The sequence below is a fragment of the Delftia tsuruhatensis NBRC 16741 genome (assembly GCF_001571325.1).
Taxonomy (GTDB): Bacteria; Pseudomonadota; Gammaproteobacteria; order Burkholderiales; family Burkholderiaceae_C; genus Comamonas; species Comamonas tsuruhatensis.
Map to the genome: position 1 here is coordinate 168,372 of NZ_BCTO01000013.1, position 56,875 is coordinate 225,246.

General features: G+C 68.0%; 47 protein-coding genes (2 of these 47 only partly in view). 28 read left to right on the forward strand and 19 right to left on the reverse strand.

Going from position 1 to position 56,875, the window contains the following annotated elements:
• The 4 genes from ppsA to DTS01S_RS06090 form a co-directional block, all read left to right on the forward strand.
• Window positions 1-2,055: the 3' portion of a phosphoenolpyruvate synthase gene (ppsA, locus tag DTS01S_RS06075; protein ID WP_043791857.1), read on the forward strand. The gene continues 336 nt to the left of window position 1, outside the view; the window shows 2,055 of its 2,391 coding nt (coding positions 337-2,391); its start codon lies beyond the left edge, outside the window; it ends in the stop codon at window positions 2,053-2,055.
• Between the two features lie 17 nt (window positions 2,056-2,072).
• A complete protein-coding gene (locus DTS01S_RS06080) occupies window positions 2,073-2,420 on the forward strand; it encodes a DUF4212 domain-containing protein (protein WP_061287443.1) in 348 nt (115 codons plus the stop codon).
• Window positions 2,413-4,503, forward strand: coding sequence for a VC_2705 family sodium/solute symporter (locus DTS01S_RS06085; RefSeq protein ID WP_016447599.1), 2,091 nt, complete (start codon window positions 2,413-2,415; stop codon window positions 4,501-4,503). The genes DTS01S_RS06080 and DTS01S_RS06085 overlap by 8 nt, the downstream gene beginning before the upstream one ends.
• A 191-nt stretch (window positions 4,504-4,694) precedes the next feature.
• Window positions 4,695-5,210, forward strand: a complete 516-nt coding sequence (locus tag DTS01S_RS06090; RefSeq protein ID WP_034364171.1) for a hypothetical protein — start codon at window positions 4,695-4,697, stop codon at window positions 5,208-5,210.
• A 133-nt stretch (window positions 5,211-5,343) separates the two neighbouring features.
• Here DTS01S_RS06090 and DTS01S_RS06095 read toward each other — a convergent pair whose 3' ends face one another.
• The 3 genes from DTS01S_RS06095 to DTS01S_RS06105 all read right to left on the reverse strand — a co-directional run bounded on the left by DTS01S_RS06095 (window position 5,344) and on the right by DTS01S_RS06105 (window position 7,379).
• Window positions 5,344-5,697, reverse strand: coding sequence for an FKBP-type peptidyl-prolyl cis-trans isomerase (locus tag DTS01S_RS06095; RefSeq protein WP_012206859.1), 354 nt, complete (start codon window positions 5,695-5,697; stop codon window positions 5,344-5,346).
• Between the two features lie 79 nt (window positions 5,698-5,776).
• On the reverse strand, window positions 5,777-6,082 hold the full coding sequence (locus tag DTS01S_RS06100; protein ID WP_012206858.1) for a winged helix-turn-helix transcriptional regulator: 306 nt from the start codon (window positions 6,080-6,082) through the stop codon (window positions 5,777-5,779).
• Between the two features lie 220 nt (window positions 6,083-6,302).
• Window positions 6,303-7,379 (reverse strand): Bug family tripartite tricarboxylate transporter substrate binding protein, encoded by a 1,077-nt coding sequence (locus DTS01S_RS06105; protein ID WP_016447597.1) that lies wholly within the window; start codon window positions 7,377-7,379, stop codon window positions 6,303-6,305.
• A 372-nt stretch (window positions 7,380-7,751) separates the two neighbouring features.
• Here DTS01S_RS06105 and DTS01S_RS06110 point away from each other — a divergent pair, with 372 nt between their 5' ends.
• From DTS01S_RS06110 to DTS01S_RS06135, 6 genes are all read left to right on the forward strand, one after another.
• The gene (locus DTS01S_RS06110; protein WP_026062185.1) at window positions 7,752-8,390 is read left to right on the forward strand and encodes a PepSY-associated TM helix domain-containing protein; all 639 of its coding nucleotides are present in this window, start codon (window positions 7,752-7,754) and stop codon (window positions 8,388-8,390) included.
• A gap of 20 nt (window positions 8,391-8,410) precedes the next feature.
• Window positions 8,411-8,938 (forward strand): DUF2271 domain-containing protein, encoded by a 528-nt coding sequence (locus DTS01S_RS06115; protein WP_016447595.1) that lies wholly within the window; start codon window positions 8,411-8,413, stop codon window positions 8,936-8,938.
• Between the two features lie 186 nt (window positions 8,939-9,124).
• A complete protein-coding gene (locus tag DTS01S_RS06120; RefSeq protein ID WP_061287444.1) occupies window positions 9,125-9,943 on the forward strand; it encodes a DUF4198 domain-containing protein in 819 nt (272 codons plus the stop codon).
• Between the two features lie 41 nt (window positions 9,944-9,984).
• Window positions 9,985-11,061 (forward strand): FAD:protein FMN transferase, encoded by a 1,077-nt coding sequence (locus DTS01S_RS06125; RefSeq protein WP_017404122.1) that lies wholly within the window; start codon window positions 9,985-9,987, stop codon window positions 11,059-11,061.
• A 45-nt stretch (window positions 11,062-11,106) separates the two neighbouring features.
• Window positions 11,107-12,492: a sulfite reductase subunit alpha gene (locus DTS01S_RS06130; RefSeq protein WP_017404123.1), complete on the forward strand. Its 1,386-nt coding sequence runs from the start codon at window positions 11,107-11,109 to the stop codon at window positions 12,490-12,492.
• Between the two features lie 229 nt (window positions 12,493-12,721).
• Entirely contained in the window at window positions 12,722-14,902 is a 2,181-nt protein-coding gene (locus DTS01S_RS06135; RefSeq protein WP_061287445.1) for a TonB-dependent receptor domain-containing protein, read from the forward strand.
• Here the strand turns inward: DTS01S_RS06135 and DTS01S_RS06140 are convergent.
• The 3 genes from DTS01S_RS06140 to gabT form a co-directional block, all read right to left on the reverse strand.
• A complete protein-coding gene (locus tag DTS01S_RS06140; RefSeq protein ID WP_017404125.1) occupies window positions 14,890-15,867 on the reverse strand; it encodes a ketopantoate reductase family protein in 978 nt (325 codons plus the stop codon). The genes DTS01S_RS06135 and DTS01S_RS06140 overlap by 13 nt on opposite strands.
• Window positions 15,868-15,972: 105 nt before the next feature.
• Entirely contained in the window at window positions 15,973-17,430 is a 1,458-nt protein-coding gene (locus DTS01S_RS06145) for an NAD-dependent succinate-semialdehyde dehydrogenase (protein ID WP_017404126.1), read from the reverse strand.
• A gap of 31 nt (window positions 17,431-17,461) precedes the next feature.
• The gene (gabT, locus tag DTS01S_RS06150) at window positions 17,462-18,790 is read right to left on the reverse strand and encodes a 4-aminobutyrate--2-oxoglutarate transaminase (RefSeq protein ID WP_061287446.1); all 1,329 of its coding nucleotides are present in this window, start codon (window positions 18,788-18,790) and stop codon (window positions 17,462-17,464) included.
• 156 nt (window positions 18,791-18,946) lie between these two features.
• Between gabT and pdxR the strand changes: the two genes are divergently transcribed.
• A complete protein-coding gene (pdxR, locus tag DTS01S_RS06155; RefSeq protein WP_016447587.1) occupies window positions 18,947-20,455 on the forward strand; it encodes a MocR-like pyridoxine biosynthesis transcription factor PdxR in 1,509 nt (502 codons plus the stop codon).
• A gap of 78 nt (window positions 20,456-20,533) precedes the next feature.
• A complete protein-coding gene (locus DTS01S_RS06160) occupies window positions 20,534-21,040 on the forward strand; it encodes a GNAT family N-acetyltransferase (RefSeq protein ID WP_016447586.1) in 507 nt (168 codons plus the stop codon).
• A gap of 112 nt (window positions 21,041-21,152) precedes the next feature.
• Here the strand turns inward: DTS01S_RS06160 and DTS01S_RS06165 are convergent, their stop codons facing one another.
• The 5 genes from DTS01S_RS06165 to DTS01S_RS06185 form a co-directional block, all read right to left on the reverse strand.
• Window positions 21,153-21,632, reverse strand: coding sequence for a CYTH domain-containing protein (locus tag DTS01S_RS06165; protein ID WP_016451277.1), 480 nt, complete (start codon window positions 21,630-21,632; stop codon window positions 21,153-21,155).
• 150 nt (window positions 21,633-21,782) lie between these two features.
• Window positions 21,783-24,218 carry an RNA polymerase sigma factor RpoD gene (rpoD, locus tag DTS01S_RS06170; protein WP_016447584.1) on the reverse strand — a complete coding sequence of 812 codons (2,436 nt, stop codon included), beginning with the start codon at window positions 24,216-24,218 and terminating at the stop codon, window positions 21,783-21,785.
• A 260-nt stretch (window positions 24,219-24,478) separates the two neighbouring features.
• Entirely contained in the window at window positions 24,479-26,515 is a 2,037-nt protein-coding gene (gene dnaG, locus DTS01S_RS06175) for a DNA primase (RefSeq protein WP_061287447.1), read from the reverse strand.
• Between the two features lie 41 nt (window positions 26,516-26,556).
• The gene (locus tag DTS01S_RS06180) at window positions 26,557-28,782 is read right to left on the reverse strand and encodes a sensor histidine kinase (protein ID WP_061287448.1); all 2,226 of its coding nucleotides are present in this window, start codon (window positions 28,780-28,782) and stop codon (window positions 26,557-26,559) included.
• Entirely contained in the window at window positions 28,779-29,504 is a 726-nt protein-coding gene (locus DTS01S_RS06185) for a response regulator transcription factor (RefSeq protein ID WP_016447581.1), read from the reverse strand. Before DTS01S_RS06185 ends, DTS01S_RS06180 begins: the two co-directional genes overlap by 4 nt.
• Before the next feature lie 265 nt (window positions 29,505-29,769).
• Here DTS01S_RS06185 and DTS01S_RS06190 point away from each other — a divergent pair, with 265 nt between their 5' ends.
• From DTS01S_RS06190 to DTS01S_RS06200, 3 genes are all read left to right on the forward strand, one after another.
• Complete coding sequence (locus DTS01S_RS06190) at window positions 29,770-31,107, forward strand: SPFH domain-containing protein (RefSeq protein ID WP_046986654.1); 1,338 nt, start codon at window positions 29,770-29,772, stop codon at window positions 31,105-31,107.
• Window positions 31,108-31,110: 3 nt separating this feature from the next.
• Complete coding sequence (locus tag DTS01S_RS06195) at window positions 31,111-32,583, forward strand: hypothetical protein (RefSeq protein ID WP_061287449.1); 1,473 nt, start codon at window positions 31,111-31,113, stop codon at window positions 32,581-32,583.
• A 471-nt stretch (window positions 32,584-33,054) separates the two neighbouring features.
• Entirely contained in the window at window positions 33,055-34,701 is a 1,647-nt protein-coding gene (locus DTS01S_RS06200) for an acyl-CoA synthetase (protein WP_061287470.1), read from the forward strand.
• A gap of 27 nt (window positions 34,702-34,728) precedes the next feature.
• Here DTS01S_RS06200 and DTS01S_RS06205 read toward each other — a convergent pair whose 3' ends face one another.
• From DTS01S_RS06205 to DTS01S_RS06215, 3 genes are read right to left on the reverse strand one after another with little or no spacing between them, the layout of a single operon-like run.
• Window positions 34,729-35,064, reverse strand: coding sequence for an SMR family transporter (locus DTS01S_RS06205; RefSeq protein ID WP_012206837.1), 336 nt, complete (start codon window positions 35,062-35,064; stop codon window positions 34,729-34,731).
• A 2-nt stretch (window positions 35,065-35,066) separates the two neighbouring features.
• Window positions 35,067-35,873 (reverse strand): type I methionyl aminopeptidase, encoded by an 807-nt coding sequence (gene map / locus DTS01S_RS06210; RefSeq protein WP_046240831.1) that lies wholly within the window; start codon window positions 35,871-35,873, stop codon window positions 35,067-35,069.
• Window positions 35,870-36,145: a ParD-like family protein gene (locus DTS01S_RS06215; protein WP_016447576.1), complete on the reverse strand. Its 276-nt coding sequence runs from the start codon at window positions 36,143-36,145 to the stop codon at window positions 35,870-35,872. The genes map and DTS01S_RS06215 overlap by 4 nt, the downstream gene beginning before the upstream one ends.
• 397 nt (window positions 36,146-36,542) lie before the next feature.
• Between DTS01S_RS06215 and DTS01S_RS06220 the strand changes: the two genes are divergently transcribed.
• Window positions 36,543-37,865: an NAD(P)/FAD-dependent oxidoreductase gene (locus DTS01S_RS06220; RefSeq protein ID WP_061287450.1), complete on the forward strand. Its 1,323-nt coding sequence runs from the start codon at window positions 36,543-36,545 to the stop codon at window positions 37,863-37,865.
• A gap of 16 nt (window positions 37,866-37,881) precedes the next feature.
• On the opposite strand, the gene DTS01S_RS06225 is transcribed toward DTS01S_RS06220, so the two are convergent.
• The 5 genes from DTS01S_RS06225 to DTS01S_RS06245 all read right to left on the reverse strand — a co-directional run bounded on the left by DTS01S_RS06225 (window position 37,882) and on the right by DTS01S_RS06245 (window position 45,218).
• Window positions 37,882-39,495, reverse strand: coding sequence for a phospholipase D family protein (locus tag DTS01S_RS06225; protein WP_061287451.1), 1,614 nt, complete (start codon window positions 39,493-39,495; stop codon window positions 37,882-37,884).
• Window positions 39,496-39,518: 23 nt separating this feature from the next.
• Entirely contained in the window at window positions 39,519-40,748 is a 1,230-nt protein-coding gene (gltS, locus tag DTS01S_RS06230; RefSeq protein WP_016447573.1) for a sodium/glutamate symporter, read from the reverse strand.
• Window positions 40,749-40,885: 137 nt separating this feature from the next.
• Window positions 40,886-42,520 (reverse strand): alkaline phosphatase D family protein, encoded by a 1,635-nt coding sequence (locus DTS01S_RS06235; RefSeq protein WP_017404138.1) that lies wholly within the window; start codon window positions 42,518-42,520, stop codon window positions 40,886-40,888.
• 60 nt (window positions 42,521-42,580) lie between these two features.
• A complete protein-coding gene (locus DTS01S_RS06240) occupies window positions 42,581-44,179 on the reverse strand; it encodes a GGDEF domain-containing protein (protein WP_017404139.1) in 1,599 nt (532 codons plus the stop codon).
• A 58-nt stretch (window positions 44,180-44,237) separates the two neighbouring features.
• Window positions 44,238-45,218: an NADPH:quinone oxidoreductase family protein gene (locus DTS01S_RS06245; protein WP_016447570.1), complete on the reverse strand. Its 981-nt coding sequence runs from the start codon at window positions 45,216-45,218 to the stop codon at window positions 44,238-44,240.
• Between the two features lie 117 nt (window positions 45,219-45,335).
• On the opposite strand from DTS01S_RS06245, the gene surE reads away from it, so the two are divergent.
• The 12 genes from surE to hisS form a co-directional block, all read left to right on the forward strand.
• On the forward strand, window positions 45,336-46,139 hold the full coding sequence (gene surE, locus DTS01S_RS06250; RefSeq protein WP_016447569.1) for a 5'/3'-nucleotidase SurE: 804 nt from the start codon (window positions 45,336-45,338) through the stop codon (window positions 46,137-46,139).
• Window positions 46,136-46,924 (forward strand): protein-L-isoaspartate(D-aspartate) O-methyltransferase, encoded by a 789-nt coding sequence (locus DTS01S_RS06255; RefSeq protein WP_016447568.1) that lies wholly within the window; start codon window positions 46,136-46,138, stop codon window positions 46,922-46,924. The genes surE and DTS01S_RS06255 overlap by 4 nt, the downstream gene beginning before the upstream one ends.
• 13 nt (window positions 46,925-46,937) lie before the next feature.
• Window positions 46,938-47,855 (forward strand): peptidoglycan DD-metalloendopeptidase family protein, encoded by a 918-nt coding sequence (locus DTS01S_RS06260; RefSeq protein ID WP_046984217.1) that lies wholly within the window; start codon window positions 46,938-46,940, stop codon window positions 47,853-47,855.
• Window positions 47,855-48,943 carry an RluA family pseudouridine synthase gene (locus tag DTS01S_RS06265; RefSeq protein ID WP_016447566.1) on the forward strand — a complete coding sequence of 363 codons (1,089 nt, stop codon included), beginning with the start codon at window positions 47,855-47,857 and terminating at the stop codon, window positions 48,941-48,943. The genes DTS01S_RS06260 and DTS01S_RS06265 overlap by 1 nt, the downstream gene beginning before the upstream one ends.
• 110 nt (window positions 48,944-49,053) lie before the next feature.
• Window positions 49,054-49,971, forward strand: a complete 918-nt coding sequence (gene scpB / locus DTS01S_RS06270; RefSeq protein ID WP_061287452.1) for an SMC-Scp complex subunit ScpB — start codon at window positions 49,054-49,056, stop codon at window positions 49,969-49,971.
• Window positions 49,968-51,365 (forward strand): pseudouridine synthase, encoded by a 1,398-nt coding sequence (locus DTS01S_RS06275; protein WP_061287453.1) that lies wholly within the window; start codon window positions 49,968-49,970, stop codon window positions 51,363-51,365. Before scpB ends, DTS01S_RS06275 begins: the two co-directional genes overlap by 4 nt.
• A 124-nt stretch (window positions 51,366-51,489) precedes the next feature.
• Window positions 51,490-51,915 carry a nucleoside-diphosphate kinase gene (gene ndk / locus DTS01S_RS06280; protein WP_016447563.1) on the forward strand — a complete coding sequence of 142 codons (426 nt, stop codon included), beginning with the start codon at window positions 51,490-51,492 and terminating at the stop codon, window positions 51,913-51,915.
• Window positions 51,916-52,007: 92 nt separating this feature from the next.
• A complete protein-coding gene (rlmN, locus tag DTS01S_RS06285) occupies window positions 52,008-53,132 on the forward strand; it encodes a 23S rRNA (adenine(2503)-C(2))-methyltransferase RlmN (RefSeq protein ID WP_017404144.1) in 1,125 nt (374 codons plus the stop codon).
• A 28-nt stretch (window positions 53,133-53,160) separates the two neighbouring features.
• On the forward strand, window positions 53,161-54,021 hold the full coding sequence (gene pilW, locus DTS01S_RS06290; RefSeq protein WP_174538864.1) for a type IV pilus biogenesis/stability protein PilW: 861 nt from the start codon (window positions 53,161-53,163) through the stop codon (window positions 54,019-54,021).
• A complete protein-coding gene (locus DTS01S_RS06295; RefSeq protein WP_017404145.1) occupies window positions 54,014-54,991 on the forward strand; it encodes a RodZ domain-containing protein in 978 nt (325 codons plus the stop codon). Before pilW ends, DTS01S_RS06295 begins: the two co-directional genes overlap by 8 nt.
• A gap of 2 nt (window positions 54,992-54,993) precedes the next feature.
• Complete coding sequence (gene ispG / locus DTS01S_RS06300) at window positions 54,994-56,277, forward strand: flavodoxin-dependent (E)-4-hydroxy-3-methylbut-2-enyl-diphosphate synthase (RefSeq protein WP_026062068.1); 1,284 nt, start codon at window positions 54,994-54,996, stop codon at window positions 56,275-56,277.
• A gap of 184 nt (window positions 56,278-56,461) precedes the next feature.
• Window positions 56,462-56,875, forward strand: partial view of a histidine--tRNA ligase gene (hisS, locus tag DTS01S_RS06305; protein WP_212646543.1) — the start only. The gene runs 846 nt beyond the window's last position; the window shows 414 of its 1,260 coding nt (coding positions 1-414); its start codon is at window positions 56,462-56,464; its stop codon lies off the right edge, out of view.

Sequence of the window (56,875 nt, forward strand, 5' to 3'; positions counted from 1 at the left end):
GTGCGCCTGCAAGGCGGCAACGAGGCGGCCTCGTTCGCCGTGCGCTCCTCGGCCACGGCCGAAGACCTGCCCGACGCTTCGTTCGCGGGCCAGCAGGAAACCTTCCTGAACGTGGTGGGCATCGAGTCGGTGCTGCACAAGATGAAGGAGGTGTTCGCCTCCCTGTACAACGACCGCGCCATCTCCTACCGCGTGCACAAGGGCTTTGCCCATGACGTGGTGGCCCTGTCGGCCGGCGTGCAGCGCATGGTGCGCTCCGACCTGGGCGCGGCCGGCGTGATGTTCACCATCGACACCGAATCGGGCTTCGAGGACGTGGTCTTCATCACCTCCAGCTACGGCCTGGGCGAGACCGTGGTGCAGGGCGCCGTCAATCCTGACGAGTTCTATGTGCACAAGCCCATGCTCAAGGCCGGCAAGAAGGCCCTGATCCGCCGCAACCTGGGCTCCAAGCTGATCCAGATGGTCTTTGCCTCGCCCGAGGAAAAGGCCGCCAGCGGCCGCCTGGTCAAGACCACCGACGTGGCCCATGAGCTGCGCAACCGCTACTCGCTGTCCGACGAGGACGTGCAGCAGCTGGCCCACTATGCCCTGGTCATCGAGCAGCACTATGGCCGCCCCATGGACATCGAGTGGGGCAAGGACGGCACAGACGGCCAGCTCTACATCCTGCAGGCCCGCCCCGAGACCGTGAAGAGCCAGGCCAAGGGCCAGGCCGAGCAGCGCTACGCGCTCAAGGGCACGGGCAATGTGCTGGCCGAAGGCCGCGCCATCGGCCAGAAGATCGGCACGGGCCCGGTGCGCCTGGTCAATGACATCGCCAACATGGACCAGGTCCAGCCCGGCGACGTGCTGGTGACCGACATGACCGATCCCAACTGGGAGCCGGTGATGAAGCGCGCCTCGGCCATCGTCACCAACCGTGGCGGCCGCACCTGCCACGCGGCCATCATTGCGCGCGAGCTGGGCATTCCGGCCGTGGTCGGCTGCGGCAACGCCACCGATCTGCTCAAGGACGGCACCCTGGTCACCGTCAGCTGCGCCGAAGGCGATACCGGCAAGATCTATGACGGCCTGATCGAGACCGAGGTCACCGAGGTGCAGCGCGGCGAGATGCCCGCCATCAAGACCAAGATCATGATGAACGTGGGCAACCCCCAGCTGGCCTTCGACTTCGCCCAGCTGCCCAACGAGGGCGTGGGCCTGGCCCGCCTGGAGTTCATCATCAACAACAACATCGGCGTGCACCCCAAGGCCATCCTGGACTATCCCGCCGTGGATGCCGACCTCAAGAAGGCCGTGGAGTCCGTGGCCCGTGGCCATGCCTCGCCGCGCGCCTTCTACGTGGACAAGGTCGCCGAAGGCGTGGCGACGATTGCCGCCGCCTTCTGGCCCAAGCCCGTGATCGTGCGCATGTCGGACTTCAAGTCCAACGAGTACCGCAAGCTCATCGGCGGCAGCCGCTACGAGCCCGAGGAAGAGAATCCCATGCTGGGTTTCCGTGGCGCGGCGCGCTACATCTCCGAGGACTTCGGCGAGGCCTTCCGCATGGAGTGCGAGGCACTGCGCCGCGTGCGCGAGGACATGGGCCTGACCAACGTGCAGATCATGATTCCCTTCGTGCGCACGCTCAAGCAGGCCGAGCGCGTCACCCAGCTGCTGGCGGCCAACGGCCTCAAGCGCGGCGACAACGAACTCAAGCTCATCATGATGTGCGAGGTGCCCTCCAACGCCATCCTGGCGGACGAGTTCCTCGAGTTCTTCGACGGCTTCTCCATCGGCTCCAACGACCTGACCCAGCTCACGCTGGGCCTGGACCGCGACTCCGGCCTGGAGCTGCTGGCCGCCGACTTCGACGAGCGCGACCCCGCCGTGCGCAAGATGCTGTCGCGCGCCATCAAGGCCTGCCTGGACCAGGGCAAGTACGTGGGCATCTGCGGCCAGGGCCCATCCGACCACCCGGACTTCGCCCAATGGCTGGCTGACGAAGGCATTGCCTCCATCTCGCTGAATCCCGACAGCGTGGTCGCCACCTGGCAGCGCCTGGCGCAGTAAGGGCTGGCAGCGTCGCCATGCATACGCCGGACGCGCACTTGCATGACGACGCAGTCGGGGGACCGTCCGAAGGCGAGACCTTCGCCCCCGACCTGCACGACATCCACCATCTGTGGCTCAAGGCCGTGCTGCTCGCGGTCTGGGTCGCCGTCTCCTTCGGTGCCTGCTACTACGCACGCGACCTGCAGGCGCTGGTCCCCGACTGGCCGCTGGCCTACTGGTTCGCGGCCCAGGGGGCAGTCCTGATGTTCCTGGCCATCGTCATCGTCTATTGTCTGTCCATGGACCATTTCGAGCGCCGCGAGGCCCGGGCCGCTGCCCCGTCTGAACCCGCCGCCCCGCTGTCGCCTCCCGGCCATGGCTGAGCGCTCGCTGCTGACGGCCGCCTCCCGCTGGCGGCTGCACCGCATCGTGGCCCTGTACACGCTGGGCGTGCTCGGCTTTCTGGCCCTCATGTTCTGGGCCGAGCAGCAAGGCCTGTCGCGCCACTGGATAGGCCCCATCTTCCTGTTCTTCACCGTCATGGTCTACGCGGCCATCGGCGTGTACCTGCGCACCAGCGATCCCGAGGAGTACTACGTCGCGGGCCGGCGCATCCCGCCCTTCTACAACGGCATGGCGGCAGCGGCGGACTGGGTCAGCGCGGCGTCCTTCATCAGCCTGTCGGGGGCGCTGTACCTGCAGGGCTTTGCCGGCGTGCCGGGGCAGGCCGGCGGACTGGCCTACCTGCTGGGCTGGACGGGCGGCTTTTGCCTGGTCGCCATGCTGATCGCGCCGCACCTGCGTGCGATGAAGCTCTACACCATTCCCGACTTCTTCCAGCAGCGCTACGGCGGGCGCTGGCCGCGCGTGATCGCGGCGCTGGCTGCCGTGACCTGCTCGTTCACCTATGTGGTGGCCCAGATCTACGGCGTGGGGCTGATTGCCTCGCGGCTGACGGGCGTGCAGTTCGAGATCGGCATCATGCTGGGCCTGGGCGGCGTGCTGCTGTGCTCCTTCCTGGGCGGCATGCGTGCCATCACCTGGACCCAGGTCGCGCAGTACGTGGTCATCCTGCTGGCCTTTCTGATCCCCGTGTCCTGGCTGGCCTACCGGCAGATGGGCAATCCCGTGGCGCCGCTGGCCTATACGGCCCAGCTCGGCCAGATCGCGGAGATGGAGCAGCGCCTGCTGGATTCGCCGGCCGAACAGGAAGTGGTCGCCGCCTACCGCCTGCGCGCCGAGGTGCTGGAGGACAAGCTCAAGGACGTGCCGCGCGTGCTGGCCGCCGAGCGCCAGCAGCTTTCCGAGCGCATACGCGATCTGCGCACGCGCAGCGGCGACATTGGCGCCATCATGGCGGCCAGCCGCGAACTGGCCGCCATGCCGCGCGACGAAGCGACTGCGCGCGCCCTGTGGACACGCCAGCTGCAGGAGATGCGCGAGCGCGAGAAGCCGCTGGGCGGCATTCCGCTGCACAGCCTGCCCTTTGCCGGCAACCCCGATGGATCGGCCGAGGAACGTCAGGTCTACGAGGACAGCCGGCGCAACTTCCTGGCGCTGATGTTCTGTCTCATGGCCGGCACGGCAGGCCTGCCGCATTTGCTCACGCGCTACTACACGGCGCCCTCGGTGTCGGGGGCGCGGGCCTCGGTGGGCTGGACGCTGTTCTTCATCGGCGTGCTGTACATGAGCGCGCCGGCCCTGGCCGTGCTGGTCAAGTTCGAGGTCATGAACAACCTGGTGGGCATACGCTTCGATGAATTGCCCACCTGGATGGCGCAGTGGGCCCGGGTCGATGCCTCGCTGCTGGCCGTGGAAGACGTCAATGGCGACGGTGTCCTGCAGTTCGGCGAGATCCGCATGGGCGCCGACCTCATCATGCTGGCCACGCCCGAGCTGGGTGGCATGCCCTACGTGGTCTCGGGCCTGGTCGCGGCGGGCGGCCTGGCCGCCGCGCTGTCCACGGCCGATGGCCTGCTGCTGACCATCAGCAATGCGCTGGTGCGCGACTTGTACTTTCGCGCGCGGCGGCGCCGGGCCTCGCCCGAGCAGCGCGTGATCCTGTCCAAGTTCGCGCTGCTGGTGGTGGCGCTGTCGGCCGCCTTCGTGGCCTCGCGCCGTTCCTCGGACATCCTGCCCATGGTCACGGCCTCGTTCTCGCTGGCGGCATCGGCCTTTGTTCCGGCCATGGTGCTGGGCATCTTCTGGCGCGGCACCACGCGTCGCGGGGCGGTGGCCGGCATGCTGGCCGGCCTGGGTATCACCGTCTACTACATGGTCTCGCACGTGCCCGCGCTGCAGCCTGTGTTGCCCGAGGCGCTGCATGCCCGCCTGTGGTGGGGCATACAGCCGATTTCCTCGGGTGTCTTCGGCGTGCCGGCGGGCCTGCTGGTGACCTGGCTGGTCAGCTGCCTGGACCCGCGCCGGCGCGCTGCGGCGCGCTCCGTGCCAGGGCGCGTGGCCTGACGCGGCATGGGCTCCATGGGCCGACGACATTGCCAACGAAATTGCCAATTTTTGTCTTGATGGCAGATCTGGATCAGTCCCGGCCCAACTGAAGCCCGCGCGTGCTGGAAAACCCGCTTTTGGGAGCCGGAGGCTCATGACACGCTGCGAGCCGTGTCCGATCCGATCCCCTGCAGAAAATTGCGTCCGCCATGCATCTTGCGAAAACGTCCGCCGGCCAACAGGCATTCAAGGAACGCCATGCCGATCTCTCTCCCCGGCTGCGCTCGGCCTTTTTGCTGTTTGACGGCCAACGCAGCGTGGCGCAGGTGCTGCAGGCCGTTGCCGGCATGGGCGTGACCCAGGACGAAATCCTGGCGCTGGTGGAGCGTGAATGGCTGGCGCCCCGCGATGCAGCCGAACCCCGGCTGGGCGTGGTGGCCGTTGCGGCGCCTGCCGTCACTGCTGCCGCCGCATCGCCGGCCCAGCCTGCCGGCGATGCGTCTGCGCCATCCGAGCCTTCGCTGGCCGTGCGCTACCGCAACGCCTATCCGCTGGCGGTGGCCATCACGGCCAATATGGGGCTCAAGGGATTCCGGCTCAACCTGGCCGTGGAGGCGGCCATGGGCTACGACCAGCTCGTGGCGCTGGCCCCGCGCCTGCGCGAGGCTGCCAGCCCCGCCAGCTATGTGCCGCTGCACGAGGCGCTGTTCGGCAAAGCCCCCTGAGCGAGAAGCCGCCCCCACGCTGTCCTTGCCGCGCAAGGTCCGATGCTCCTGGGGGCATCTTGGGACGGTCCGCAAATGAAAAAAGGCAAGGCGCCTTCGCGCCTTGCCCTTGCGTGGGCCAGCGGGTGCAGGCTCAGACGGCCAGCAGCTCCACGTCGAACTTCAGCGTGGCGTTGGGCGGGATCACGCCGCCAGCGCCGCGTGCGCCGTAGCCCAGTTCGGCCGGGATGATCAGGGTGCGCTGGCCGCCCACCTTCATGCCTTGCACGCCTTCGTCCCAGCCCTTGATCACCATGCCGCCGCCCAGGGGGAAGACGAAGGGATCGTTGCGGTCCTTGCTGGAGTCGAACTTCGCGCCTTGCACGCCGTTGTTGTAGAGCCAGCCCGTGTAGTGCACGGTCACGCTGCGGCCGCGCTGGGCCTCGGCGCCGTCACCCACGACGGTGTCTTCATACTGCAGGCCGGATGCGGTGGTGGTGAAAGCCATGGTGGTATTCCTTGAGAGAGAAACGGTGGGGGAAAAAGACTGTCCGGCGGCAAGAGGGCGAAGGGCCTGGCCGCAAGAATCACTTCTTGGCGCGCGCGGCCACCCAGCGGTTGGCGAATGCCTGCACATCGGACAGGCGCTTGAGCAGGTCCTGGCCGGCCAGCGTCACGGTATAGCCGTCGGAGCCATGCTCCAGCAGCCCGCATTCGCGCAGTTCCTTGATGCGGGTGTTCAGCGTGTTGGGCGTGATGCCGCCCACGCTGTCTTGCAGCAGTCGAAAGGTCTGAGGATGGCCGTCACGCAAAGCCCACAGCACGCGCAACGCGTAGCGGCATTCGAGTTTCTCGAACAGCTGGTTGATGGCGGCGTTTTCCTTGGAGCTCATGACGCTTCTCCTTGCGCAATGGTGTGTGTGAGCCGGCGGGGGCATCCGGGTGGGACGCGCGCCGAGCCAAGTCCCGGGGAACTATAGCTCTGGATCCATTCTGCTACAAGTTTGGTAGCTCAAAACCCACAGCGGCAATGCGCTTCGCTAGAGGAATACGCGAATCTCCGAACCAGTGTTGCAGGCCCGCCACGCAACCTGCCCGCTGGACTTCGGTTTCTCAGCTCTTGAGTTTGAGCAGATAGGTCATGACGCTGGCCGTGGTGTGCTCCAGCTCCAGAAAGCCGCTGAAATCGCGGCCTGCCTGCCACGAAGGCTCCCAGCGGTTCTGCCGCAGGGCGCGCTGCCAGCTTTCGTGCTGGGTCGCCTGCTCCACGGCGCCCAGCAGGGCCTGGGCGCGTGCGGCGCTGACCTGCTTGCCCGTGAAGACGGCGCGCCAGTTGGCCATGTCGGCATCCAGTCCCTGTTCGCGGAACGAGGGCAGGCCGAACAGGCTGCGGCGCGAAGACACGCCAATGGCGCGCAGTCTGCCGCTGGCCAGGGCTTCGCTGAACTCGCTGTAGCCGGACACGCCCATGCGCGCATCGCCCTTGAGCAAGGCCTCTACCACCTGGGCGCCGCCCGGAAAGGGCTTGTAGACCAGTTGCTCGGGCGCCGCCTTGGCGGCGCGCGTGAGCAGGCCGGCAAACATGTGGTCCACGCCGCCGGCCGAGCCGCCCGCAAACGACTGGTGGGCCAGATCGCTGCGCAGCGCGGCGACCAGGTCCTTGGCATTGCGGATGGGGGAGTCGGCAGGCACGGCCACTACCAGATAGTCGCTGGTCAGGCGGGCAATCGGCTGCACGTGCGACATGTTCACGGCCGGCTTTTGCAGCGCCACGGCGCCGACCATGACCATGCCGCCGATCAGCAGCGCATCGGGGTCCTGGCCATGGCGTTCGACAAACTGTGCCAGGCCGATGGTGCCGCCCTTGCCGCCCAGGTTTTCATACTCCACGCGATCTGCCGCGCCGCAGGCCACCAGGGCCGCGCCCAGTGCGCGGCCGGTCTGGTCCCAGCCGCCCCCGGCATTGGCCGGAATGACGATGCGCAGGCTGGCGGCCACGCGCTGGCCCCCGGCGGCAGCGCGCGGCGCATGGGCCGCAGGCGTTGCAGTGGGCGGCGCGGCATGGGCCAGCGGGGAGCACAGCATGGCCAGGGCTGCGCCCTGTGCCAGCAGCTGGCGGCGGTTCTGGCGCGTGCCGTCACCGGAGGGGGCGGCGTTGGCAGTGGTTTGCGAAAAGCTCGGAAGGCGCATGCAGTCTCCAATCGGGTTCGCGCGCCATTGTGGGCGCAAATGAATCAGAAAAGCAGATTATGTAAGCATGTGCGTCAGCTAGTTGACATAACGCAGGCTGTCTGGCGGCATGGGTGCCAGATGCTTCAGGCGAGGGCCCACCGACGGTGCATCGCTGTCCCGGGATGCGTGGGGGCATGCGCGCTCCGGGGGCAAGGAGCGGAGATGGAGCGCCGTGACACAGATGTCGATTAAGCCGGTAAAGCTTGTGTAAATGCGATCAATTCTTATTCGTGGGCGGTAGAATCCCCCGGCCTTTTTCTTTCCTGTGCTCCCCGTGGCCGCCGCCGTGATGGTTGTGGCCGCGTGGTGCTGCCGCCTGCCTCTGTTGCGATGACATCCCCCAAACCGGACCCTCGGCGCCGTTCCTACTGGCTCAAGACACTGCACGAGTGGCATTGGGTCAGCTCTGCGCTGTGCCTGATCGGCATGCTGCTGTTCGCCGTCACGGGGTTCACGCTCAATCATGCGGGGCAGATCGAGTCCAAGCCGCGCATCGTGCGCGGCGAGGCGGCATTGCCGGACGCGCTGCGCGTGCAGCTGGTCCGGCAGCAGGCCAGCCAGTCGCGCGACCGTGCTCCCGTGCCTGCGCCATTTGCGGACTGGGTGCGCGGCCAGTGGGGGCTTGAAGCCGAGGGCCGCGAAGCCGAATGGACGGCCGACGAGCTGTATGTGTCCCTGCCTCGCCCCGGTGGCGATGCCTGGGTGCGCGTGGGACTGGCCGATGGCGAGGCCGAATACGAGCGCACCGACCGGGGTTGGATCGCCTATCTGAACGACCTGCACAAGGGCCGCAACACGGGCGCTGCCTGGAGCTGGTTCATCGATATCTTTGCCGCAGCCTGCCTGGTGTTCACCGTCACCGGGCTGTTCATCCTGAAGATGCACGCGGGCAACCGTCCCTTCACCTGGCCCATGGTCGGCATGGGGCTGGTGATTCCCATGCTGCTGGCCCTCCTGTTGATCCACTGAGAACCGAAAGAGCCTTGCCTATGAATCCGCACTTCTCTCTGCGCTACACCATGGCGCTTGGCGCCTGCCTGGGCGCGGCCCCGGCCTTTGCCGCCGGCCTGAACGTGGGCGTGGAGGTCCCGCGCCTGGATGTCGCCGAGTACCACCGCCCCTATGTGGCCGTGTGGATCGAGCGCGCCGACGCCTCGGTGGCCGCCACGCTGTCGGTCTGGTACGACGTGAAGATGCGCAATGCCGAAGGCACGAAGTGGCTCAAGGACATGCGCCAGTGGTGGCGCCGCACGGGCCGCGACCTGACGCTGCCCATCGATGGCGTGACCAGCCCCACGCGTCCCGTGGGCAAGCACCAGCTGAGCTTCACCGAAGGCGCCAACCCCTTCGCCAAGCTGCCGCCCGGCGAGTACAAGCTCGTGGTCGAGGCCGCGCGCGAAGTCGGCGGCCGCGAAGTGGTCACCGTGCCCTTCAAGTGGCCTGCCGCCAAGGCCGAGCAACTGAGCGCCAAGGGCAGCAGCGAGCTGGGCGAGATCAGCGTCGAGCTCAAGCCTTGAAATTGAAACCCCCTGAGGCCTTGCGCGTCTTCCCCCTCACGAGGCGGGTGACGCCATTGCTGCGGGGCGGCGCGGCCGGCCAGGCCCTTGCCCGGCATCCCTGAACTGGGCCCTGCATGTGGGCGGGCCACGCATCTTGCGGGGCACCCATGTGCCAGCCCCATCCACGAACCAAGGAGAATCTTCATGAAGTCCAAGACCCGCTTTGCCATCCGTCTGGCGGCCAGCCTCGCCATTGCCTGCGGCGCCTTCCAGTCCGCCCAGGCCCACAACCTGTGGCTGCTGCCCTCGACCACGGTGCTGTCCAAGGCCGAATGGATCACGGTGGATGCCGCCGTCTCCAACGACCTGTTCTTCTTCAACCACGTGCCGCTGGGCCTGGACAACCTCGTTGTCTCGGCACCGGACGGCTCGGCCGTCGCGCCGCAGAATGCCCATCGCGGCAAGCTGCGCAGCGTGTTCGACCTGGACCTGCAGCAAAGCGGGACCTACCGCCTGGCCATCGTCAACGACGGCCTGTTCGCCTCCTGGAAGGACAAGGCCACGGGCCAGAACCGCCGCTGGCGCGGCTCGCCCGAGAAGTTCGCCGCCGATGTGCCCGCCGATGCGCAGGACCTGAAGGTGACCCAGTCCGTGGGCCGCATCGAGACCTTCGTGACCGTGGGCAAGCCCAGCGCCGTCAAGGCTTCGGGCAAGGGGCTGGAGCTGGTGCCCGTGACCCATCCCAACGATCTGGTCAAGGGCGAGAAGGCCACCTTCGCCTTCCATGTGGACGGCAAGCCCGCCGCCAACCTGGAAGTCGTGCTGGTGCCCGGCGCCACGCGCTACCGCGACAACAAGGGCGAGATCAAGGCAACGACCGACGCCAAGGGCGAGTTCAGCGTGACCTGGCCCACCGCCGGCATGTACTGGGTGGACGCCGACGCCCAGGACAACAAGACCTCGCTGCCCCAGGCCAAGGAGCGCCGCCTGTCCTATGTGGGCACGTTCGAGGTGCTGCCCTGAGCCTTGCGTCCCCACCCGGGGTCCCGCCCGCGCCTGCGCCCGTGCGCGTGAGCTTCGCGCCCGCCCTGTTGCAGGGCAGCGCAGGCCGGGGCCTCGCCGCGCCTGTGTCCGCGGGCGCGGCGTCCTTTGCCGTCTCCGGCTACGCGCCGCAGGCCGTGCGGCGGGCAGACCCCGCCGCGCTGCAAACACTCACCGGCGAGGCCATGGGCACGACCTGGAGCGTGCGCCTGCACAACCCGGGTTTCCGCCCGCTCGATGAGGCGCGCCAGGCCATAGAGGTTGCGCTGGCCCTGGTCGTGCGCCAGATGAGCAACTGGGAGGCTGATTCCGACATCTCGCGCTTCAACCGCGCAGAGGCGGGCAGCTGGCATGTGCTGCCTGCCGAATTCTTCACCGTGCTGACCTGTGCATTCGATTGGGCGCAGGCCAGTGGCGGCGCCTGGGACCCCACCGTGGGGCCGCTGGTCGAGCTGTGGGGCTTCGGCCCGCGTGCGGAAAAGGCGCAGGGCGCCGGCATCCCCGATGCCGATGCACTGCGGCGGGTGCGCGAGCGCGTGGGCTACCAGCGCATCGTGCTGGACCTGGAGGGCCGGCGCGCGCTGCAGCCCGGCGCCGTGCATGTGGACTTCAGCGGCATTGCCAAAGGCTATTCGGTGGACCTGGTCGCCGAGCACCTGCAGGCGCTGGGCCATACCGATTTCCTCGTCGAGGTGGGCGGCGAGCTGCGGGCCTGCGGTCAGCGCCCTGGCAACCAGCCCTGGCGCGTGGCCGTGGCCAGCATGGCGGACCAGTCCACGCCGCTGGCGCTGCCGTTGCGCGACATGGCCATCGCCACCTCGGGCGACCACTGGCATGCCTTCGAGCAGGGCGGGCGCCGCTACTCCCACACCATCGATCCGCGCAGCGGCGAGCCCGTGGCGCACGGCCTGACCAGCGTCACCGTGCTGCATGCCGAATGCATGCAGGCCGACGCCCTGGCCACCGTGCTCACCGTGCTGGGGCCGCGTGCGGGCCTGGACTTTGCCGAGCAGCACGGCGTGGCCGCACTGCTGTGCGAGCGCACGGCGCAGGGCCCTGCCATGGCGATGACCACGGCGTTTGCCGCGCTGGCGCCGTGAGCGCCCCTAACCTTTTCTGCACCGTGTAGATTTTCCGGTCACGCCATGTCCCTGTCCGAATCCTGGCTGCGCATACTCGCAGCCGCTGTCCTGGTACTGCTGTATGTGGCCATGTGCGCCGCCATCTGGTGGCGCGAGCGCCGCCAGCGCGCGCGGGCGCAGCACGAAGCCGCGGCGCTGGCCTCGGCGCGCGAGGGCGCGCTCCCCCTGCTTGTGGCCTATGCCAGCCAGACGGGCCAGGCAGAGGAGCTGGCACGCGAGACTGCGCGGCTGCTGCATACGGCCGGTGAGAGCGTGCATCTGTGCGCCCTCGATGCCGTTGATGTGAAGCTGCTGGCGCAGACCCAAAGGGCGCTGTTCATCGCCAGCACCTATGGCGAGGGCGATCCGCCCGACAACGCAGCCCTGTTCCTGGCGCACTCCATGGCGCAGGCGCAGGACCTGTCCCATCTGCAATACGGCCTGCTGGCGCTGGGCGACCGGCAGTACGCGCAGTTCTGCGGCTTTGGCCGCGCGCTGGACGGCTGGCTGCGCGCCGCAGGCGCCAGCCCCTGGTTCGAGCGCATCGAAATGGACAACGGCGCGCCCCAGGCGCTGACTGCCTGGCAGCACCAGCTGACCCAGATCAGCAGCCTGGGCGACATGCCGGCATGGGAGATGCCGGTATTCAGCGAATGGACGCTGGCCGCGCGCCGGCATATGAACCCGGGCAGCGCAGGCGAGCCGGTGTTCCACATCGAGCTGCAGCCCCCTGCAACGGAGGCCGCGCTGTGGGAGTCCGGCGACCTGGCGCAGGTCTGCATTCCTGCGGACCCGCAGCATCCGCGCGAGTACTCCATCGCCTCCATCGCCCAGGACGGCTGCGTGCACCTGCTGGTGCGCCAGGCGCGGCGCGAGGACGGCTCGCCGGGCCTGGCCTCGGGCTGGCTCACGCAGGGCGCGCCCCTGGGGGCAGCCATCACCCTGCGGCTGCGTGCGCACCGCAATTTCCGGCTGGAAGACAACCTGCAGCGCCCGCTGGTGCTGATCGGCAACGGCACGGGTCTGGCCGGCCTGCGCAGCCACCTGCGTGCGCGTGCCGCAGCAGGCCTGGGGCCCAACTGGCTGCTGTTCGGCGAGCGCAATGCCGCGCATGACCGGCTCTATGGCGACGAGCTTCAGGCCTGGTGCGAGGGCGGCGTGCTGCAGCGCCTGGACCTGGCTTTCTCGCGCGATCGCAGCGAAGGCGTGCCGCGCGCCTATGTGCAGGACCTGCTGGCGCAGTCCGGCGATATGCTGCGCCAATGGGTGGCGCAGGGCGCCGCCATCTATGTGTGCGGCAGCCTGCAGGGTATGGCCCAGGGCGTGGACCAGGCGTTGCACGCCGTGCTGGGTGAGGCGCAAATGGACCAGCTGGTGCGCAGCGGCCGCTACCGGCGTGACGTGTATTGAGGTGGTGAGAGCAGCTTGCGCCAGCGCAAGCATTGGTGCCGTCAGCGCTTTCTGCTCCTAGGAACGTAGCATCCGTGCGACAGATAAATCCTATTGTGATCATGAGAATGGAAATGATTCTCAATGTTCATATAATTTCGTTACATATCCCCATCCCATCGCATAACCAAAGATTTCAAAGCGAGTTGCACGGGCCTCACAGCCCGTTTTCCGTTTCTGGAGTGTTTGCATGTCGTATCGCGATCTGCGCGGCGTTCTTCCGTCGCGTCCTTCCCCTCTGGCCCTCCTGGTGGCCGCCATCTGTGCTTCGGGTGCCGCATCGGCACAGACCCCATCGCAAAGCAATGCGGCTGCCGCCACCGAGTTGCGCGAAGTCGTGGTCTCTGCCTCGGGCTTCGAGCAGGACATCAAGGAGGCGCCGGCCTCCATCACCGTCATCCCGCGCGAGGAACTGGCCAAGGGCCGCTTCGGCAGCCTGACCGACGCGCTGGAGAGCGTGGAAGGCATCGACGTAGGCGCCCCCGCGGGCAAGACCGGCGGCCTGAACATCAGCATCCGCGGCATGCCCAGCGACTACACGCTGGTGCTCATCGACGGCCGCCGCCAGAATTCGGCCGGCAATGTCACGCCCAACGGCTTTGGCGAAACGCAGACCAGCTTCATGCCGCCCATCGGCGCCATCGAGCGCATCGAGGTCATCCGCGGCCCCATGTCCACGCTCTACGGCTCCGACGCCATGGGCGGCGTGATCAATATCATCACGCGCAAGGTCGGCAAGACCTGGACGGGCAGCGTCAGCGCCGACTACACGCTGCAGCAAGAGTCGGAGTTCGGTGATATCAAGTCCGGCAAGTTCTACCTGAGCGGCCCCATCAAGGAGGACCTGCTGGGCCTGTCGATCCGCGGCAGCACCCAGCGCCGGGCCGCTTCGGACATCACCTATGCGGGCGCCAACGGCCAGCCAGCCGTTCCCATCATGGGCGGCAACCCCGTCAAGTCCGAGATCAACAACCTGGGCCTGCGCCTGGCGCTCACGCCCAACAGGTACCACGACATCACGCTGGACCTGGACTCGGGCCGCCAGACCTATGACAACTCGCAGGGCCAGTTGGGCACGCTGGGCACGGGAGGCTACAGCCCCGAGCAGAAATACAACCGTGACCAGCTCACGCTGGCCCATACCGGTCGCTACGGCTTCGGAACCTGGGACACCAGCTTCATGGTCAACCGGACCGAGACCATCGGCCGGACCATTCCCCGGGGAACCCCGGGCGCGACGCCAGGTGCCGCGCGCACGCTAGAGGTGGAAAGCAAGGTGCTGGACAGCAAGCTGGTCCTGCCCTGGGGTGCCCACCTGACCACGCTGGGCGGCCATTGGTGGGATGCCGAGATGAAGGACGGCGTGGCGCCGAACAAGTTCGCCTTCACGCAGAAGGCCCTGTTTGCCGAGGACGAATGGAGCCTGACCGACGCCTTCAAGCTCACCATGGGCGCGCGCTATGACCGCCACAGCCTCTTCGGCGGCAAGCTCAGCCCGCGCATCTACGGCGTGTGGAATGCCGCGCCGCAGTGGACCGTGAAGGGCGGCGTCAGCAACGGCTACAAGACGCCGCGCGTGGAGCAGCTGGCGCCCGGCATCAACGGCTTCGGCCAGCAGGGCCGCCTGCCGCTGGTGGGCAGCCCCAACCTCAAGCCAGAAACCAGCCGCACCACCGAACTGGGCGTCTATTTCGACAGCCCCACGGGCTTTGCGGGCAGCGCCACGGTGTTCAACAACGAGTTCAAGGACAAGATCACCAGCGGCCCGGGCCTGATCAACTGCGACTTTGCGGCAGCGCCCAATCGCCCCGGCTGCGTGAGCTTCGGCGACTGGCCGCTGGTGGATGCCTTCGGCCAGTCCATCAACGTGGACGAGGCCGTCACGCGTGGCCTGGAGCTGAGTGCGCGCATGCCGCTGGCGCGCGGCTGGAACGCCAGCGCCAACTACACCTTCACCAAGAGCGAGCAAAAGAGCGGCCCCAACCGTGGCAACCCGCTGAGCGACACACCCAGGCACGCGCTCAACGCCCGCCTGAACTGGGAGCCGGGTGCCCAGTGGAACCTGTGGCTGCGCGCCGAGTACCGCAGCGAGCGCTACCGTGACCCCGGCACCAGCGCCAGCTCCCAGGCCGCCAAGGCCGCGCTGGGCAACTACAAGGCCTATACCCAGTTCCACCTGGGCGGCAGCTACCGCGTGAGCAAGCAGTTCACCATCAACGCGGCCATCTACAACCTGTTCAACAAGGATTTCGTGGACTACCAGCCCTACAACGTACCGGGCCAGGTCCAGGGCACCGTGATCTTTGGCAACCGCTACGCGAACAACCAGGAAGGCCGCCGCCTATGGGTGTCTGCCAACTACGAGTTCTGAGGCGGGTTCCGGGGCGCCTGGCTGGCCTGCACGCGTGAAGGGGCCAGCCTGACCAGCACCTGCAGCGTGCGGTTCAGCGGCACGGGCACGCCCAGGGCCTCGCCGCGCCGCACCACGTAGCCGTTGAGGTGATCGATTTCGCTGGGCTTGCCCAGCGCCAGGTCCTGGGCGGTGGACGAAAACTGGCCCGGCATGGTGGCCGGCAGGCCGCGCACGGCAGCGGGCACGTCGCCGGGCAGGGCCACGCCGTCGGCCCTGGCCACGGCCAGGCATTCGGCCACCACGTCGTCCACCACGTCCGTCACGCCGGGCGACTGCACCAGCGGGCCGTAGGGCAGCTGGCACAGCGCCGACAGCGCGTTGTAGGCGCAGTTGATCACCAGCTTGGCCCACAGCGCGCCGCGCACGTCGGGCGATACCTGCACGGCAATGCCTGCCTTGCCAAACTGCAGGGCCACCTGTTCACTGAGTGCAGACGGCGCAATGACCAGCTCGCCGCGGCCGAAATGGCGCACATGGCCGGGGCCGGCCATGGCCGTGGCCACGTAGACCACGGCGGCGGTCACGGCCACGGACGGGCCCAGCACGGCGCGCACGCGCTCGTCGTTGTCCACGCCGTTTTGCATGGTCAGCACCAGGGTGCCCGGCGCCAGGTGCGGCTGCATCTCGCGGGCCGCTTCCTCGGTGGCCGTGGACTTGACGCAGAACATCACCACATCGGCATCGCGCACGGCGCTGGCCTCGGTCGATGCCTGCATGGGCACCTGGATGTCCAGCGCCGCCGTCTCCAGCCGCAGGCCATGCTGCTGCACGGCCTGCACATGGGCGGGGCGGCCGATCAGCGTGACCTGGTGGCCGGCGCGCGCCAGCAGCGCGCCGAAATAGCAGCCCACGGCGCCTGCGCCCATGACGGCGATGCGCAGCGGTTCGGAAGGAGAGGGGAGGCGGGCGGAAGAAGCGTCCATGGTGCAGATCGGATGGGCCTTTGATGGCGCCCAGTCTAGCCAGGCTGCCGTCGAAGGCCCATGCCGTCTTCCCTGCCGGGTGCCATTGCGGACGTCAGGCAACCCTCATGCCGTCTGCAGGCACAGGTACTTGGTCTCCAGGTATTCCTCGATGCCGTGGCGCGAGCCCTCGCGGCCCAGGCCGGACTGCTTGACGCCGCCGAAGGGCGCGACCTCGTTGGAGATCAGGCCGGTGTTGATGCCCACCATGCCGTACTCCAGCGCGCGCGACACGCGCCAGATGCGGCGGTTGTCGTTGGTGAACAGATAGGCGGCCAGGCCGTAGATGGTGTCGTTGGCGCGGCGCACCACTTCGTCCTCGTCATGGAAGCGGAACAGCGGCGCCAGCGGGCCGAAGGTCTCTTCCTCGCAGACTTGCATGCTGTCGTTCACATCGGCCAGCAGCGTGGGCTCGAAGAACAGCTGGCCCGGCACCGGGCGCCTGCCGCCCGCCAGCAGGCGCGCGCCCTTGGACAGCGCATCGGCCACATGGCTTTCCACCTTCTGCACGGCCGCCTCGTTGATCAGCGGGCCATGGGTCACGCCGGGCTCCAGCCCATTGCCGACCTTGAAGCCCGCCATGGCACGGGCCAGGCGGCGGGCCAGTTCGTCGTGGATGCCGTCCTGCACATAGATGCGGTTGGCGCACACGCAGGTCTGGCCGGCGTTGCGGAACTTGGAGGCCACGATGCCGGCCACGGCCTGGTCGATGTCGGCATCGTCAAACACGATCAACGGTGCATTGCCGCCCAGCTCCAGCGACAGCTTCTTGACCGTGTCGCTGCACTGGCGCATCAGCAGCCGCCCGGTGGCCGTGGAGCCCGTGAAGCTGAGCTTGCGCACCACGGGGCTTTGCGTCAGCGCCTGGCCGATGTCCTGCGGATGGCCGGTCAGCACCTGGAAGACGCCGGCGGGAATGCCGGCCTCCTCGGCCAGCACGGCCAGGGCCAGGGCCGTGAAGGGCGTGCTTTCGGCCGGCTTGACCAGCATGGTGCAGCCGGCGGCCAGCGCCGGGCCGGCCTTGCGCGTGATCATGGCGGCCGGGAAATTCCAGGGCGTGATGGCGGCGCACACGCCAATGGGCTCGCGCAGCGTGAGCAGCTGCTGGCCTGCGTTGGGCGACTGCAGCAGCTCGCCGTCCACGCGCTTGCCTTCCTCGGCAAACCATTCGATGAAGGAGGCCGCATAGGCGATCTCGCCGCGCGCCTCGGCCAGGGGCTTGCCCTGCTCCAGCGTCATCAGCCGCGCCAGATCGTCCTGGTGCGCCAGCATCAGGTCGAACCAGCGGCGCAGGATGCCGGCGCGCTGCTTGCCCGTCAGCGCGGCCCAGGCGGGCAGGGCACGCTGTGCGGCGGCGATGGCGGCCTCGGCCGCGCCGGCCTGCAGGGCGGGTACCTGGCCCAGGCGCTCGCCCGTGGCGGGATTGAAGACATCGATGGCGGGGCCGGAGCCCACGGGGTGCCAGCCCTGGGCAAGCAGGCAGGCCTGGCGGAACAGATCGGGGCGTTGCAGTGAAAGACTCATGGTGCGGGAAGGCTCAGGCTGTGGAATGGATTCAGGCCGCGACCGGCTGGGGCGCGGTCTGGGTGATGGCGTTGGCGATGATGTCCAGCGCCTTGCCGAACAGCGGCTCTGGAATCGTCAGCGGATAGAGGAAGCGGATGGCGTTGCCGTACAGGCCGCAGGTCAGCAGCAGCAGGCCTTGCTGCTGCGCACGCTGGACGATGGCGGCCACGCGCTGCGCGTCCGGCGCACCGCTGCCGGGAATGTGGAATTCCACGGCCAGCATCGAGCCCAGGCCGCGCACTTCGGCGATGCCGGCATCCTGCGTCTGCAATGCCTGCAGGCGCGAGCGCAGCTGGCTGCCCAGTGCCAGGGCCCGCTCGCACAGGCGCTCTTCATCGATCACATCGAGCACGGCATGGGCCGCGGCCACGGCCAGCGGGTTGGCGGCGTAGGTGCCGCCCAGGCCGCCGGGATGGGGTGCGTCCATGATGGCCGCGCGGCCGACCACGCCCGAGATCGGCAGGCCGCCGCCCAGGCTCTTGGCCATGGTGATCAGGTCGGGCCGCACGCTGTAGTGCTCCATGGCAAACAGCTTGCCCGTGCGTGCAAAGCCGGTCTGTACCTCGTCGGCGATCAGCAGCATGCCGTGCTGGTTGCACAGCTGGCGCAGGCCCGTGAACAGCGCGGCAGGCAAGGGGTTGAAGCCGCCTTCGCCCTGTACGGGCTCCACGATGATGGCTGCCACGCGCTGCGGGTCCACCGAGGTCTTGAGCAGCATGGCAATGGCGTCCAGCGACTGCTGCACGCTGATGCCCTGCACATCGCTGGGGAAGGGCGCGTGGAAGACTTCGCCCGGCATGGGGCCGAAGCCCTGCTTGTAGGGCGCCACCTTGCCCGTCAGCGCCATGCCCAGCTGGGTGCGGCCGTGGAAGGCGCCCTGGAAGGCGATCACGGCCGAGCGGCCCGTGGCATGGCGGGCGATCTTGACGGCGTTTTCCACCGCCTCGGCGCCCGTGGTGAAGAAGGCGGTCTTGGCCGGGCCGTCGATGGGCGCCAGTGCATTGATGCGCTCGGCCAGCGCAATCGCGCTTTCATAGGGAACGATCTGGAAGGCCGTGTGCGTGAAGCACTCCAGCTGGCGCTGCACGGCCTGCACCACGCGCGGATGGCGGTGGCCCGTGTTGAGCACGGCAATGCCGGCCGCGAAGTCGATGTACTGGCGGCCCTCGGCATCGGTCAGCAAGGCGTTGTCGGCCTGCACGGCGTGGAAGCCGCACATCACGCCCACGCCGCGCGGCATGGCGGCGGTGCGCCGGCTCTGGAGTTGCTGGTTGACGGACGAGGCTCTGGTGGTGTCGTTGGTGGCGGCGCTGGACATGGGAAGGTCTCCGTTGAGGTGGCTGCAATGCTTACGGTTATAGTGGCGATTGGTTCCATGAATGGAGCCATCTTTTGAAAAGATGATGGTGCCAATCGAGTTCGCCACCATCGCTTCCACAACGCAGGCAACGCAGGCAACGCAGGCAAGGCAGACATGGCAAAACCTTCCGTGTGCGCGGACCTCATCCTCCAGATGGACTGGCGCGGGCTGGGCGGGGACCGCGTCCGCCTGAACCGGGCCCTGTACCTGGCGCTGCGCCAGGCCGTGGACAGCGGGGCCCTGTTGCCGGGCAGCCGCCTGCCGGCCTCGCGCGACCTGGCCCGCGAGCTGGATGTGTCGCGCAACACCGTCAACCATGCCTATGAGCAGCTGCAGGTGGAGGGCTATGTGCGCAGCCAGGTCGGGCGCGGCACGCAGGTGGTCGACACCCTGCCTGCGGCCATGCTGCTGAGCGGCGGACGTGCACCTGCCCGCCGCGCTGCCGCCGCAGCGCCTGCGCCTGGCGGCGGCCTGTCCGTGCAGGCACAGGCCTTGCTGAAAACCGCCCAGGCTTCGGAGCAGCAATGGGGCGCCTTCATGCCTGGCGTGCCCGACGTGACGCAGTTCCCGCGCGCCGCCTACGCGCGCATCCACAACCGCCTGCTGCGACACGCCGGGCCGCAGCTGCTCACCTATGGCACGCGCGGCGGCGTGGAGGCGCTCAAGCAGGCGCTGGCCGAGCACCTGCGCGTGGCGCGCTCGGTGAACTGCGCAGCCGATCAGGTGCTGATCACAGAAGGCGTGCACCAGGCCATCGACCTGGTGGTGCGCAGCCTTGCCGACCCTGGCGACTGCGTCTGGATGGAGGAGCCGGGCTACTGGGGCATCGCCAACGTGTTGCGCATGCAGCACGGGCTGAGCCTGCACAGCGTGCCAGTGGACGAGGAGGGCATGCATCTGCCGGACGGCCTGCCCGTGCCGCGGCTGATCTTCGTCACTCCCTCGCACCAGTACCCGCTGGGTGCCGTCATGAGCATGGCGCGGCGCCGCGCGCTGATCGCCTACGCGCGCCGGGTGGGTGCCTGGATCGTCGAGGACGACTACGACAGCGAATTCCGGTTCTCCGGCAGCCCCGTGCCCAGCATGCAGGGCATGGAGGAGGACGCGCCCGTCATCTACATAGGCACCTTCAGCAAGACCCTCTACCCGGGACTGCGCATGGGCTACATGGTGCTGCCCCCGACCCTGGCCGAGCCGCTGCGCCGCATCCATTCAGAGCTGTACCGAGAGGGTCACCAGCTGCCGCAGCAGGTCATCGCCGAACTGATCGTGGAAGGCCACTACGCCGCCCACATCCGCAAGATGCGCCTGCTCTACGGCAAGCGCCGCCGCATGCTGATGGCCTTGATCGAGCGCTATCTGGGCGCCGACCACCTGCCCTGGGTGGACAGCGGCGCGGGGCTGCATTTCGTGATGCAGCTGCCCGGGCAGGACGATGATGTCGTGCTCGCCGAGGACCTCCGGCAGGCCGGCATCTTCGTCAAGCCGCTGTCGCGCTACTACGCGGGTCCGCACCGGCGGCGTGGCCTGCTGCTGGGGTACGCCTGCGTTTCCGAGGAAGAGATAGGCGCAGCCTTCTTCCGCATGCTGGCAGTGCTCGGAGCCCGGCATGGCCGGCGCTGAGGCCCGGGCCGGACCATCCGGCCGGGCGCCGCCTTGGCTCCCGACGCCAACCCTTTTTTGTCTGCCTAAGGACGCACCATGATCTCCATCCGCCCCGTTGAACCCCATGAATGGCCGCAGTACCGGGATATCCGCCTGCGTGCCCTGCGCGATGCACCCGACGCCTTCGGCAGCACCTGGGAGTCGGAGGCCGCAAGGGTTGACGCGGACTGGGCTGCGCGGCTGCAGGCCGCCGTTGCCGGCGGCAGGGACAGGGTGCTCTTCGCCGTCAACGGCGGCCAGGCCTGCGGCCTGCTCTGGTGCAAGCTGTGTGCCCCCGAGCCCGGCGTGGCCGATCTCTTCCAGATGTGGGTCGATCCCGCCGTGCGTGGCCGGGGTGCGGGCCAGGCCCTGCTGGCCCAGGCCGTCGCCTGGGCCTGGCACAAGGGCATGCAGCGTGTGCGGCTGGGTGTGACCGATGCCGACTCTCCCGCCATGCGCCTGTACCTGGCGAACGGCTTCCGGCCTGTGGGCGGGCTGCAGCCGCTGCGCGAGGGCTGCGAACTGCGCGTGCAGACGATGGCCCTGGACCGGGCCGGCGGCTGAGCCGCTGCACAGCGCAGGAAGTTCCGGCAGTCAGTCCCTGCGGCCTCTGTCGCCCCCTGGTGGCCCCCTGTAGCCCCCCGTAGCCCCGGGGCGTCCACAAGGCCGTCCTGCATCAGCCCGGCAGCACGGCCGGTGAAGGCACCTGCCGGGTCTTGGCCAGTTGCGCGTTGCTGTAGCGAAGATCAGCGGTGACCTCCGCTCCCAGCCAGGCGGGCGAGGGCGGCTGGATATCCTCGCTGGCCAGTTCGATCTCGGCCGTGACCAGCCCGGCCAGCGGGCCTTCGAATACATCGACCTCGAAGTCGAAGCCGTCCACCGTCACGATGTAGCGCACCTTTTCGAGTGCGCCATGCGCGCAGTGCTGGGCCAGCAGCGTCTCGGCGTCGGCCAGCGGAATCCGGTATTCGAATTCGGCGCGGCTCATGCCGCGTGCCGGCCCCTTGAGCGTGAGAAATCCGGTGTCCCCGGCGATGCGCACCCGCACCCACATGCCGTTGTCGGCGATGTATCCCTGCGCCATGCGCACGCCGGTCAGGCCGGTCACGACGCCGGGGTCGGCCACAAGGTATTTGCGTTCGATTTCGAGAGCCATGCTGATGCCCTTGCAGACAAAGGCGGCAGTCTATCGCGCCACCGTCGCCCTGCCCGGCAGATGGCCGGCCACAAACAAAAAGCCCCGCAGGGGAGTGCGGGGCTTTCCAGGGGGGCGGTTGCCGGCCCGGGGGGCGGCATCCACAGCGCCTTAAAGCGAGTCGATGAAGCTGCGCAGCTTGTCCGAGCGGCTCGGGTGCTTGAGCTTGCGCAGGGCCTTGGCCTCGATCTGGCGGATGCGTTCGCGCGTGACGTCGAACTGCTTGCCCACTTCTTCCAGCGTGTGGTCAGTGGACATTTCGATGCCGAAGCGCATGCGCAGCACCTTGGCTTCGCGCGGGGTGAGGCCGTCGAGGATGTCCTTGACCACGTCGCGCAGGCCGGCCTGCATGGCGGCGTCCACGGGAGCGGTGTTGTTGGTGTCCTCGATGAAGTCGCCCAGGTGCGAATCGTCGTCGTCGCCGATCGGCGTTTCCATGGAGATCGGCTCCTTGGCGATCTTCATGATCTTGCGGATCTTGTCTTCCGGGATCTCCATCTTGGCCGCCAGGATGGACGCATCGGGCTCGAAGCCGAACTCCTGCAGATGCTGGCGCGAGATGCGGTTCATCTTGTTGATGGTCTCGATCATGTGCACCGGGATGCGGATGGTGCGCGCCTGGTCGGCGATCGAGCGCGTGATGGCCTGGCGGATCCACCACGTGGCATAGGTCGAGAACTTGTAGCCGCGACGGTATTCGAACTTGTCCACGGCCTTCATCAGGCCGATGTTGCCTTCCTGGATCAGGTCCAGGAACTGCAGGCCGCGGTTCGTGTACTTCTTGGCGATGGAGATCACCAGGCGCAGGTTGGCCTCGATCATCTCCTTCTTGGCGTCACGGCTGGCGCGCTCGCCGTCGTTCATGCGCTTGTTGATGCGCTTGAGCTCGTCCAGCGGCACGACCACGCGCGATTGCAGGTCGATCAGGTTCTGCTGCAGTTCCTGCACGGGCGGGACATTGCGCTCCAGCACGCTGCTCCAGGGCTTGCCGGCCGCGACCTGCTCCACCACCCACTGCAGGTTCAGCAGGTTGGGCGGGAACTGGGCGATGAAGGTTTCCTGCGGCATGCCGCACTTGTCCACGATGATCTTGCGCAGCTCGCGTTCCTTCTTGCGCACGTCATCGACCTGGGCACGCACGAGGTCGCACAGCTTCTCGATGGTCTTGGCCGTGAAGCGGATGGTCATCAGCTCTTCGGTCAGGGCCTTCTGCACCTTGATGTACGTGGGCGTGCCGTAGCCTTCCTTGTCGTACACCTTGTGCATCTTGTCGAAGTTCTCGCGCATGGCGTCGAAGCGGCGCAGCGCCTCGTTCTTGAGTTCTTCGAGCTTCTTGGTCAGTGCCTTGGAGCCGCCCTTGCCGTCGTCGTCGTCCTCTTCGTCGTATTCGTCGAAGTCTTCTTCGGCCACGTAGTCGTCGTTCTCATTGGCGTTGACGAAACCGTCGACGATGGTGGAGATGACGACCTTGCCTTCGCGGATTTCCTCGGACATGGCCAGGATTTCTGCGATGGTGGCGGGTGAGGCCGAGATGGCCTCCATCATGTCCATCAGGCCGCCTTCGATGCGCTTGGCGATTTCGATCTCGCCTTCGCGCGTCAGCAGCTCCACCGTGCCCATTTCGCGCATGTACATGCGCACGGGGTCGGTGGTGCGGCCGAATTCGGAGTCCACCGTGGACAGGGCGGCTTCGGCCTCTTCCTCGGCTTCCTCTTCGGTGGTGGCGGACTGGCCCGTGTTGTTCAGCAGCAGGGTTTCCGCGTCGGGGGTCTGCTCGTAGACGGCCACGCCCATGTCGTTGAGCATGGAGATCACGACTTCCAGCGTCTCGGCATCGACCAGCTTGTCGGGCAGGTGGTCGTTGATTTCGCTGTGCGTCAGGTAGCCGCGCGTCTTGCCCAGCTTGATCAGCGCCTTCAGGCGCTGGCGGCGGGTGGACATTTCCTCTTCGGTCAGGACGGTTTCGTCCAGGCCGAATTCCTTCATCAAGGCCCGTTCCTTGGCCTTGCTGATCTTCATGCGCAGGGGCTTGACCTTTTCAGCCGGGGCCGAGGAGGCCTCGACCTCGACTTCCACTTCGGTCTCGACTTCGCCTTCCACTTCGCCATCGATGTCGCCATCGATGTCCGACAGGTCGGCGTCGTCCATGTCGTCGCCCGCTTCCTTGGCCTTGGGCTTGCGGCCGCGCTTGGCGGGGGTCTTGGCTGCAGCGGTGGAGGTGGCGGCCTTGGCCGGCGCCTTCTTGGCGGCAGCAGGCTTCTTTTCTGTCTGGGCGGGGGCGTCGTCGCCTTCGGCTGCCTTCTTGCGGCCACGCTTGGGCGTCGCGGCGGCGAGCAGTTCGTCGGCCATGGCTTTGAGTTCGGCTTGGGACTTGGTTACCACGTCGGTATCTTTCTTTGCTTTGGCCGCAGATGCGGCGCTCTTCGGTCCTGCAGCGGCTTTGCCGGCACCGGCCTTGACGGCCGGGGCTGAAGAGGTTGTCGAAGTCTTGGGCTTCGCTGGAGCTTCGGGGGCCTGCTTGGACTTCACGGACTTTGAAACGGGCATGAGCACCTCACGGTCGGGAGCGAACACACACAAAGGGAAACTCAAACAAGCGCCGCCTAAGCGCGCGCGGACGGACTAGGCCCGCCAGGGAAGCGTACATATTCCAGGCAAGATGTCTGGGCGATCATTTGGTGTGCAGTCCTTGCGGGAAATTGGGCCGTGCAGTTGCTGCAATCACGTGAGTTCGTCACGGGGCCCGGTCCGGAGGTGCTGCTGTCGCTCTTGCCGATAGCCCCCAATTATATCTGCTTACCTCGATTTCAAGAGGAAGTGCGCATCTGGTTTTCCAGGGCCTGCTGTCGGGCAAAGAGATCGCGATAGCGCTGGGCGGCGCTGGGGTCCCGTGCCATGTCGCGCAAGGCTTCGTCGATCTGGGCCTTGATGTGGACGATGACCATGCGATTGAGGACATCACGCAACTCACGGCGCAGCTCGGGCAGTTCGCCCTCGGGATGCGCGTGGGGGCCGCTCATGAGCCTGTCTGCCAGCGTTTCGTGAGGCAGGCCGCGCAGTTGTTCGCGCAGCACGGCAAAGGGCCGGGCCCCGGATTCCTGGAACTGTGCCTCCATCCAGCGGAACATGGCGCCATGTTCGCCTGAGCAGTGCGCCAGTGCCTCGAAGTCCTCGTGGGTGAGTTCTTCCATGAATTCCATGTGCGCCATGAGCAGGCGTGCCGCCTGGTCGGTGCGTGTGGCTGGCGCGCCACGCGGGCCCATGGGGGGCGGGTTGAAGTCGGCCCGGCCATTCTTGTCCCAGGGTTTGCGCGGCCAGGGCTTTTTGCCGCCGCGCCCGGGCTCGCCGCTGCGCCAGCCGCCCGCGCCGCTTCCATGGCCGCCACGCTCGTGCCAGCCCGAAGGCGCGCCGTATTCGACAGGCTGGCCCCAGTCGGGCGCGGCCGGTGCATGGCCGGCCTGCTGGCCCGGATGGGAAGCACCGCCGGCCATGGAGCCCCGCGCCGGGCCGCTGCGAGCGGCTTCCTGCGACCACAGGTCGGAGAGGTCGCGCGCATCGAGCTGCACGAGTTCGGCGATCTCGCCCAGCAGCTGGCGCTTGAGCGCGCCGTCAGGCAGGGCCGTCCACAGGGGGCGGGCATTGCTGGCCATGTGGGCACGGCCTTCGGCCTGGCCCAGGTCGCAGCCTTCGCTGGCCGCTTCGATGAGAAAGCGGCTCAACGGCAGCGCGTCGCCCACGTAGCGGGCAAAGGCTTCGTTGCCGTATTCGCGGATGAAGCTGTCCGGGTCGTGTTCGGCGGGCAGGAAGAGGAATTTGACACTGCGCGTGTCGCTGGCATAGGGCAGGGCCGCATCGAGCGCCTTGCGCGCGGCGCGCCGGCCCGCCCCGTCGCCGTCGAAGCTGAAAACGACGGCGTCAGTAAATCGAAACAGTTTGTGAATGTGATCGGGCGTGCAGGCCGTGCCCAGCGTGGCGACGGCGTTGGCAAAGCCCAGCTGGGCCAGGGCCACCACGTCCATATAGCCTTCGGTGACCAGCGCATAGCCCATGTCGCGCAGGGCGGTGCGGGCCTCGAACAGGCCGTAGAGTTCGCGCCCCTTGTGAAACACCGGGGTTTCGGGCGAATTCAGGTATTTGGGCTTCTCGTCGCCGAAGACGCGGCCGCCGAAGCCTATGCACTCGCCCTTGACGTTGCGGATGGGAAACATCAGCCGGTCGCGGAAGCGGTCGTAGCGCTTGCCGTCGTCCTCGCCGACGATGACCAGGCCCGATTCTTCGAGCTGCGGATCGTCGTAATGCGCAAAGACGCTGGCCAGGTTGCGCCAGCCGGCGGGCGCGTAGCCCAGGCCGAAGCGCCTGGCGGTCTCGCCCGAGACGCCGCGGCGCTTGAGGTAGTCGATGGCCTGGGGGGAGGCCTTCAGGTGCTTGCGGAAAGATTCGCCGGCCTTTTCCAGCACGTCGGTGAGGGTGGCCTGTTTCTGCTTCTGGGCGGCCTGGCGCTCGCGCTCGGCCGGGCTGATGTCGTCCTGCGGCACCTGCAGGCCGACCTGGCCGGCAAGATCCTGAACCGCTTCGACGAAGCCCATGCCGGCATGGTCCATCAGAAAACCGATGGCGTTGCCGTTCTTGCCGCAGCCGAAGCAGTGATAGAACTGCTTGCTGGGGCTGACGGTGAAGGAAGGCGACTTCTCGCTGTGGAAAGGGCACAGGCCCATGAAGTTGGCGCCGCCCTTCCTGAGCTGTACGTAACGGCCCACGATGTCGACCACGTCGACGCGCGCGAGCAACTCCTGGATGAACGATTGGGGAATGGACACCCGCGTATTGTGCCTTCGCGGGGCCATCCGGCCGTGCCCCGGGGGCACTGGCCGGCAGCGCCCGGCCCTCAGCCCAGGCGCTGGAAGGTCAGCGTGAAGGCCACGCCATCGCGCGTGTTGTGGGCCCTGATCGTGCCGCCCATCTTGGCCATGTAGGTCCTGGCCACGAACAGGCCCTGTCCTCGGTGCTCGGCGCCGCTGGCGGCAGAAGGCTCCTGGGGCGCGGACACCCCCAGCTCGAAGATGCGCTCCAGCAGGTCCTCCGCAATGGTGGCGCCCTGGTTGTGCAGCGTGGCGCTGGCGGTGGACTCGGAGGCCGACAGCGACAGCGTGATGGCCGTGCCGGCCGGCCGGTAGCTGTCGGCATTGCGCAGGATGTGGGTGACCACGTCCTCCAGGGCAAATTCGTCGGCGCGCACGATCACGGCGCCGGCGGCTCCCGCGCTCCCGCTCTTGTTCCCGCCTTCGTAGACCACATCGGCAATGCCCGCATAGTGCGCGTTGGCCGCCACGTGGCTGAGGAAGGCGTCCAGGTCCAGCCGGCCCTCCGGCACGGTGGCGGCCTGCAGCGCCTCGGCCGGCGATGCCGTGCCGTAGAGCACATGCACGGCCTGCTGCATGCGCTGCACATAGCGGTGGCCGGGGTCGTCGGGGCCGTACAGCACCATCAGCGATTGCAGGGGCGACATGATCTCGTGGCCCACGGCATGCCACATGTCGCGTTCCTGCTGGGCGCGCAGCTGCTCGCGCTGCAGGTCGTCCTTCACGCGCTGCAGCAGGTCGGCCAGGCCGCCGGCCAGAATGCCCAGCTCGTCGGAACCACGCAGGTCCGACACTTCGAGATCGCCCAGGCGTGGCCCGACATGGCCGTCCTGCACGTTGTAGGAGACGGCGGCGGCGCGCCGGGTGAGGGCGGTCACGCGGCGGATCAGCCCCAGCTCGACGATCAGCCAGGCCAGCGCAATGGCGGCCAGCATGGCGCCCAGGTACCAGGACAGGCGCGTGGCCACGGCGGCCAGGCCCTGCTCCACATCGCGCGGGTGGCCGGTGAAGCTGACGGTGTAGTTGCCCGTGGGCGTGTCCAGAATGTCCTGGCCCGTGGGCACGGCCGGGGTCATGGTGGCGGCGGAGACGCCGGCCGCATGCAGCGGCAGCCAGCTGATCAGGCGCAGCAGCCAGGGCGCCGACGGCGCGGCCTGCACATCCACGCCCTTGAGGGTAATGGTGCTGGCCTCGTCGGCACCCACCTTGCGAATCTGTACGCGCTCGCCGGGCAGCAGGCTGCGCGAGATGTCGTTGAGCGAGGCGGCCAGCTGCGCCCCCGGCGCATTGCTGTCGAACAGCGGCGGCTCCGTGTCCCCGGGGGCCAGCATTTCCACGCGCACACGCATGCTGCCCAGGTCTTCGGGCGGCCAGACGGGGCGCACGTCCCTGCGGAACAGGGCTTCGCGGAACAGCTCGACCGGCAGGCGGATGGAGTAGTGCGTGCGGCGCAGGCAGTCGGCTGCAGGGGGGGTCTTGTCATTGCCCGCATTGCCCGCATTGCCCTGCACGCCAGGCGGCAGGTCGCGGCAATGGCCGTTCTGCCAGAGCCAGCCACGGAAATCGCGCACGGGCCGCGCGCGGGCCTCAAGCTGGGGCGTGCCGTTGTCCACAAAGCCGGTGAGCCGGCCGTGCTCGCCGTTGCCGGCCCTGCTGCCCTGCTGCGGCATGGCCTCATAGGGGGCGATCCAGCGGTAGGTGCTGCCGCGCATGTCCAGCGTGATGCGGGCGCGGTGCGCCTGGGCGGGCTCGCGCGAGCCGCGTTCGCGCGGTGTCAGCTCGCCTGCGAAGAAGCTGCCCACCAGATAGATGAAGCCGCCTGCGTAGGGGTTGTTGCCGATGGCCGCGCACAGCGAGGCGCCATCGGGATACTGCACCGAGCAGCCGGCCATCTCCACGGCCTGCTGGGACTTTTGCGGATCGTCGAAGTCGATGGCCGCATAGGGCAGCAGCAGCGGCGCCAGCGGCGTCACGCCCTGGCCCAGGTGGCCGGCGTTGAGCAGGGCCAGCCGGCCCGAAGGATGGCGCAGCCGCGCCATGACCTCGGCCTGGCTGCGCACAAAGCCGTGCTGGTAGGCCTGCCAGGCGCGTTCCTTCTCGTCCTTGAGCACCACCACGCTCAGCGCCACCGTGGCCACGGCCAGCAGCACGAACACGCCGCGCAGCAGGATGCGCTGGCGGAAGGCGGCCAGGCCCAGGCGCGGCACTTCCAGCCGGGGCAGCTCCAGTTTGGGGTTGAGCAGGCGCTTCATGCGCGGGCGGCGGCGCCGGCCTGGCCCACCCAGCGAAAGCCGCGCATGGGCACGTTCTCTATGCCTTCGAAGCCCGGGTCCACCTCGCGCAGGGCCTCGCGGATGGTGCTGACGTGCTTGCGCACGTTGTCGCGGTTGCGGCCGCTTTTGACCACCTCGAACAGCTCGTCGTAGGACACCACTTCGCCGCTGCGCTGGTGCAGCGTGGCCAGGATGCGCTGGGCCGTCAGCGGCAGGTTGATGCGCTCGCCGCGCCAGGTGGGCGTGCGCTGCCACAGCGGGTCCAGCACCAGGGCGTCGCCTGCAGGCGCTGCGGCTGCCTGCGCGGCCACGGGCGCCGCACGCTGCGTGGTGCGCAGGATGTCCAGGAAGGTCTCGATGAAGTCGGCCTCCTCGAAGGTGGTCTTTTGCAGGTAGTCCCAGGCGTCCAGCGCTTTCATGATGCTGCGGTAGATGGCGGCCGGCATGGCCGACACCACCAGCACCGGCGTGCCCTGGCCCAGCTTGTTGATGGCGTTGATCAGGGCCACGCCGGCATGGCGCTCGCGGCCCAGCTCGATGTCCAGCACCACGGCGTCGTAGTGCTCGCGCGCCAGGGCGGCCTCGGCCTCGTCGCGCGTGAACCACTGGTCGATCACGATGCCGCTGCGCGCACTGCGTATCCATCCCGCCAACTGGTTGCTGGTGGGCAGGTCGTCTTCGATCACGGCGATACGGGTCATGGGGCTGTGCAGGGGTGGGGTCGGGGAGGCCGCCGTGGCGGTGTTCGCGGGATTATCTCGGCCCTGCGCCGGCCCGGGTGTGAGTTTTTCTTCCGGGGCCGGAGCGTTTGCGCCGCCGGTGTGAGCGCTTTGGTCCGTGCGCTGCGTTGTTGCTTCCGGGGTGGATCCGAACAATCGGTCCTCAATGAGCCACCCCTGTTTCCGGTGCCTCAGAAACAGCCAACAACAGCCAACAACAGCCATCACAGCCGAGAGAGAGAACACCATGAAAGCCACCTGGAACCGCATCATGCAGGCCCTGACGGGCCGCAAGTCCGCCCGCCTGGACGGAGCCGGCACCGCCGATTCCTCCGAGCCTGCAGCCGACGCCGGCACGCTGCCGGGCAACGCGCCCCGCCGCCAGCCCGTGGACTGGGCAGTCCTGCTGCCCACGGCACGTACCGTGCGCTGGCTGGCCATCGGCGCCGTGGTGGTGGCGGCCGGCCTGGTGGTGGTGCGCAACCCGCCCGTGCAGCACCTGGAGCAGGGCACGCTGGGCGTGCGCCTGAACCAGTTCACGGGCTCCGTCAGCCTGTGGCGCGATGGCAGCGTGTGGGTGGTTCCGGGCCTGCACACGGTGCGCGTGTTCTCCCTGCGCGACCAGAGCTACCGTCCGGAGGCCATGCGCCAGGCCAATGGCAGCGCACCCCTGCAGTCGGTCGAGGGCCTGTCCCTGGGTCTGGACCTGAACGTGCGCTATGCGCTTGATCCCGCATCGCCCGCCGTCAAGGTCGGCAACCTGCCTCTGGACATAGGCGGCGACATCGTGGAGCCCGCCGTGCAGGGCCTGGTCTACAAGGTGTTCGCACGCTACACCGTGCGCGAGATTTTCTCGACCAAGCGTGCCGAGATCGCCCAGATCATGGAAACCGAACTGCGCACGCGCCTGGCGGCCGACGGCGTCACGCTGCGCAGCATCCAGATCGGCAAGGTGGACCTGCCCGCCGAGTACCGCCGCGGCATGGACAGCCTGCTGGCCGAGGAGCTGGCCTCCGAGAAGATGCGCTACACGCTGGAGCTCAAGGACAAGCGCGTCAAGGAAACCGAGCTGGACGCCAATGCCGACAAGGTGCGCCGCGAAGTGGCCGCCGAAGCCGCCGCACGCGAGCAGGTGATTGCGGCGCGTGCCCAGGAAGAGGCCATGAAGCATGTGCTGCCCTTCAAGCAGCGCCAGATCGAGCAGCGCCAGCTGGAGGCCGAGGCCGAGCGCGTGGCCCGCGTGAAAGCCGCCGAGGGCAGCGCCCAGGCCCGCCGCATCGAGGCCAACGGTGAAGCCGATGCACGCCAGAAGCTGGCCGAGGCCGAGGCCTTCCGCATGGACCGCCTGGGCAAGGTCAACGCCGAGCAGATGGCGCGCGAAGGCACCCTGGTCACGCGCTACCCGCTGCTCATCCAGAAGACGCTGGCCGACAAGCTCTCGGACAAGATCCAGGTCATCATCGCGCCCCCGCCGACCAATGGCGACTTCATCGGCGCGGCCCTGCTGGGCGGCAGCCGCAATGCACAGGCCGGCGCAGCCTCCGTGGCGGCCGAAGATGCCAACGCAGCCGTTCAGGAGCAATAAGCCATGCTGACCGTATCGACCTTGGCCGCCGCAGCGCTGGCCACCGGCATGGGCAGCGCCATCGTGGTGCAGGACCAGGCCAGCCTGCGCGCCGCGCCGCGCGATGGCGCCCAGCAGCAGGCCAGCCTGTGGCAGGGCGAGGTGCTGGAGATCAGGGGCGAACGCCTGGACTACCTCCAGGTCTGGGACCACAAGCGCGAGCGCGGCGGCTTCATCCGCGCCGGCGATGTGCGCCGCGTGGCCATGACCGAGGCCGATGCCCCCGCGCTGCTGGCCGTGCTGCGCTTCGTGCAGGACACGCCCGGTGCTGAGGCGCTGGGCATCGGCCTGGCGGCTGCCTACCTGCAGGCCGCGCCCGCCAGGACCCTGGCTGGCGCCGAAGGCGCGCAGGCCTTCGACGCACTGGGCGGCTTTGCCGACCGGCTGGCGAGGCGCGCCTCCGCCGCTGCGCCCGGCAAGACCTCGGGCGCCACGCTGTCGGCCCACCTGGATGTGGCCAGCGGCTACGGCCTGCGCTTTGCGACCCATGAGGTCGAAGGCCGCATGCAGGTCTGCTACGAAGGGGAATTCTTCCGCCGCGTGCTCGCCATGCCGGCCGCCGACGCGCCGCAGCGCGCCCGCGCCGCCCTGGCGCTGACACGGCCCGAATGCGTGGACCCCGATCTGCCGGCCCATGAGCGCGCCCGCCTGTACGCCTGGCAGGCCGATGTGCTGGAGCGCGTGGATGTGACCGGCCTGCCGCCCTACCTGCGCGGCCGCGTGCAGATGCGCCGCGCCAGCGTGTGGGGCGCGCTGGCCTTTCAGCAGGCGCGCAAAGGCATGGCCGACCCTGCCGTGGCGGCATCGGCCGCCCGGGCGCTGGCCGAGTTCACGGGCGTCAGCAAGTCCGAGCTGCCCGATGAAGACCAGAGCGCCTACAACGACGCGGCCATGCGGGTGAGCGCCGTGCGCTGGGCGCTGGCGCCTGTTGCTGCTGCGGCTCCTGCTGCCGGAGCCCGCCCGACGCTGCTGACCGAGCCCGGTGCTGCCGGCGAAACCTGCGTGCTGCTGGTGGACGCCCAGCACGGCGCCAAGGCCCCTTTGCTGCGCCGCTGCACCTATGGCCTGGTGTGGGCTGCATCGGCCAGCACCAACCGCGAGGGCACGGCCGTGGCCCTGGCCGTGCAGCCGCTGGAAGGCTGGCGCGAACTGTGGGTGCTGCGCAAGACCGAAGGCGGCTGGCTGGCCGATGTGCTTCCCCCCGCCGCCACCGCGCCGGAGACCGGCGTGGCCGAATGGGCGGGCTGGGTGCCTGGCGGCCAGCTGATGCTGGTGGCGCGCGAGGCCCGTGGCCAGGGCCGCTACCGCAAGAGCTTCGAAGTGGTGCGGCTGGACGGCCTGGCCACCGAGCGCGTGACCGGCGATGTGTCTGCCCTGCCGCTGTTCCAGCGCTGGCAGGACCCGGCCTGGAAGCGCCAGTCCCTGAGCCTGCGCTGAAGCAAAAAAAAGCCTGCACCGGTGGGGTGCAGGCTCGTCTCCAACGATGCCTGGAGCGTTGCCAGGCGACTCCTCTAGGAACTCCTTGTTCGCCTTCCAGCGGTGCTGGCCGGCGAATCCAAGCGGCGATTCTACGAGTGAAGCCGAGGCCGTGCGGCCGAGTCATCTGATAAATGATGTCTTATAGAGGACTGTGGTTGTGCAGTCGCCTGGGGGACAGTCGGGGGCGCGCCTGCAGGCAGGTCAAGTGATTGTTTTGCATGAGTATTTTCAATTTTCATGAAATTCTGAAAGTTGTGATGCCCTGCAAAGACCATGCATGCCGCTTTGGTTATCCGGGCCTGTGCGGTGGCGCGCCCGGTGGTCGCGCATCAAGCTTGTGTAAGCCTGTCTTGCTATATCTTCAGGTTTCGCCAGTCTGCAATGGCAGACCTGCATCACACCAAGAACCCCAGCGAACCGGAGACCACGATGACCCACATTTACGACCAGCACCTGGACCGCAACAGCGCCAACCATGCGCCGCTCAGCCCCTTGGGCTTCATCGCCCGCACGGCCGAGGTCTATCCCGAGCGGCTGGCCGTGGTCCACGGCACGCTGCGCCGCAACTGGGGCGAGACCTATGCGCGCTGCCGCCAGCTGGCCAGCAGCCTGCACAAGGCGGGCGTGGGCAAGAACGACACCGTGGCCGTGATGCTGCCCAATACGCCGCCCATGGTGGAGGCGCATTTCGGCGTGCCCATGGCCGGCGCCGTTCTCAATGCGCTGAACACGCGGCTGGATGCGGAAACCATCGCCTTCATGCTGGACCATGGCGAGGCCAAGGTGCTGATCGTGGACCCGGAGTTCACGGGCGTGGTGGCCAAGGCGCTGAAGCTGCGCCAGCGCAGCGCGCCGCTGCTGGTGATCCAGGTCGAGGACACGCTGTACGGCCCGGCCGCCGAGCAGGTGGGCAGCCTGGACTACGACGACTTCGTGGCCGGCGGCGATGCCGGTTTCGACTGGCAGCTGCCCGCCGACGAGTGGGACGCCATTGCGCTGAACTACACCAGCGGCACCACGGGCAACCCCAAGGGCGTGGTCTACCACCACCGGGGTGCGGCCATCAATGCCATCAGCAATGTGCTGGAGTGGGACATGCCCAAGCACGCCGTCTACCTGTGGACCCTGCCCATGTTCCATTGCAACGGCTGGTGCTTTCCGTGGACGGTGGCGGCGCGCGCGGGGGTCAATGTCTGCCTGCGCAGGGTGGAGGCGCAGGCCATCTTCGACGCCATCCGCAACCACGGCGTCACGCATTACTGCGGCGCGCCCATCGTGCACGGCCTGCTGGTCAACGCGCCGGCCGCCATGAAGGAGGGCGTGCCCGCCGGAGTCAAGGCCATGGTGGCGGGCGCGGCGCCGCCGGCCTCGATGATCGAGGGCATGGAGCAGCTGGGCTTCGACATCACCCATGTCTACGGCCTGACCGAGGTCTACGGCCCGGCCACGGTCTGCGCCAAGCACGCAGCCTGGGATGGGCTGGACATCGGCGAACGCGCGCGCCTCAATTCCCGCCAGGGCGTGCGCTACCACCTGCAGCGCTCGGCCAGCGTGCTCGATCCCGAGACCATGGAACCCGTGCCCCATGACGGCCAGACCATGGGCGAGATCATGTTCCAGGGCAACATCGCCATGAAGGGCTACCTGAAGAACCCGCAGGCCACGGACGAGGCCTTCCGCGGCGGCTGGTTCCACACGGGCGACCTGGCCGTGCAGCATCCGGACGGCTATATACAGATCAAGGACCGCAGCAAGGACATCATCATCTCGGGCGGCGAGAACATCTCGTCCATCGAGGTAGAGGACGTGCTCTACCGCCACCCGGCCGTGATGGCCGCCGCCGTGGTGGCCAAGCCCGATCCCAAGTGGGGCGAGACGCCCTGCGCCTTCATCGAACTGAAGGCCGGCGCGCAGACCACGGCCGAAGACATCGTGGCCCACTGCAAGAAGCACCTGGCCGGCTACAAGGTGCCGCGCGCCGTGGTCTTTGGCGAGCTGCCCAAGACCAGCACGGGCAAGATCCAGAAGTTCGAACTGCGCCGCCAGGCCGGGTCGGTCCAGGCCATCACGGGCTGAGGGCCAGGCCGCAGCGCGGGCAGCGGCTCAGTGTCCGGCCGTCTTGGAAAACAGCTGGATGACCAGCACGCCCGCCACGATCAGGCCCATGCCCGCCAGCGCGGGCAGGTCCAGCGTCTGGCCCTGCCAGAGCCATCCGACCAGGGAGATCAGCACGATGCCCGCGCCCGACCAGATCGCATAGGCCACGCCCGTGGGCACGGTGCGCAGTGTCAGCGACAGGAAGTAGAAGGCCAGCGCGTAGCCCAGGACCGTGACCACGCTGGGCCACAGCCGCGTGAAGCCTTCGGACTGCTTGAGGCAGGAGGTGGCCGCCACCTCGGCGACGATGGCCAGGCCCAGGTACAGGTAGTTGGACGCCATGCTCAGATGGCCGCGTAGCTGCCCGTGCCCTCGGGCCAGCGCGTGAGCACGTCGAAGCCCGTGTCGGTCACCACCACCATGTGCTCCCACTGGGCGGACAGCGACTTGTCGTTGGTGATCACCGTCCAGCCGTCGGCCAGTTCGCGCGTGGCCGCCTTGCCGGCGTTGAGCATGGGCTCGATGGTGAAGATCATGCCGGCCTCCAGCACCATGCCCTGGCCGGGCTGGCCGTAGTGCAGCACCTGGGGGTCGTCGTGGTAGACCTTGCCGATGCCGTGGCCGCAGTACTCGCGCACCACGCTGAAGCGCTCGCGCTGGGCCACGGTCTGGATGGCATGGCCGATGTCGCCCAGCGTGGCGCCGGGGCGCACGGCGCGGATACCGGCCAGCAGGGCCTCGTAGGTGGTCTCCACCAGGCGGCGCGCCTGGTTGGAGGGCTGGCCCACGTAGTACATGCGGCTGGTGTCGCCGATCCAGCCCTCGGGCGTGGTCACGGCCACATCGACATTGAGGATGTCGCCCTCGCGCAGGATCTGACGGGCGTCGGGGATGCCGTGGCAGACCACGTGGTTGGGCGAGGTGCAGACCGTCTTCGGAAAGCCGTGGTAGCCCACGTTGGTGGGCACGCAGCGCAGTTCGTCGACGATGAAGTCATGGCAGAGCCTGTCCAGGTGCTCGGTGCTGACGCCCGGCTGCACGTGGGGCACCAGCATCTGCAGGACGCGGGCGGCCAGGCCACCGGCCTTGCGTGATTGCCCGATATCGAGGGCATCGTGCAGCGGGACGCTGCGCAGCTTGGCGCCCCTCATTGCAGGCCTTCCGACAGGCGCACGGGGCGCGGGCGGCGTGCTGCCGTATCGGCGGGAGCCGGCGCCGCTTCGGGCTCGCCCAGCTTCAGCGTGGCCGCGGCCTCTTGCAGCAGCAGGGCGCAGATGCCTGCGTAGTCGAGATGGGGATGGTGTTCGGCCAACTGGCCGACACGCAGCCAATGCTCGGCCTGGGCGTTGATGGATCGACCCAGGGCCGCGCTGGACAGGCGGATCTGGTCGTGCAATTGGTCGGATATTTTGACGATTCCCATGGGGTGGCGATCATACGGGGAATATACGTTTCGTATATTGACAATCGCAAATCGCGGGCCCGGCAGCGGGGCATTCGTGCAGGCCTGCAGATGCAGGCCGTCATGTCGTCGGCGATGCTGCGTGACGGACGGGGCGGATGCTCTTGTGTTGATAGCGCAATGATCAGGTCCGGCTGGCCATCCGACAGAGGTGATGTTTTTCCTGCGGCGCGGTCCTGTACAAGACCCTGCTCGGTGTGATCGGCGGTCTTCTATCAGATATCTGTTGCAGATCTGGGGCTTACCCCTAGCAAGTCGCCTGCTACCCAAACTGATAAGAATCAAGACTGTCTGGAAGCGAATGTCCTGCAAGCCGGCGCATGGTGCGGCCGGCCGGGCCTTCCGGCAGGGAGCAGCAATGGGCAAGGAACAAGAAGCGGGTTCGGCAACGGCATCGGGCGGGGCGCGCATCGTCGTCGTGGGCGGTGGCGTGGCGGGGCTGGAGATTGCCACGGCGCTGGGCAAGGGGCGCACGGGGGCCATCGGCTCGGTGACCCTGGTGGACAGCGATTCGGCCCATGTCTGGAAGCCCATGCTGCACACCATTGCGGCCGGCACGCGCGACCTGGCCCAGCAGCAGACCACCTACCTGGCCCAGGCCAGCGACGCCAGCTTTGCCTACCAGCCCGGCGAAATGTGCGGCCTGGACCGCGAGGCCCGCGAGGCGCTGCTGGCCCCCATCGAGGCGCCTGATGGCCGCGAGATCGTGCCGGGCCGGCGCATTGCCTACGACAGGCTGGTGATCGCCGTGGGCAGCGGCGCCAATGATTTCGGCACGCCGGGCGTGGACGAGCACTGCTTCATGATCGACTCGCGCCGCAAGGCCGATGCCTTCAACAGCGAGATCCGCCTGCGCATGGTGCGCTGCATGACCAGCGGCGAGCAGCTGCGCGTGGCCATCGTGGGCGGCGGCGCCACGGGCGTGGAGCTGGCGGCCGAGCTGGTGCAGCTGGCCGAGAGCGCCCGGGCCTATGGCGCGCTGGGCGAGGCCGCGCGCTTCGGCATCGTGCTGATCGAGGCCGGGCCGCGCCTGCTGCCCGGTTTTCCTGAAGAGATTTCCGAAGCCACGCGCCTGCGCCTGCAGGCCCTGGGCGTTTCGGTGATCGTCAACGGCCGCGTGCAGTCGGCCAGCGAAGAGGGGTTCGTGCTGGCCAGCGGCGAGTTCGTCCCCGCAGGCCTGCGTGTCTGGGCAGCGGGCGTGAAGGCCCCGGCCTTCCTGGCGCAGCTGGGACTGGAGACCACGCAAGGCAACCAGCTCAAGGTCAACGGCCAGCTGCAGACCAGCGACCCCCATGTCTACGCCGTGGGGGACTGCGCCAGCTTCACCCTGCCCGGGGCCAGCGTGCCGCTGCCGCCCACCGCCCAGGTGGCGCACCAGCAGGCTCGCTATCTGGTGGAGACGCTGCCGCGCCTGCTGAAGGAGCCGGGTTTCCGTCCCGAAGGCTTTGCCTACCGCGACTTTGGCGCCCTGGTGTCATTGGCCCATTACGACGCCTATGGATCGCTGGGCAAATTCGGCCTGTTCAACGGCGGCGTGATCCGCGGGCGCATGGCCATGCTGAGCCACATCATGCTGTACCGCTCGCACCAGGCCCGCATCTACGGCTTTTGGCGCGGCGGGCTGCTGTGGCTGATTGATCTGATGAATTCGCGCCTGCGCCCGTCGATCCGGCTGGACTGAGCGGCAGGACCCGGCATCAAAGCAGCCCCTCGATGGGCAGCCAGCCCAGCACGCGCAGCATCAGGCGCTTGAATGCACTGCTGCCGGGCTCGGTGGTGGTGGTGAGCGGCGCAGGCGGCGTGCCGCTTTCCGTGGTCCAGCTCAGGCGGCCCTGTGCATCGATCTGCACGTGGTAGGCGGCAGACGGCAGGCTCTGGTCGAGCATGCGGCTCATCTGCGAAGCCATCTCTGGGCTGTCGATCAGCAGGCCCATCTCGGTGTTGAGGTGGGCCGAGCGCGGGTCGAAGTTGAACGAGCCCACGAAGATGCGCTCGCCATCGACCGCAAAAGTCTTCGCATGCAGGCTGGAGCCCGAGCTGCCGGGGCGGCTGCCGGAACCCACCGCCGCTTTCCCTGCCGATGCCGCTGCGGGCGAACGCGGGCCTGGGCTGGGTTCGTCGTCCTGCCTGCCGATCTGCCGGCGCAGCTCGTACAGCTGCACGCCTTCCTCGATCAGCGGGCGCCGGTAGCGGGCATAGCCGGCATGGACCACGGCCACGTCGGTCGCCTCCAGGCTGTTGGTGAGCACGCGCACGGCAATGCCCTGGCGGCGCAGGCCGGCCAGGGCGCGCACGCCGGCCTCGGTGGGCACGAAGTAGGGCGAGACCAGGTCCAGCTGGCGCTGCGGCTGGCCGATGGCCGGGGTCAGCTGGGTGATCAGCAGGCCCTCCTTGGGCACCTGGCCCAGCACCTTGGCCGGGTCGTCGCTGACCAGGGTGGCGCGGGCCCATTGCAGTGGCAGGCGGCCGGCCAGCAGCTCGCGCGTGAACGGGCTTTGCGCCACGGCGCGCACATAGGCCTGGGCTTCGGGGCGCTGCACTTCGGTGGCCAGGGCCTCGTAGGCGCGCGCCACCGCATAGTCGGGCAGCGGCGGCAGCAGGCTGGCCGCGGGATAGGCCGACGCGCTGGCCCAGTACTGGTCGAAAGCATGTGAAATGTCGGCCACCACCGGCCCCATGGCCACCACGTCCAGGTCGGCGAACAGCACGCCGTCGGTGGCCGCGAAGTACTCGTCGCCTATGTTGCGGCCGCCCACGATGCTGGCCTGGCTGTCGGCCGTGAAGCTCTTGTTGTGCATGCGCCGCTGGGTGCGCGAGAAATCCGTGACATAGCCCAGCGCCTTGGGCGTGCGCTGGGCAAAGGGGTTGAACAGCCGCACCTCGATCTGCGGATGCTGGTCCAGGGCGCCGAGCTGGGTGTCCAGTCCTGCCGTGCCGCCGTCGTCCAGCAGCAGGCGAACGCGCACGCCCCGGTCGGCGGCGCGGCGCAGTTCGTCGAGCAGCAGGTGGCCCGTGGTGTCGCCGCGCCAGATGTAGTACTGCACATCCAGCGTGCGCTGTGCCACGCGGGCCAGCAGGGCGCGCGCGGCGTAGGCATTGCGTGCGTCGGACAGCGCGTGGATTGCGGTGAGCCCCGGATGCTGGTCCAGCAGCGGTGCCAGCGCCTGGCCCAGCAGCGTGGCCTGGGCGGCCTCGGGCGGCAGTGCCGTGGATTCGCTGCGGCCGGCCAGGGGCGGCAGGCTGCAGCCTGCCAGCAGCAGGGTCAGGACGAGCGCCTGGGTGGCGGCAAGGGCACGGCGCAGCAGGGGCATGGTGCGTTCGGTGTTCGTAGTGGTCAGTGCAGCCAGCGGATGAACAGCTGGATCACGGTGGCATTGACGATGTCGACGAAGAAGGCGCCCACCATAGGGACGATGAGAAAGGCCTTGTGCGATGGGCCGTACTGGTTGGTGATGGCCTGCATATTGGCCACGGCCGTGGGCGTGGCACCCATGCCGAAACCGCAGTGGCCGGCGGCCAGCACGGCTGCATCGTAGTTGCTGCCCATGATGCGGAAGGTCACCAGCGCGGCATACAGGCCCATGACCAGCGTCTGGGCCGCCAGGATCACCATCAGCGGTGCCGCCAGCCCCGCCAGCTCCCACAGCTTGAGCGACAGCAGGGCCATGGCCAGGTAGATGGACAGCGAGGCATTGCCGAAGACGTCGATGGCCCGGTCGAATACCTGGAAGTGAAAGACATAGTCCAGCGTGTTGCGGATCAGGACGCCACCGGCCAGCGCCCAGACGAAGGTGGGCAGGGAGAACAGGGTGCCGGCGGTGAACTGCGTCATGAACTCGGCGAAGCCCAGGCAGCCCGCGAACAGGGCCAGTGTTTCTATGGCCGCGCTGGTGGTGATCAGGCGCGTCTGCTCGGGGTTCTCGAAGCCGCCGTGGCTTGCGCTTTCGCCCAGCGGGGGCTGTTTTTCGGGGGCGGCTGCGGGGTCATGCACGGCAAGCCTGCGGCGCGTGATCAGGGCCTTGGCCAGCGGGCCGCCGATCAGGCCGCCGATCACCAGTCCGAAGGTGGCACAGGCAATGCCCAGGGTGACCGCGCCCTGGATGCCGTATTCGCGCTCGAAAACCTGGCCCCAGGCACCTGCCGTGCCATGGCCGCCCGTCAGGGTGACGGAGCCTGCGATCAGCCCGAACAGCGGATCGAGCCCGAGCATCTTGGCCAGGCTCACGCCGACCAGATCCTGCAGGCTGATGAAGACGGCGACCACGGCCAGGAACAGCAGCAGCGAACGGCCGCCTTCGCGCAGCTTGGCGAAATTGGCGCTCAGCCCGATGGACGAGAAAAACACCAGCATGAAGGCCATCTGCAGCTCGCTGCTGAAGCTGAAGGTGCAGCCCAGGGTCTGGTTGAGCACGAACAGGGCGACGGCCACGACCAGGCCGCCGGCCACGGGCTCGGGGATGTTGAATTCGCGCAGCAGGCGCAGGTGCCGTACCAGCCATTTGCCCAGCAAAAGGACGAGGGCGGCGAAGATCAGGGTGTAGTAGGCGCTGAAAGTCAGGTGCATGGCTTCCGTTTTCCGGTGGGCGGGGCAAGGCAGCGCACCATACGATAGGCGGCATGCCGGGGGGCGATGTCAGGATAGCCACTGATTGCCAGGCCTGCTGAAAGTGCCCTTTGGTCGTGCCCTGCGTCAGTGCCCTGTCAGCTGGCTACGGGGCCGGGCCGCCTGTCCTCGACGGTGAAGCGGGCCAGCGTGTAGATGCGGCTGTCGGCTCGCATCGGGTTGGCCACGGCGCGCAGCTCGCTGGTCCAGCGCTCGGGCGTGATGTCGGCCAGCCCGTAGCCGCGTTCCTCGCAGCGTGCGTACAGCACCTGCGGGTTGTGGTCGACGATGGCATCGACCTTGGCCTGGGTGGTGCCGCTGCGCGAGGTGATGGACGTGCTGCAGAACTCGCTGGCCACGACGGGATTGCGCCGCTCGGGCGCGGCCTCGGGGTCTGCGTGCACGGCACAGACATAGTTCTGGTGCAGGTCGCCGCCCAGCAGCACGCTGTTGCGCGGCGTGGGCTGGGCGCCCGGCGTGAGGTGGCGCACCAGGCGCTGGCGCGCTGCAGGGTAGCCGTCCCAGCTGTCCGTGGCCTGCGATCCCGAGGGCGGCCGGTGCGTGGACACCAGGGTGGGCTGGGCCAGGATGCTCCAGCGCGGTCCCTCGCTTGCGTGCTGGCGGGCATCTTCGGCCAGCTGGCGGTACAGCCACTGCTCCTGCGTCCAGCCCAGGAAGCTGCGCGCCGTATCCGACAGGGCTGCGCATTGCGCAGGGCGCACGCTGCCCTTGTCTGCCGCTCCCTCGGCGCGGCAGGCCTGGGCGCTGCGGTACTGGCGGCCGTCCAGAAAATGCAGCCGGGCCAGCCGGCCCCACTGCAGGCTGCGGTACAGCTGCAGCCCGCCGCCGCCATGCTGGGCGCCCGCGCCGGTCAGCGCGCTGGCGCGCAGCGGCATGTTCTCGTAGAAGGCCTGCCAGGCAGCCATGCGCCGGGCCAGGAAGCGCCCGGCATCGCCCTGGCCCTGGTCGCCGGCGTAGTTGTTCTCCACCTCATGGTCGTCCCAGCCCACGGACCAGTTGCACATGGCGTGCGCTGCCTGCAGCAGCGGGTCGCTCTTGTGCAGGGCGTAGCGGTCCCGGTAGTCCTGCAGGCTTTGCGCGGCCCGCAGGTTGTGGGTGCGGGCCAGGCCCAGCGTCATGGCGGGCGTGGCGTACTCGTAGATGTAGTCGCCCAGGAAGAGCACCAGGTCCGGCGCGTCCTGCACCACCTGGCGCCAGGCCGCGTAGTAGCCGTGCTCCCAGCGCTGGCAGGAGGCATAGGCCAGGCGCAGCCGCTGGGGCAGGCTGCCGGGCGCGGGCGCCGTGCGGCAGCGGCCCGTGCTGCTCACGGCCTGGCCCAGCATGAAGCGGTAGTGGTACCAGCGGTCAGGCGCCAGCCCTCCCACCTGCACATGCACGCCGTGGCCCCATTCGGGCTGGGCCATGGCCTCGCCGCTGCGCACGATCTGGCGGAACAGCGGGTCGTGCGCCAGCTCCCAGCGGATCTTGAGCGCAGGCATGGCCGTGGTGTCGGTCTCGCCCAGCTGGGCCAGCGGTGGCGTCAGCCGCGTCCACAGCAGCACGTTGTCGGGTTCGGGGTCGCCGCTGGCCACGCCCAGCGTGAAGGGGTTGTGCGCAGGCCGCTCGCCCAGGCGGGCCCAGGCAGGCAACTGGCCCAGCGCCGTGGCCAGGCCCGCTGCGACCAGAAACTGGCGCCGCGGTGCAGGGACGGGGGCGCTGAAGGGCAGGGGCATGGCGGTTCGGGGGCAGGTGGCGCAAGAAAGCGGGGAGATACGGAGCGTGGCCTCGGTGGATCAAAGGCCGGCGCCTGCATTTCCAACTGGCTGCCATTGTGCGCCTGATGCCGTGGCAATGCTGTGCTTGCCGCGCTCCTTGGCCTGCAGCATGGCGGTATCCGCGCGGCGCAGCACGTCCATGCCGTTTTCGTGGCTTTGCAGCTGGGCCACGCCCGCACTGAAGCTCAATGGCCGGGGGGCCGGCTGGCCTGGCGTCTGCGAAGAGGCTGGCAAAGGCGTCTGCTCCAGCAACTGCAGCAGGCGCTGCAGCGCCTGGGCGCCCGCAGTCTCCGGTGTCTGGGGCAGCAGCAGCACGAAGGCCTGGCCCTCGTATCGGCCCACCACGTCCTCGGGACGCAGTCCCTGGCGTGCCAGCTGGGCCACATGGATGAGGGCGGCATCGCCCATGGCATGCCCCAGCTCGGCATTGAGGGCCTGCATGCCGTCCATGTCGAGCAGGGCAACGCTCAGCGGCTGGCCATGGCGCTGGGCGCGCGCCACCTCGCGGTCCAGCGCCTCGCTCACGCCCAGGCGGTTGAGCTGGCCGGTCAGCGGATCGTGGCGTGCACGGCGCGCGGCCTCGTCCAGTTCCTGCTGCAGGGCCTCTATGCGCGCCTCGCAGGCATCGACATGGCTGCGCAGCGATTGCAGCTCTTCCTGGGCCACGCGGCTGCCGGCGGCCATGGTGCGGGTGGCCTCCAGCACCTGTTGCAGCAGCGGGGCGGCATCCTCCAGGCGCTGGATGCCGTCCAGCTGGCGCGCGGCTTCCTCCATGCGGGCGCCCAGTGTTTCGTTGCTGCTCGTGATCTTTGCCAGATGCTGGACGAAGCCGCCCAGCATGTCCTTGAGCGCCTGCTGCGCGGCGGCCATGCCGTCCTGCAGCTGCATGCGCCGGTGGATCACGGTCTGCAGCTCGCGCCGCGCATCCACCAGGGGCGCGGGTGACAGCGGCGGCGTGATGGCCTGCTCGATGGCCGTGAGCTGCGGCACCAGCCAGCTGCCGTGCGTGGGGTCCTGGGCCAGATGCTGGATCAGGGTCTGCAGCAGCTCCTGCACCAGCTGCAGGACCTGGAGCTGGTCGGCAATGGAGAACGACAGCTGGTAGTGCTGGTCATGCAGGCGCCGCGCCAGGGCCTTGGCGTCCACGGGCGGTGCCTGCAGCTGTTCCATGAGCTGCTGATGCAGTTGCCGGGTCTTGGCTTCCTGGGTGTTCAGCAGCGTAAAGAAGGCCTCGAAGCGCCGCGCCAGCTGCTGCGTCAGATCCTCGGGCAAAGCCTGCAGGGGCGGCGGCACGGGCAATTCCACGGGCCTGGCCTCATGGGTTGGCGGCTGCAGGGCCGCGTTGGCATAGGCGGTGATGACCTGCTGCAGGCCCTGCCAGTCGCTGCGCTCTATGGCGGCGCCCAACTGGTCGCGCAGGCGCTTCTGTCCGGGCGTCTGCGCAGGCAAAAGCGCATGGACGTGGCGCAACGGCCCCTGGGGAAAGCTGGCGGGGCCGGGTTCGCCGGCTGCCTGCTCATAGAGGCGGGTGTAGTTTTCCGGGGTGGGCGGCAGGCGGTTCAGCGCCAGTTGCCGCAGGGTTTCGCGTGCCAGTTCGGAAGCGGAGCGCTCGGCCATGGGTGGGCAGTTGTTTCAGAATGCAATGCCCTCCAGTGTGGCATGGCCGGCGCCCGGTTCACTGCTCGTTGACCATGACCAGCTTGCCCTGGACCTGGCGCGATCCCATGCGTGCGTAGGCCGCGTGCAGCTCGGCCATGGGCATGGTGCGGTCGATCACGGGCTTGATCTTTCCCTGGCCGTACCACTGGGCCAGCTCCTGCATCATGGCCGCGTTGGCCTTGGGCTCGCGCCGGGAGAACTCGCCCCAGAAGACACCCACCAGCGATGCGCCCTTGAGCAGCGGCAGGTTCAGCGGCAGGGCCGGGATGGGGCCTGCGGCAAAGCCCACGATCAGATAGCGGCCGCGCCAGGCGATGGAGCGGAAGGCGGGCTCGGCGAAGTCGCCGCCCACGGGGTCGTAGACCACGTCGGGGCCCTTGCCGTCGGTGGCCTCCTTGATGGCCGCGCGCAGGTCGCCCTGGCTGTAGTTGATGGTGGCATCGGCGCCCTGGGCCTTGCACAGCGCGCACTTTTCGTCGGTGGAGGCTGCCGCGATCACGCGTGCGCCTGCCGCCTTGGCGATCTGGATGGCGGCCGTGCCCACGCCGCCTGCCGCGCCCAGCACCAGCACGGTCTCGCCCTCGCGTAGCTGGCCACGGTCGATCAGCGCATGGTGCGAGGTGGCATAGGTCATGATGAAGGCCGCTGCATCGACGAAGCTGAATCCATCGGGCAGCGGCATGCACAGCGCGGCCGGTGCCAGCGTATGGGTGCCAAAGCCCCCGGTGCCCGACAGGCAGGCCACGCGCTGGCCCACGCTGAGGTGGCTCACGCCTTCGCCCACGGCCTGGACCACGCCCGCGTATTCCGAACCCGGCACGAACGGCAGCTCAGGCTTCATCTGGTACTTGTTCTGCACGATCAGCAGATCGGGAAAGTTCAGGCTGGCCGCCTTCACTTCGAGCAGTACCTGTCCAGGGCCCGGTGCGGGTGTGGGCAGCTGCGTCCACTGCAGTTGATCGACGCCCGTGGGCGTTGTGCAAAGCCAAGCGTGCATGGTGGTTGTCTCCTGTGATTGAATGCCTGGCCGATGATAGGAGTGTGGCGGGAATGCCTCCTGTCCCTCGGGCGACGAGACGCCCGCCTACAATCGCCCGCAATCCCTGCTGTATCCATGAAGATTCTCATTTGTAACGACGACGGCTACCAGGCGCCCGGCATCCAGGCCTTGTACGAGGCGCTGCGCACGGTGGCAGACGTCGAGGTGGTGGCGCCGGAGCACAACAACAGTGCCAAGTCCAACGCCCTGACGCTGAATGCACCGCTGTACGTGCACCAGGCCCACAACGGTTTCCGCTATGTCAACGGCACGCCGGCAGACTGCGTGCACATCGCCCTGACCGGCCTGCTGGGCTACCGGCCCGACCTGGTGGTCTCCGGCATCAACAACGGCGCCAACATGGGCGACGACACCATCTATTCGGGCACCGTCGGCGCGGCCATGGAGGGCTTTCTTTTCGGCATTCCCGCCATTGCCTTCTCCCAGGTGGACAAGGGCTGGTCCGAGATCGAGGCTGCCGCCGCCGCCGCGCGCCAGCTGGTCATGGACATGCAGTCGCAGGAACTGATCGGCCTGTCGCCCTGGCTGCTCAACGTGAACATTCCCAACATGCCGCTGTCCGCGCTCAAGCCGCTCAAGCTGTGCCGGCTGGGCCGCCGCCATGCGGCCGAGCGCGTCATCACCCAGGAGAGCCCGCGCGGCGAAATGATGTATTGGATAGGCAGCGCAGGCGCGGCCATGGATGACTCGGAGGGCACGGACTTCCACGCCACGTCCCACGGCCACATGTCTGTCACGCCGCTGAAGGTGGACCTGACCGACCATGACAACCTGGGCTACTGGGCGCAGACGGCGGCCAGGCTGGCATCGGCCAGTCAGGCCGTGCTGCCTGCCCAGGGCGGGGCGGTGCAACCGTGAGCGAGCGCCGTCCCGGAGTTCCCTCGTGGGTGGCGCGCTCGGTGCAGAACCCTGCGCCGGCCTCGCGCGCGGTGCCCGCGCGCTCCGCGCTGGCCACCGCCGCCGCCCGTGCCCCGCAACAGCCCTCGGGCATCGGCATGGATTCGGCCGCCGTGCGCGCGCGCATGGTGCAACGGCTGGCCGCCACCGGCATCCAGTCGCCGGCCGTGCTCGCTGCCATGGGAGCGGTGGAGCGCCACCGCTTCGTGGACAGCGCCCTGGTCAACCAGGCCTATGAGGACACCAGCCTGCCCATCGGTCTGGGCCAGACGATCTCCAAGCCCAGCGTGGTCGCCCGCATGACCGAGCTGCTGCTGGGTTCGGAGGCCGCGAAGTCGGGCCTGGGCCGCGTGCTGGAGATCGGCACCGGCTGCGGCTACCAGGCGGCCGTGCTGGCGCGCGTGGCACGCGAGGTCTATTCGATCGAGCGCCTGCGCGGCCTGCACGAGAAAGCGCGCAGCAACCTGCGGCCCTGGCGCCTGACCAATGTCCATCTGATCTTTGGAGACGGCATGGAAGGCTATGGCAGCGGCGCTCCGTACGCGGGCATCATCTCGGCCGCCGGCGGCGAGAGCATGCCCTCGGCCTGGTGCGACCAGCTGGCCGTGGGCGGGCGGCTTGTCGCGCCCATGGTGGTTACGGGGGGTAAGCAGGCACTGCTGGTGATTGACAAGAGTTCACACGGGTTTACGCAATCGATTTTGGAGGCTGTGAACTTTGTCCCCCTAAAATCGGGCATCGCCTAGAAGGGAATAACTTATGTTGGTATCGCGAAGTCTTGGGGCTTGGGGAACGGTGGTGCTGGCCGGCATGGTTCTGGCAGGCTGCACATCCCAAGTGAACAGGGCTCCCGTGGAGGACCGCGGAACATCCACCTCCACTTCCACCTCTTCCTCGCCATCGGCGGCCGTCAAGCCGCTGCCCGGCGTCGAGAACGCCGGCAAGCCCGGCTACTACACCATCAAGCCTGGTGACACGCTGATCCGCATCGGCCTGGAGACCGGCCAGAGCTGGAAGGACATCGCGCGCTGGAACAATCTGGAGAACCCCAACCTGATCGAAGTCGGTCAGGTGGTTCGCGTCGTGCCGCCGACCAGCTCGTCCATGGCGAGTTCGGACAGCGGCAGCACACGTTCTTCGTCGTCGTCCTCGTCCTCGTCCTCCTCTTCCACGCCCAGCGGCTCGCCGGTGGTGGCAACGCCGCTGCCGCCCGTGGCATCCTCGGCATCGTCTGGCAGCTCCACCGCAACGCCTGCACCCGCGCCGACCCCGGCACCGGCTCCTGCACCCGCAGCCGGCAAGGGAGCCGACGATGTGGACTTCATCTGGCCTGCCTCGGGTAGCCTGATTGCCGGCTTCGACGAGGCGCGCAACAAGGGCTATGACATCGCAGGCAAGGCCGGCGACCCCGTGATGGCCGCTGCCGATGGCCGCGTGGTCTATGCCGGCGCCGGCCTGCGTGGCTATGGCAACCTGATCATCCTCAAGCACAACAACACCTACCTCACGGCCTACGCGCACAACCAGACGCTGTTGGTCAAGGAGGACCAGACCGTGCGCAAGGGCCAGAAGATCGCCGAGATGGGCAGCACCGACGCCGACCGCGTGAAGCTGCACTTCGAGGTGCGTCGTCAGGGCAAGCCTGTCGATCCTTCGCGCTACCTACCTTCGCGCTGATGAGCCGCAGCACCAGGCAAACCGGACAAGCCCCTGCCCCGCAGGGGCTTGTTTCTTCTGCGCCCGGCGAACCGCTGCCGGAATCGGTCGAGGACCAGGACCAGGACGAGGCCGACGCCGAAGGTGGCGAGGTCGAGGCCGCCGCCGCCGAGCTGCGCGAAATCACCGTGCCGCCCGCCCAGCACGGCCTGCGCGCCGACAAGGTGCTGGCCGAATGCGTGGCCGAGTTCTCGCGCAGCTATCTGCAGCAGCTGCTTGCGCAGGGCGCGGTCACCCTCAACGGGCGTGTGCTGGGCAAGCCTTCCGCCAAGGTCGCGGCCGGCGACCGCATGGTGCTGGAGATGCGGCCCACGCAGCAGAGCATGGCCTTCCAGCCCGAGGACATGGCGCTGGACGTGGTGCATGAGGACGAGCACCTGCTGGTCGTCAACAAGCCGGCTGGCCTGGTCGTGCACCCGGCGCCCGGCAACTGGACGGGAACCCTGCTCAACGGCCTGCTGGGGCGCGACCCCAAGGCGCGCGAGGTGCCGCGCGCCGGCATCGTCCATCGCCTGGACAAGGACACCAGCGGCCTCATGGTCGTGGCGCGCAGCCGCGCCGCCATGGATGCGCTGGTGGCCATGATCGCCGCACGCGATGTCAGCCGGCAGTACCTGGCGCTGGCCCACAAGGCCTGGGGCCCGCGCAAGCACCGCGAGGTCGATGCGCCCATCGGCCGCGATCCGCGCAACCGCCTGCGCATGGCCGTGGTCGACCTGGCCCAGCATGCGGGCAAGACCGCGCGCACCGACATCGACCTGCTGGCCGGCAACGACGAAGTCAGCCTGGTGCGCTGCACGCTGCATACGGGCCGCACCCACCAGATCCGCGTGCACATGGCCTCTCTGGGTCATCCGCTGGTGGCCGATGCCGTCTACGGCGGCAAGGACGCTGGCGGCATGACGCGCCAGGCCCTGCACGCCTTCCGGCTGGCCTTCACCCATCCCATGACGGGCCAGGCCCTGGTGCTGCATGCGCCGCTGCCCGCCGACATGGCGCAGGCGCTGGAAAATTGGGGGCTGAGCTACAATCCCGCCGAAAGCCTCTGACCATCTCTCGCATGGCATCTGTGGAGCGCTTGCTTCCTCTTCTTTGATTCGGCGCACCCTGGCTGCCACCCCTGGTGGCACGCGCGCCTTTGTTCCCGAGACGCTGAGCCATGAATACGGTAGATGCCAAGCGGGTCCTGGAAACTGCATTGATCTGCGCGCCGCAGCCTGTCACGCTGCGTGAGCTGCGCTCGCTGTTCGATGACGTGCTGGGCTCCGACACGCTGAAGGACCTGCTGCTGGACCTGCAGAAGGACTGGGCGCAAAAGGGCGTGGAGCTGGTGCAGGTGGCGTCCGGGTGGCGCTTCCAGAGCCGGCCCGAGATGCGGGTGTACCTGGACCGGCTGCATCCTGAAAAGCCGCCACGCTACACCCGTGCGACCCTGGAGACGCTGGCCATCATCGCCTACCGTCAACCGGTGACGCGCGGTGATATCGAGGACATACGCGGTGTGACGGTCAACAGCCTGCTGATCAAGCAACTGGAAGACCGGGGCTGGATCGAGGTGATTGGCCACCGGGAAACCGTGGGCCGGCCCTCTTTGTTTGCCACCACGCGCCAGTTTCTGGACGACCTGGGCCTGCAGTCGCTGGACCAGTTGCCCATGCTTGAGGAGCCCGAATCCCAGCAAAGCCTGTTCAAGGCGCTGGAGGAGTCGGGCGAGCCTGAGGTGCAAGAGAGTGCGCCAGCCGGTGACGCCCCGCCGACCGAAGGCTGGGGTCCCGACGAAGTGCCGCCAGTCATCGGCGCGCAGGACGTGGGCGAGGAATTGCTGGATCAGGTGCCGTTGCAGGCCGATGAGACGGAGCTGCCGGAGCTGGTCGAGGACGGTGAGGACAACGCCCTTGCCGCTCTCTTGCCAGAGGCGCCCTCGGGCGAGCCTGAGACACCGGATGGGACAGATGCCGCGAGTGCCGCAGAAGCTGCGCAGACCGCAGACACAGCGGAAAAAGCGGACACCGCGGATACGACAGACACAACGGATACGGACGGCGCTGCACTGCAGGCCGAAGAAGGAAAGCCATGACGGGTAGTGATATCTCCAAGGACCAGGACGCCCAGCCGGCGTCCGACGAGGCTGGCGCACAGCGCAAGGCCCGCCCCGCGCGCTCGCGCGCTCCCAAGGCCGAGTCCCGGCCTGGCGCCAGGCCTGCGCGCAAGCCGCGTCCGGCCGCCGAGGCGGTGCCTGCCGAAGACACCGAGCAGGAGCTGGTGACGGCTGATGCATCAGAGTCAAGCGACTCAGGGTCTGCCGAAGGCTACGGTTTTGCGGACGTCATCTCGGGCGAGCTCGACGCCGCCGAAGAGCGCGACGATGCCGCGCCTGCCAAGCGCGTGCTGCTGCCCCAGGTCGATTCGCCCAAGCTGCACAAGGTGCTGGCCCAGGCCGGGCTGGGATCGCGCCTTGAAATGGAGCAGCTCATTCTTGAAGGCCGCATCTCGGTCAACAACGAGCCTGCCCACGTGGGCCAGCGCATCCAGTTCGGCGACCAGATCAAGGTCAACGGCCAGCCCATCCGCTTTCGCATCGATCCGCCGCCGGCGCGTGTCATCGCCTACCACAAGCCCGTGGGTGAAGTCGTCACGCACGACGATCCCCAGAACCGCCCCACGGTGTTCCGCAAGCTGCCGCGCCTGCAGCATGGCAAATGGCAGTCCGTTGGCCGCCTGGACCTGAACACCGAAGGCCTGCTGCTGTTCACCAGCTCGGGCGAGCTGGCCAACTCCCTGATGCACCCGCGCTTCGGCCTGGAGCGCGAGTACGCGGCCCGCGTGCTGGGCGCGCTCAGCAAGGAAGAAAAGCAGCGCCTGACCGATGGCGTGCAGCTGGAAGACGGCGTGGCCGCCTTCGGCTCCATCGAGGATGGCGGCGGCGAAGGCGCCAACTGCTGGTACCGCGTGACCATTTCCGAAGGCCGCAACCGCGAAGTGCGCCGCATGTTCGAGGCGGTGGGCCATGCCGTGAGCCGGCTGATCCGCATCCGCTATGGCGCCATGGTGCTTCCGCGCGGCCTCAAGCGCGGCGCCTGGGTGGAGCTGGACCAGGCCGACATCCAGTCCCTGGCCTCCGCGGCAGGCATGCAGGCGCGTGCGCCTGCTGCACCCAAGCCCCCGGCCGGAGGCCGCCGTGGTGGCCCGGCCGACCGCAATACCGTTCGCCGCGAAGGCGGCGGCCGCTATTTCGACGGCAATCGCCCGGCACCCAATGCCATGCTGGACGGCCCGCGTGCCAAGCCCGCTGCCAAGGGTGGCAAGGCGGACGGCGGCCAGGGCAGAGGGCAGGGCGGTGCAGGCGGGCGTGGCAAGACAGGTGGCAGCCAGCAGCCCGATCCGATGCGTACATCGGTGGGCTACATCGGCTCCGACAGCCTGTCGCGTGCACGCCAGAACGCCAAGCGCAAGCCGGGAGGGCGCCGCTGAAATACGGCGGTCAGCCTCCCCTTTGGCAGCACCATGTCATCAAGGACTTTGATGGCACAGCTAGAATCAACGGTTTTGTCCAATTGACAAAAATCCATAGTAACCCTGATTAGGAACCATTCAAATGGCCATCGAACGCACTCTTTCCATCATTAAGCCCGACGCCGTTGCCAAGAACGTGATCGGCCAGATCTACGCTCGCTTCGAGGCCGCCGGCCTGAAGGTCATCGCCGCCAAGATGGTGCACCTGTCGCGCGGCGAAGCCGAGCAGTTCTACGGCGTCCACAAGGAGCGTCCCTTCTTCAAGGACCTGGTGGACTTCATGATCTCCGGCCCCGTGATGATCCAGGCCCTGGAAGGCGAGAACGCCATCCTGAAGAACCGTGAACTGATGGGCGCCACCGACCCCAAGAAGGCTGAGAAGGGCACGATCCGCGCCGACTTCGCCGACAGCATCGACGCCAACGCCGTGCACGGCTCTGACGCCGCTGAAACTGCAGCCGTGGAAGTGGCATTCTTCTTCCCCGGCATGAACGTCTACTCGCGCTGATCCCCGCGTCTTCCGCGGCCGTCATGGTCTGTCCGGTGCAGGCCATGCCTGCCGCGGAAGAGCCGAGAGCGGCGTGGCACCGGCCTGCCGACATGAATACCAATTTGCTAGATTTTGATCTCGACGGACTGGCCGCTTATTGCGAACAGCTCGGCGAGAAGCGTTTCCGCGCAACGCAGCTGTTCCGCTGGATCCACCAGCGAGGCGCCAGCGATTTCGACCAGATGAGCGATCTGGCCAAGTCCCTGCGCGAAAAGCTCAAGGCGCGTGCCCACATCACGGCCCTGCCGGTTCTGACCGAGCATGTGTCTGCCGATGGAACGGTCAAGTGGCTGTTCGACGTGGGGGGCGGCAATGCCGTCGAATCCGTTTTCATTCCCGAAGATGACCGGGGCACGCTGTGCGTGTCGTCCCAGGCCGGCTGTGCCGTGGGCTGCCGCTTCTGCTCCACGGGTCACCAGGGCTTCAGCCGCAACCTCAGCACGGGCGAGATCCTGGCCCAGCTCTGGTATGCCGAGCATGCGCTGCGCAAGCGCCTGGGCACGGGCGGCGAGCGCGTCATCTCCAACGTGGTGATGATGGGCATGGGCGAGCCGCTGCAGAACTACACGGCCCTGGTGCCGGCGCTGCGCGTGATGCTGGATGACCATGGCTACGGCCTCTCGCGCCGCCGCGTGACCGTGTCCACCTCGGGCGTGGTCCCGATGATCGACAGGCTGTCGCAGGACTGCGCCGTGGCCATGGCCGTGTCGCTGCATGCACCCAACGACGAGCTGCGCGACCCGCTGGTGCCGCTGAACCGCAAGTACCCCATCCACGAGCTGCTCGATGCCTGCGAGCGCTACCTGGAGTTCGCGCCGCGCGATTTCATCACGTTCGAATATTGCATGCTCGATGGCGTCAATGATCAGCCCGAGCATGCGCGCCAACTGATAGAGTTGGTCCGCGCACGTGGCGACGGCCGCAGCTGGTGCAAGTTCAACCTGATTCCGTTCAACCCCTTCCCGGCCTCGGGCCTGCTGCGTTCACCTGCAGCGCGGGTGACGGAGTTCGCCAGCCTGCTGAGCAATGCCGGCATTGTGACCACGGTGCGCAAGACACGTGGCGACGACATCGACGCAGCCTGCGGACAGCTGGCTGGCGATGTCAAGGACCGCACGCGCGCTGCCGAGCGCATGGCAAAGCAGCGCACCATTGTTCTCAAGCAGATGCCTTGAGAGGACCTACGGAACAAAGGGACAGTTCATGAAGTCAGTGGCTCGGCGGCTGCGATCGGGGGGTATCGGTGGATGCATGCGCTGGGCAGTGCCGGTGCTGGTCCTTGCCTTGGCCGGTTGCGCCGGCAAGCAACCTTTGGTGCCTTCGGCGAATTCAGGCTCCGGCAATGCTTCGTCCGTCTCCAATGCCTCGATGGCCTCGGCCGCCGAGGTCGATCCCCGTCGCCGCGCGGCCATTCGCCTGGAGCTGGCGGCTTCCTACTTCCAGGCCGGCCGCATCGATGTGGCCCTGGAAGAGGTAAACCAGGCGCTGGCCTCCGACCCCGGTTCCGCCGATGGCTATGGACTGCTGGCCCTGATCTACATGCGCAACCAGGACTGGGACCAGGCCGATGCCAGCCTGCGCAAGGCCATGTCGCTGCGCCCCCAGGACGGTGACCTGCAGCACAACTACGGATGGCTGCTGTGCCAGCGCAAGCAGTATGTGCAGGCCCAGGAATGGCTGGACAAGGCACTGGCCCAGCCCGGCTACCTGGAGCGTCCCAAGACATGGATGGCCAAGGGGCTGTGCCTGCAGCAGGCCGGTCTGCTGGTCGAGGCCCAGCAGGCGCTGCTCAAGGGCTATGAACTCGATGCCGCCAACCCGGTGATAGCCTATCACCTGAGCAATGTGATGCTGCAGGGGGGCGACGCCAAGAGGGCGCAGTTCTACATCCGCCGCCTCAACAGCAGCCCCCAGTCCAACGCGGAAAGCCTGTGGCTGGGCATCAAGATAGAGAGGGCGCTGCAGCAATCTGCAGCGATGCGGCAGCTGGCCGACCAGCTGCACCAGCGCTTCCCGGAGTCCCGCCAATGGCTGGCCTACGAGCGTGGAGCATTCAATGAGTGAGGTGTTGGCGGTGCATGACGAAGCAGGTACGCAAGGCGAGAACGCCAAAACTTCCATGACGGCGGGCACGCTGCTGCGCCAGGCGCGCGAGGCGGCAGGCCTGTCGCTGGCCGGACTGGCGGCGGCGCTCAAGGTGCCGGCCCCCAAGCTGGAGGCCCTGGAGGCGGATGACTATGCCGCCTTCCAGGACCATGTCTTCATGCGGGCCCTGGCACAAAGCGTCTGCCGCACGCTGCGCGTGGACTCGGCCTCGGTGCTGGCCCTGCTGCCGCGCACCCAGCTCAAGAGCCTGGCCGATGATCGCGGCAGCATCAATGCCACGTTCAAGGAGCGCTCCTTCAAGGCCACCGGAACACCGCTGGGCCGCGAAAACGGTTCGCGCAAGGTCGCCATCATCGTGCTGCTGCTGCTGGCGGCCGCCGCCGCCGTGTACTTCCTGCCCAAGCACGAAGGCGATGCCGAGGAGCCGCAGGCCGGCTCTTCCGACGCCGCTGCCCTGGTGTCGCCGGCCGCAACCGTGTCCGAGCCCGTGGCTGCCCAGGAGCCTGTGGCGCCCGCAGTGACGGCGCCAGCCTCCGAAGGGGCGGCGCCTGCAGCACCTGCACCTGCAGCGCCTGCAACAACGCCAGCCGTCCAGGCGCCTGCAGCAGCGGCTCCCGCAGCCGGCGTGCCTGGCGATGTGCCCGCCGATGCCGCAGCGGCGACTCCTGCAACCCAGGCCGCGCAAACGCCTGGTGGCGTGCTGGTCATGAAGGCCAGCGCACAATCGTGGGTGCAGGTCAAGGATGCCAATGGCCGCGTGGTGCTGCAAAAGACGCTGGCGGCAGGTGAGTCGGTTGGCGCCGAAGGTGCGCTGCCGCTGTCTGTCATCGTCGGCAATGCCAGCGGCACCGAAGTGCGCGTCCGTGGTGAACTGCTGGAAGTGGCCAAGACCACCCGTGACAACGTGGCCCGCTTTGAGGTGAAGTGACCGTGCAAGATTTCCTATCCACGCAGCAGCCGATAGCGATTGCCTCGCCGCTGCCGCGCAAGTCCCGCCAGGCCCGCGTGGTCTGGCGCAACAATGTCGTCACCGTGGGCGGCGATGCGCCTGTGCGCGTGCAGTCCATGACCAACACCGACACGGTGGACGCGGTCGAGACGGCCATACAGGTGCGCCAGCTGGCCCAGGCCGGCTCGGAGATGGTGCGCATCACCGTCAACACGCCCGAGGCAGCCGCTGCCGTGCCCTACATCCGCGAGCAGCTCGACCGCATGGGCGAGTACGTGCCTCTGGTGGGCGACTTCCACTACAACGGCCACCGCCTGCTCACCGAATACCCAGCCTGTGCCGAGGCGCTGTCCAAGTACCGCATCAACCCCGGCAACGTCGGCAAGGGCGAGAAAAAGGACAGGCAGTTCGGCCAGATGATCGAGGCGGCAGCCCGCTACGACAAGGCCGTGCGCATCGGTGTCAACTGGGGTTCGCTGGACCAGGAGCTGATGGCGCGCCTGATGGACGAGAACTCGCGCCGCGCCCAGCCCTGGGATACGCGCCAGGTCATGTTCGAGGCGCTGATCTCCTCGGCCGTCGATTCCGCGCGCCTGGCCGAGTCCATGGGGCTGAACGGCGACAACATCATCCTGTCGTGCAAGGTCAGCGGCGTGCAGGACCTGATCTCGGTCTACCGGGCCCTTGCGCAGCGCTGCGACTATGCGCTGCACTTGGGCCTGACCGAGGCCGGCATGGGCACCAAGGGCACGGTGGCCTCGGCCGCCGCGCTGTCCGTGCTGCTGCAGGAAGGCATTGGCGACACCATCCGCGTCTCGCTCACGCCCCAGCCCGGCGAGGCGCGCACGCAGGAAGTGGTGGTTGCCTCCGAAATCCTGCAGGCCCTGGGCCTGCGCGTTTTCGTGCCCAGCGTCACGGCCTGCCCTGGCTGCGGCCGCACCACCAGCACCACCTTCCAGGAGCTGGCCAAGCGCATCGACGACTACCTGCGCGGCCAGATGCCGCTGTGGCGCATGAAGTACCCCGGCGTCGAGGCCATGAAGGTGGCCGTGATGGGCTGCATCGTCAACGGCCCTGGCGAGAGCAAGCACGCCAACATCGGCATCAGCCTGCCCGGGACGGGCGAGGCGCCCGCTGCCCCCGTCTACATTGACGGCGAGAAGGCGTTGACGCTGCGCGGCGAGCGCATTGCCGAGGAATTCCAGACCCTGGTCGAAGACTATGTGGCGCGCACCTATGGCGCCACCGCTGCCGCACCCGCCTGAGCGGCTGCGCCAGGCATTGCAGTTATTGCAAAATAGATAGCACACCACGCTTTGTTTCATGGGGTCTCACGCGGAATGCGCGTGGGGGCATGGAGCGCAAAAGGCGGGGTCCGCTTCTGTTTCCGAGCATTCATCGAACGAGAACAACGTGGCCAAACCCGAAAAACTCTCCGCCGTCAAAGGCATGAACGACATTCTTCCCGCCGAGTCCGCTCGCTGGGAATGGCTGGAGGCGCAGGTGCGCGAGCTGATGGCGCGCTTTGCCTACCGCAACGTGCGCACGCCCATCGTCGAGCACACGCAACTGTTCGTGCGCGGCATCGGCGAGGTGACGGACATCGTCGAAAAGGAGATGTACTCCTTCGAGGACAAGCTCAATGGCGAGCGCCTGACGCTGCGCCCAGAAGGCACGGCGAGCCTGGTGCGCGCCACCATCGAAAACAACCTGCTGTACGACGGCGGCAAGCGCATGTGGTACATGGGGCCCATGTTCCGCCACGAGCGCCCGCAGCGCGGCCGCTACCGCCAGTTCCACCAGATCGGTGCCGAGGCCCTGGGCTTTGCCGGCCCCGATGTCGATGCCGAGCTCATTTTGCTG

Excerpts from the sequence above, each read along its gene's own strand:
- DTS01S_RS06275 (WP_061287453.1), top strand. The coding sequence starts at position 49,968 with ATGACGGGTAGTGATATCTCCAAGGACCAGGACGCCCAGCCGGCGTCC.
- DTS01S_RS06080 (WP_061287443.1), top strand. The coding sequence starts at position 2,073 with ATGCATACGCCGGACGCGCACTTGCATGACGACGCAGTCGGGGGACCG.
- DTS01S_RS06130 (WP_017404123.1), top strand. The coding sequence starts at position 11,107 with ATGTCCCTGTCCGAATCCTGGCTGCGCATACTCGCAGCCGCTGTCCTG.
- DTS01S_RS06215 (WP_016447576.1), bottom strand. The coding sequence starts at position 36,145 with ATGGGAATCGTCAAAATATCCGACCAATTGCACGACCAGATCCGCCTG.
- DTS01S_RS06095 (WP_012206859.1), bottom strand. The coding sequence starts at position 5,697 with ATGGCTTTCACCACCACCGCATCCGGCCTGCAGTATGAAGACACCGTC.
- gltS (WP_016447573.1), bottom strand. The coding sequence starts at position 40,748 with ATGCACCTGACTTTCAGCGCCTACTACACCCTGATCTTCGCCGCCCTC.
- DTS01S_RS06235 (WP_017404138.1), bottom strand. The coding sequence starts at position 42,520 with ATGCCCCTGCCCTTCAGCGCCCCCGTCCCTGCACCGCGGCGCCAGTTT.
- DTS01S_RS06185 (WP_016447581.1), bottom strand. The coding sequence starts at position 29,504 with ATGACCCGTATCGCCGTGATCGAAGACGACCTGCCCACCAGCAACCAG.
- pilW (WP_174538864.1), top strand. The coding sequence starts at position 53,161 with ATGAAGTCAGTGGCTCGGCGGCTGCGATCGGGGGGTATCGGTGGATGC.
- DTS01S_RS06265 (WP_016447566.1), top strand. The coding sequence starts at position 47,855 with ATGAGCCGCAGCACCAGGCAAACCGGACAAGCCCCTGCCCCGCAGGGG.
- rpoD (WP_016447584.1), bottom strand. The coding sequence starts at position 24,218 with ATGCCCGTTTCAAAGTCCGTGAAGTCCAAGCAGGCCCCCGAAGCTCCA.
- rlmN (WP_017404144.1), top strand. The coding sequence starts at position 52,008 with ATGAATACCAATTTGCTAGATTTTGATCTCGACGGACTGGCCGCTTAT.
- DTS01S_RS06195 (WP_061287449.1), top strand. The coding sequence starts at position 31,111 with ATGCTGACCGTATCGACCTTGGCCGCCGCAGCGCTGGCCACCGGCATG.
- DTS01S_RS06160 (WP_016447586.1), top strand. The coding sequence starts at position 20,534 with ATGATCTCCATCCGCCCCGTTGAACCCCATGAATGGCCGCAGTACCGG.
- DTS01S_RS06105 (WP_016447597.1), bottom strand. The coding sequence starts at position 7,379 with ATGCGCCTTCCGAGCTTTTCGCAAACCACTGCCAACGCCGCCCCCTCC.
- DTS01S_RS06245 (WP_016447570.1), bottom strand. The coding sequence starts at position 45,218 with ATGCACGCTTGGCTTTGCACAACGCCCACGGGCGTCGATCAACTGCAG.
- DTS01S_RS06110 (WP_026062185.1), top strand. The coding sequence starts at position 7,752 with ATGACATCCCCCAAACCGGACCCTCGGCGCCGTTCCTACTGGCTCAAG.
- DTS01S_RS06140 (WP_017404125.1), bottom strand. The coding sequence starts at position 15,867 with ATGGACGCTTCTTCCGCCCGCCTCCCCTCTCCTTCCGAACCGCTGCGC.
- DTS01S_RS06205 (WP_012206837.1), bottom strand. The coding sequence starts at position 35,064 with ATGGCGTCCAACTACCTGTACCTGGGCCTGGCCATCGTCGCCGAGGTG.
- scpB (WP_061287452.1), top strand. The coding sequence starts at position 49,054 with ATGAATACGGTAGATGCCAAGCGGGTCCTGGAAACTGCATTGATCTGC.
- map (WP_046240831.1), bottom strand. The coding sequence starts at position 35,873 with ATGAGGGGCGCCAAGCTGCGCAGCGTCCCGCTGCACGATGCCCTCGAT.
- DTS01S_RS06120 (WP_061287444.1), top strand. The coding sequence starts at position 9,125 with ATGAAGTCCAAGACCCGCTTTGCCATCCGTCTGGCGGCCAGCCTCGCC.
- gabT (WP_061287446.1), bottom strand. The coding sequence starts at position 18,790 with ATGTCCAGCGCCGCCACCAACGACACCACCAGAGCCTCGTCCGTCAAC.
- ndk (WP_016447563.1), top strand. The coding sequence starts at position 51,490 with ATGGCCATCGAACGCACTCTTTCCATCATTAAGCCCGACGCCGTTGCC.
- DTS01S_RS06165 (WP_016451277.1), bottom strand. The coding sequence starts at position 21,632 with ATGGCTCTCGAAATCGAACGCAAATACCTTGTGGCCGACCCCGGCGTC.
- DTS01S_RS06295 (WP_017404145.1), top strand. The coding sequence starts at position 54,014 with ATGAGTGAGGTGTTGGCGGTGCATGACGAAGCAGGTACGCAAGGCGAG.
- DTS01S_RS06100 (WP_012206858.1), bottom strand. The coding sequence starts at position 6,082 with ATGAGCTCCAAGGAAAACGCCGCCATCAACCAGCTGTTCGAGAAACTC.
- DTS01S_RS06085 (WP_016447599.1), top strand. The coding sequence starts at position 2,413 with ATGGCTGAGCGCTCGCTGCTGACGGCCGCCTCCCGCTGGCGGCTGCAC.
- DTS01S_RS06220 (WP_061287450.1), top strand. The coding sequence starts at position 36,543 with ATGGGCAAGGAACAAGAAGCGGGTTCGGCAACGGCATCGGGCGGGGCG.
- DTS01S_RS06145 (WP_017404126.1), bottom strand. The coding sequence starts at position 17,430 with ATGAGTCTTTCACTGCAACGCCCCGATCTGTTCCGCCAGGCCTGCCTG.
- DTS01S_RS06090 (WP_034364171.1), top strand. The coding sequence starts at position 4,695 with ATGCATCTTGCGAAAACGTCCGCCGGCCAACAGGCATTCAAGGAACGC.
- DTS01S_RS06190 (WP_046986654.1), top strand. The coding sequence starts at position 29,770 with ATGAAAGCCACCTGGAACCGCATCATGCAGGCCCTGACGGGCCGCAAG.
- surE (WP_016447569.1), top strand. The coding sequence starts at position 45,336 with ATGAAGATTCTCATTTGTAACGACGACGGCTACCAGGCGCCCGGCATC.
- DTS01S_RS06260 (WP_046984217.1), top strand. The coding sequence starts at position 46,938 with ATGTTGGTATCGCGAAGTCTTGGGGCTTGGGGAACGGTGGTGCTGGCC.
- DTS01S_RS06180 (WP_061287448.1), bottom strand. The coding sequence starts at position 28,782 with ATGAAGCGCCTGCTCAACCCCAAACTGGAGCTGCCCCGGCTGGAAGTG.
- DTS01S_RS06115 (WP_016447595.1), top strand. The coding sequence starts at position 8,411 with ATGAATCCGCACTTCTCTCTGCGCTACACCATGGCGCTTGGCGCCTGC.
- pdxR (WP_016447587.1), top strand. The coding sequence starts at position 18,947 with ATGGCAAAACCTTCCGTGTGCGCGGACCTCATCCTCCAGATGGACTGG.
- DTS01S_RS06240 (WP_017404139.1), bottom strand. The coding sequence starts at position 44,179 with ATGGCCGAGCGCTCCGCTTCCGAACTGGCACGCGAAACCCTGCGGCAA.
- DTS01S_RS06200 (WP_061287470.1), top strand. The coding sequence starts at position 33,055 with ATGACCCACATTTACGACCAGCACCTGGACCGCAACAGCGCCAACCAT.
- DTS01S_RS06225 (WP_061287451.1), bottom strand. The coding sequence starts at position 39,495 with ATGCCCCTGCTGCGCCGTGCCCTTGCCGCCACCCAGGCGCTCGTCCTG.
- dnaG (WP_061287447.1), bottom strand. The coding sequence starts at position 26,515 with ATGGCCCCGCGAAGGCACAATACGCGGGTGTCCATTCCCCAATCGTTC.
- DTS01S_RS06135 (WP_061287445.1), top strand. The coding sequence starts at position 12,722 with ATGTCGTATCGCGATCTGCGCGGCGTTCTTCCGTCGCGTCCTTCCCCT.